Source organism: Streptococcus mitis subsp. hohhotensis, assembly GCF_020089495.2.
Taxonomy (GTDB): Bacteria; Bacillota; Bacilli; order Lactobacillales; family Streptococcaceae; genus Streptococcus; species Streptococcus hohhotensis.
Genome location: NZ_JAIRCA020000008.1, coordinates 1 through 57,671, shown reverse-complemented (window position 1 = coordinate 57,671; position 57,671 = coordinate 1). Strand labels below are relative to the sequence as shown.

58 protein-coding genes, 2 tRNA genes, 4 pseudogenes and 2 other annotated features (1 of these 66 running past the window's edge) are annotated in these 57,671 nt (G+C 37.2%); of the genes and pseudogenes, 23 read left to right on the top strand and 41 right to left on the bottom strand.

What is annotated here, in order from left to right; all coding sequences use genetic code 11:
* The 5 genes from K4Z77_RS04740 to gggC form a co-directional block, all read left to right on the top strand.
* A protein-coding gene (locus K4Z77_RS04740; RefSeq protein WP_224218612.1) for a hypothetical protein crosses the window boundary here: on the top strand, positions 1–460 show its 3' portion. 308 nt of this gene lie to the left of the window's left edge; 460 of the gene's 768 nt are visible here — the last part of the coding sequence; its start codon lies off the left edge, out of view; its stop codon occupies positions 458–460.
* Between the two features lie 269 nt (positions 461–729).
* On the top strand, positions 730–1,593 hold the full coding sequence (locus tag K4Z77_RS04735) for an Rgg family transcriptional regulator (protein ID WP_224218611.1): 864 nt from the start codon (positions 730–732) through the stop codon (positions 1,591–1,593).
* Positions 1,594–1,670: 77 nt separating this feature from the next.
* Positions 1,671–1,778 carry a streptosactin gene (gggA, locus tag K4Z77_RS09785; RefSeq protein ID WP_447466043.1) on the top strand — a complete coding sequence of 36 codons (108 nt, stop codon included), beginning with the start codon at positions 1,671–1,673 and terminating at the stop codon, positions 1,776–1,778.
* Positions 1,779–1,831: 53 nt separating this feature from the next.
* Positions 1,832–3,031, top strand: a complete 1,200-nt coding sequence (gene gggB, locus K4Z77_RS04730; protein ID WP_224218610.1) for a streptosactin maturase GggB — start codon at positions 1,832–1,834, stop codon at positions 3,029–3,031.
* Positions 3,024–4,571: a streptosactin export ABC transporter GggC gene (gggC, locus tag K4Z77_RS04725; RefSeq protein ID WP_224218609.1), complete on the top strand. Its 1,548-nt coding sequence runs from the start codon at positions 3,024–3,026 to the stop codon at positions 4,569–4,571. The genes gggB and gggC overlap by 8 nt, the downstream gene beginning before the upstream one ends.
* Before the next feature lie 51 nt (positions 4,572–4,622).
* Here gggC and K4Z77_RS04720 read toward each other — a convergent pair whose 3' ends face one another.
* Positions 4,623–5,318 carry an LrgB family protein gene (locus K4Z77_RS04720; protein WP_224218608.1) on the bottom strand — a complete coding sequence of 232 codons (696 nt, stop codon included), beginning with the start codon at positions 5,316–5,318 and terminating at the stop codon, positions 4,623–4,625.
* Positions 5,315–5,689 carry a CidA/LrgA family protein gene (locus tag K4Z77_RS04715; protein WP_000781325.1) on the bottom strand — a complete coding sequence of 125 codons (375 nt, stop codon included), beginning with the start codon at positions 5,687–5,689 and terminating at the stop codon, positions 5,315–5,317. The genes K4Z77_RS04720 and K4Z77_RS04715 overlap by 4 nt, the downstream gene beginning before the upstream one ends.
* Before the next feature lie 282 nt (positions 5,690–5,971).
* On the opposite strand from K4Z77_RS04715, the gene K4Z77_RS04710 reads away from it, so the two are divergent.
* The 7 genes from K4Z77_RS04710 (at position 5,972) to queF (ending at position 9,519) form a co-directional block, all read left to right on the top strand.
* A complete protein-coding gene (locus K4Z77_RS04710) occupies positions 5,972–6,352 on the top strand; it encodes a MarR family winged helix-turn-helix transcriptional regulator (protein WP_049502453.1) in 381 nt (126 codons plus the stop codon).
* Between the two features lie 98 nt (positions 6,353–6,450).
* The gene (locus K4Z77_RS04705; protein ID WP_000570251.1) at positions 6,451–6,672 is read left to right on the top strand and encodes a DUF4649 family protein; all 222 of its coding nucleotides are present in this window, start codon (positions 6,451–6,453) and stop codon (positions 6,670–6,672) included.
* Positions 6,673–6,687: 15 nt separating this feature from the next.
* Entirely contained in the window at positions 6,688–7,002 is a 315-nt protein-coding gene (gene trxA, locus K4Z77_RS04700; protein ID WP_001029581.1) for a thioredoxin, read from the top strand.
* Positions 7,003–7,203: 201 nt separating this feature from the next.
* Positions 7,204–7,857: a 7-cyano-7-deazaguanine synthase QueC gene (queC, locus tag K4Z77_RS04695; protein ID WP_224218607.1), complete on the top strand. Its 654-nt coding sequence runs from the start codon at positions 7,204–7,206 to the stop codon at positions 7,855–7,857.
* Positions 7,857–8,300: a 6-carboxytetrahydropterin synthase QueD gene (gene queD / locus K4Z77_RS04690; RefSeq protein WP_224218606.1), complete on the top strand. Its 444-nt coding sequence runs from the start codon at positions 7,857–7,859 to the stop codon at positions 8,298–8,300. The genes queC and queD overlap by 1 nt, the downstream gene beginning before the upstream one ends.
* Complete coding sequence (queE, locus tag K4Z77_RS04685) at positions 8,293–9,009, top strand: 7-carboxy-7-deazaguanine synthase QueE (RefSeq protein ID WP_224218605.1); 717 nt, start codon at positions 8,293–8,295, stop codon at positions 9,007–9,009. Before queD ends, queE begins: the two co-directional genes overlap by 8 nt.
* A gap of 18 nt (positions 9,010–9,027) precedes the next feature.
* Positions 9,028–9,519, top strand: a complete 492-nt coding sequence (gene queF / locus K4Z77_RS04680; protein ID WP_000082579.1) for a preQ(1) synthase — start codon at positions 9,028–9,030, stop codon at positions 9,517–9,519.
* On the opposite strand, the gene K4Z77_RS04675 is transcribed toward queF, so the two are convergent.
* From K4Z77_RS04675 to K4Z77_RS04615, 13 genes and pseudogenes are all read right to left on the bottom strand, one after another.
* The gene (locus K4Z77_RS04675; RefSeq protein ID WP_281461079.1) at positions 9,516–9,707 is read right to left on the bottom strand and encodes a hypothetical protein; all 192 of its coding nucleotides are present in this window, start codon (positions 9,705–9,707) and stop codon (positions 9,516–9,518) included. The two genes, queF and K4Z77_RS04675, sit on opposite strands and share 4 nt — an antisense overlap.
* A 66-nt stretch (positions 9,708–9,773) precedes the next feature.
* A complete protein-coding gene (locus tag K4Z77_RS04670) occupies positions 9,774–10,442 on the bottom strand; it encodes an MIP/aquaporin family protein (protein WP_224218604.1) in 669 nt (222 codons plus the stop codon).
* A 326-nt stretch (positions 10,443–10,768) separates the two neighbouring features.
* Entirely contained in the window at positions 10,769–12,577 is a 1,809-nt protein-coding gene (locus K4Z77_RS04665) for an NACHT domain-containing protein (RefSeq protein WP_224218603.1), read from the bottom strand.
* Positions 12,578–12,681: 104 nt separating this feature from the next.
* On the bottom strand, positions 12,682–14,478 hold the full coding sequence (pepF, locus tag K4Z77_RS04660) for an oligoendopeptidase F (RefSeq protein WP_224218602.1): 1,797 nt from the start codon (positions 14,476–14,478) through the stop codon (positions 12,682–12,684).
* 10 nt (positions 14,479–14,488) lie between these two features.
* Complete coding sequence (locus K4Z77_RS04655; protein ID WP_224218601.1) at positions 14,489–15,232, bottom strand: 16S rRNA (uracil(1498)-N(3))-methyltransferase; 744 nt, start codon at positions 15,230–15,232, stop codon at positions 14,489–14,491.
* Position 15,233: 1 nt separating this feature from the next.
* On the bottom strand, positions 15,234–16,184 hold the full coding sequence (prmA, locus tag K4Z77_RS04650; protein WP_224218600.1) for a 50S ribosomal protein L11 methyltransferase: 951 nt from the start codon (positions 16,182–16,184) through the stop codon (positions 15,234–15,236).
* Between the two features lie 137 nt (positions 16,185–16,321).
* The gene (locus K4Z77_RS04645; RefSeq protein WP_224218599.1) at positions 16,322–16,750 is read right to left on the bottom strand and encodes an NUDIX hydrolase; all 429 of its coding nucleotides are present in this window, start codon (positions 16,748–16,750) and stop codon (positions 16,322–16,324) included.
* A 1-nt stretch (position 16,751) separates the two neighbouring features.
* On the bottom strand, positions 16,752–17,819 hold the full coding sequence (locus K4Z77_RS04640) for a site-2 protease family protein (RefSeq protein ID WP_224218598.1): 1,068 nt from the start codon (positions 17,817–17,819) through the stop codon (positions 16,752–16,754).
* An 18-nt stretch (positions 17,820–17,837) separates the two neighbouring features.
* Entirely contained in the window at positions 17,838–18,308 is a 471-nt protein-coding gene (locus tag K4Z77_RS04635) for a DUF3013 family protein (protein ID WP_224218597.1), read from the bottom strand.
* Between the two features lie 292 nt (positions 18,309–18,600).
* Positions 18,601–19,053, bottom strand: coding sequence for a type II toxin-antitoxin system HicB family antitoxin (locus tag K4Z77_RS04630; protein WP_224218596.1), 453 nt, complete (start codon positions 19,051–19,053; stop codon positions 18,601–18,603).
* A 36-nt stretch (positions 19,054–19,089) separates the two neighbouring features.
* Positions 19,090–19,269 carry a type II toxin-antitoxin system HicA family toxin gene (locus K4Z77_RS04625; protein ID WP_001132279.1) on the bottom strand — a complete coding sequence of 60 codons (180 nt, stop codon included), beginning with the start codon at positions 19,267–19,269 and terminating at the stop codon, positions 19,090–19,092.
* A gap of 136 nt (positions 19,270–19,405) precedes the next feature.
* The gene (locus K4Z77_RS04620) at positions 19,406–19,654 is read right to left on the bottom strand and encodes a hypothetical protein (RefSeq protein ID WP_224218635.1); all 249 of its coding nucleotides are present in this window, start codon (positions 19,652–19,654) and stop codon (positions 19,406–19,408) included.
* Positions 19,644–19,890, bottom strand: a pseudogene (locus tag K4Z77_RS04615) (hypothetical protein). Before K4Z77_RS04615 ends, K4Z77_RS04620 begins: the two are co-directional and overlap by 11 nt.
* Positions 19,891–20,175: 285 nt before the next feature.
* Between K4Z77_RS04615 and K4Z77_RS04610 the strand changes: the two are divergent.
* The 4 genes from K4Z77_RS04610 to K4Z77_RS04595 all read left to right on the top strand — a co-directional run bounded on the left by K4Z77_RS04610 (position 20,176) and on the right by K4Z77_RS04595 (position 22,787).
* Positions 20,176–21,447, top strand: a complete 1,272-nt coding sequence (locus K4Z77_RS04610) for a replication-associated recombination protein A (RefSeq protein ID WP_224218595.1) — start codon at positions 20,176–20,178, stop codon at positions 21,445–21,447.
* Between the two features lie 264 nt (positions 21,448–21,711).
* Positions 21,712–21,784: transfer RNA gene (locus K4Z77_RS04605), tRNA-Lys, on the top strand.
* Positions 21,785–22,136: 352 nt separating this feature from the next.
* Entirely contained in the window at positions 22,137–22,652 is a 516-nt protein-coding gene (locus K4Z77_RS04600) for a DUF308 domain-containing protein (protein WP_148886915.1), read from the top strand.
* Positions 22,653–22,714: 62 nt separating this feature from the next.
* A tRNA-Lys gene (locus K4Z77_RS04595) sits at positions 22,715–22,787 on the top strand.
* A gap of 137 nt (positions 22,788–22,924) precedes the next feature.
* Here the strand turns inward: K4Z77_RS04595 and K4Z77_RS04590 are convergent.
* The gene (locus tag K4Z77_RS04590; protein ID WP_224218594.1) at positions 22,925–24,013 is read right to left on the bottom strand and encodes an AI-2E family transporter; all 1,089 of its coding nucleotides are present in this window, start codon (positions 24,011–24,013) and stop codon (positions 22,925–22,927) included.
* A gap of 9 nt (positions 24,014–24,022) precedes the next feature.
* Entirely contained in the window at positions 24,023–25,312 is a 1,290-nt protein-coding gene (locus K4Z77_RS04585) for a hypothetical protein (protein ID WP_001062791.1), read from the bottom strand.
* A gap of 818 nt (positions 25,313–26,130) precedes the next feature.
* On the opposite strand from K4Z77_RS04585, the pseudogene K4Z77_RS04580 reads away from it, so the two are divergent.
* Positions 26,131–27,277: pseudogene (locus tag K4Z77_RS04580) on the top strand (low temperature requirement protein A).
* 522 nt (positions 27,278–27,799) lie between these two features.
* On the opposite strand, the pseudogene mgaSpn reads toward K4Z77_RS04580, so the two are convergent.
* Positions 27,800–29,270 (bottom strand): annotated as a pseudogene (mgaSpn, locus tag K4Z77_RS04575) (virulence factor transcriptional regulator MgaSpn).
* 373 nt (positions 29,271–29,643) lie between these two features.
* Here mgaSpn and K4Z77_RS04570 point away from each other — a divergent pair.
* The 5 genes from K4Z77_RS04570 to K4Z77_RS04550 all read left to right on the top strand — a co-directional run bounded on the left by K4Z77_RS04570 (position 29,644) and on the right by K4Z77_RS04550 (position 31,586).
* On the top strand, positions 29,644–29,880 hold the full coding sequence (locus K4Z77_RS04570) for a GlsB/YeaQ/YmgE family stress response membrane protein (RefSeq protein WP_049522036.1): 237 nt from the start codon (positions 29,644–29,646) through the stop codon (positions 29,878–29,880).
* Between the two features lie 78 nt (positions 29,881–29,958).
* On the top strand, positions 29,959–30,531 hold the full coding sequence (gene amaP / locus K4Z77_RS04565; protein WP_020901648.1) for an alkaline shock response membrane anchor protein AmaP: 573 nt from the start codon (positions 29,959–29,961) through the stop codon (positions 30,529–30,531).
* A gap of 11 nt (positions 30,532–30,542) precedes the next feature.
* Positions 30,543–30,713 (top strand): DUF2273 domain-containing protein, encoded by a 171-nt coding sequence (locus K4Z77_RS04560; RefSeq protein WP_000455064.1) that lies wholly within the window; start codon positions 30,543–30,545, stop codon positions 30,711–30,713.
* A gap of 30 nt (positions 30,714–30,743) precedes the next feature.
* Positions 30,744–31,352 carry an Asp23/Gls24 family envelope stress response protein gene (locus tag K4Z77_RS04555; RefSeq protein WP_000064110.1) on the top strand — a complete coding sequence of 203 codons (609 nt, stop codon included), beginning with the start codon at positions 30,744–30,746 and terminating at the stop codon, positions 31,350–31,352.
* Between the two features lie 30 nt (positions 31,353–31,382).
* The gene (locus K4Z77_RS04550; protein WP_000109963.1) at positions 31,383–31,586 is read left to right on the top strand and encodes a CsbD family protein; all 204 of its coding nucleotides are present in this window, start codon (positions 31,383–31,385) and stop codon (positions 31,584–31,586) included.
* 109 nt (positions 31,587–31,695) lie between these two features.
* On the opposite strand, the pseudogene K4Z77_RS09765 reads toward K4Z77_RS04550, so the two are convergent.
* Both K4Z77_RS09765 and K4Z77_RS04545 read right to left on the bottom strand, forming a co-directional pair.
* Positions 31,696–31,991 (bottom strand): annotated as a pseudogene (locus tag K4Z77_RS09765) (transposase); the annotation flags it as partial.
* 15 nt (positions 31,992–32,006) lie between these two features.
* Positions 32,007–32,462 carry a GNAT family N-acetyltransferase gene (locus K4Z77_RS04545; protein ID WP_224218593.1) on the bottom strand — a complete coding sequence of 152 codons (456 nt, stop codon included), beginning with the start codon at positions 32,460–32,462 and terminating at the stop codon, positions 32,007–32,009.
* A gap of 69 nt (positions 32,463–32,531) precedes the next feature.
* Between K4Z77_RS04545 and K4Z77_RS04540 the strand changes: the two genes are divergently transcribed.
* Positions 32,532–33,191: a prepilin peptidase gene (locus K4Z77_RS04540; protein ID WP_224218592.1), complete on the top strand. Its 660-nt coding sequence runs from the start codon at positions 32,532–32,534 to the stop codon at positions 33,189–33,191.
* Here K4Z77_RS04540 and trpA read toward each other — a convergent pair.
* The 21 genes from trpA to K4Z77_RS04435 all read right to left on the bottom strand — a co-directional run bounded on the left by trpA (position 33,163) and on the right by K4Z77_RS04435 (position 57,479).
* Positions 33,163–33,939 carry a tryptophan synthase subunit alpha gene (gene trpA, locus K4Z77_RS04535; RefSeq protein ID WP_224218591.1) on the bottom strand — a complete coding sequence of 259 codons (777 nt, stop codon included), beginning with the start codon at positions 33,937–33,939 and terminating at the stop codon, positions 33,163–33,165. The genes K4Z77_RS04540 and trpA overlap by 29 nt on opposite strands.
* Positions 33,932–35,155 (bottom strand): tryptophan synthase subunit beta, encoded by a 1,224-nt coding sequence (trpB, locus tag K4Z77_RS04530; protein ID WP_000331265.1) that lies wholly within the window; start codon positions 35,153–35,155, stop codon positions 33,932–33,934. Before trpB (K4Z77_RS04530) ends, trpA begins: the two co-directional genes overlap by 8 nt.
* Positions 35,133–35,732: a phosphoribosylanthranilate isomerase gene (locus K4Z77_RS04525; RefSeq protein WP_224218590.1), complete on the bottom strand. Its 600-nt coding sequence runs from the start codon at positions 35,730–35,732 to the stop codon at positions 35,133–35,135. Before K4Z77_RS04525 ends, trpB (K4Z77_RS04530) begins: the two co-directional genes overlap by 23 nt.
* Positions 35,719–36,486 carry an indole-3-glycerol phosphate synthase TrpC gene (gene trpC, locus K4Z77_RS04520; RefSeq protein ID WP_224218589.1) on the bottom strand — a complete coding sequence of 256 codons (768 nt, stop codon included), beginning with the start codon at positions 36,484–36,486 and terminating at the stop codon, positions 35,719–35,721. Before trpC ends, K4Z77_RS04525 begins: the two co-directional genes overlap by 14 nt.
* Positions 36,483–37,487 (bottom strand): anthranilate phosphoribosyltransferase, encoded by a 1,005-nt coding sequence (trpD, locus tag K4Z77_RS04515; protein ID WP_004256041.1) that lies wholly within the window; start codon positions 37,485–37,487, stop codon positions 36,483–36,485. Before trpD ends, trpC begins: the two co-directional genes overlap by 4 nt.
* Before the next feature lie 10 nt (positions 37,488–37,497).
* Positions 37,498–38,064, bottom strand: coding sequence for an aminodeoxychorismate/anthranilate synthase component II (locus tag K4Z77_RS04510; protein WP_000601909.1), 567 nt, complete (start codon positions 38,062–38,064; stop codon positions 37,498–37,500).
* Positions 38,061–39,422 (bottom strand): anthranilate synthase component I, encoded by a 1,362-nt coding sequence (gene trpE, locus K4Z77_RS04505; RefSeq protein WP_224218588.1) that lies wholly within the window; start codon positions 39,420–39,422, stop codon positions 38,061–38,063. The genes K4Z77_RS04510 and trpE overlap by 4 nt, the downstream gene beginning before the upstream one ends.
* Before the next feature lie 71 nt (positions 39,423–39,493).
* Positions 39,494–39,719, bottom strand: a binding site (T-box leader).
* Positions 39,716–40,894, bottom strand: a complete 1,179-nt coding sequence (trpB, locus tag K4Z77_RS04500) for a tryptophan synthase subunit beta (RefSeq protein ID WP_224218587.1) — start codon at positions 40,892–40,894, stop codon at positions 39,716–39,718. It overlaps the preceding feature by 4 nt.
* Positions 40,895–40,959: 65 nt before the next feature.
* Positions 40,960–41,183, bottom strand: a binding site (T-box leader).
* Positions 41,184–41,403: 220 nt separating this feature from the next.
* Entirely contained in the window at positions 41,404–42,399 is a 996-nt protein-coding gene (locus tag K4Z77_RS04495; RefSeq protein WP_224218586.1) for a LacI family DNA-binding transcriptional regulator, read from the bottom strand.
* Between the two features lie 684 nt (positions 42,400–43,083).
* Complete coding sequence (locus tag K4Z77_RS04490) at positions 43,084–43,794, bottom strand: MgtC/SapB family protein (protein WP_001149046.1); 711 nt, start codon at positions 43,792–43,794, stop codon at positions 43,084–43,086.
* A 2-nt stretch (positions 43,795–43,796) separates the two neighbouring features.
* A complete protein-coding gene (locus K4Z77_RS04485) occupies positions 43,797–45,488 on the bottom strand; it encodes an ABC transporter permease (protein ID WP_224218585.1) in 1,692 nt (563 codons plus the stop codon).
* 11 nt (positions 45,489–45,499) lie between these two features.
* On the bottom strand, positions 45,500–46,510 hold the full coding sequence (locus K4Z77_RS04480; RefSeq protein ID WP_000589137.1) for an ABC transporter ATP-binding protein: 1,011 nt from the start codon (positions 46,508–46,510) through the stop codon (positions 45,500–45,502).
* A 102-nt stretch (positions 46,511–46,612) separates the two neighbouring features.
* Positions 46,613–47,680, bottom strand: coding sequence for an extracellular solute-binding protein (locus K4Z77_RS04475; protein ID WP_000738377.1), 1,068 nt, complete (start codon positions 47,678–47,680; stop codon positions 46,613–46,615).
* Positions 47,681–47,704: 24 nt separating this feature from the next.
* Positions 47,705–48,364, bottom strand: coding sequence for a DUF1868 domain-containing protein (locus K4Z77_RS04470; protein WP_130885614.1), 660 nt, complete (start codon positions 48,362–48,364; stop codon positions 47,705–47,707).
* Positions 48,365–48,547: 183 nt separating this feature from the next.
* Positions 48,548–49,558, bottom strand: a complete 1,011-nt coding sequence (gene galE / locus K4Z77_RS04465; protein ID WP_057487890.1) for a UDP-glucose 4-epimerase GalE — start codon at positions 49,556–49,558, stop codon at positions 48,548–48,550.
* A gap of 12 nt (positions 49,559–49,570) precedes the next feature.
* The gene (galT, locus tag K4Z77_RS04460; protein WP_224218584.1) at positions 49,571–51,046 is read right to left on the bottom strand and encodes a UDP-glucose--hexose-1-phosphate uridylyltransferase; all 1,476 of its coding nucleotides are present in this window, start codon (positions 51,044–51,046) and stop codon (positions 49,571–49,573) included.
* 12 nt (positions 51,047–51,058) lie between these two features.
* Positions 51,059–51,700, bottom strand: a complete 642-nt coding sequence (locus K4Z77_RS04455) for a phosphate signaling complex PhoU family protein (RefSeq protein WP_224218583.1) — start codon at positions 51,698–51,700, stop codon at positions 51,059–51,061.
* Positions 51,701–51,757: 57 nt separating this feature from the next.
* Positions 51,758–52,504, bottom strand: a complete 747-nt coding sequence (locus K4Z77_RS04450) for a protein phosphatase 2C domain-containing protein (protein WP_023935650.1) — start codon at positions 52,502–52,504, stop codon at positions 51,758–51,760.
* A complete protein-coding gene (locus tag K4Z77_RS04445; RefSeq protein ID WP_000834742.1) occupies positions 52,488–54,596 on the bottom strand; it encodes a glycosyl hydrolase family 28-related protein in 2,109 nt (702 codons plus the stop codon). The genes K4Z77_RS04450 and K4Z77_RS04445 overlap by 17 nt, the downstream gene beginning before the upstream one ends.
* Positions 54,597–55,517: 921 nt before the next feature.
* Positions 55,518–56,744: a DegT/DnrJ/EryC1/StrS family aminotransferase gene (locus tag K4Z77_RS04440; RefSeq protein WP_224218582.1), complete on the bottom strand. Its 1,227-nt coding sequence runs from the start codon at positions 56,742–56,744 to the stop codon at positions 55,518–55,520.
* Positions 56,745–56,786: 42 nt separating this feature from the next.
* Entirely contained in the window at positions 56,787–57,479 is a 693-nt protein-coding gene (locus tag K4Z77_RS04435; protein WP_000922186.1) for a sugar transferase, read from the bottom strand.
* Between the last annotated feature and the right edge of the window lie 192 nt (positions 57,480–57,671).

The window sequence follows — 57,671 nt, the reverse complement described above, 5'->3', positions numbered from 1 at the left end:
ACTAATCGGTGCCTTTATCTGGTCGTTGATTAGCACTGCTGTCCTAGCTCTAAGCGCTGTTATTATTGTGACCATAACGGTTTCAGAATGGATTCCTCTTTCTTACGTGATTACATTTGTAGAAACACATCTCCCTCAGATCTTTCTTACAGGTATATCCTTCCTACTAAATACCATTTCAGGAATCCTCTGCATCTACCTGGCTATTTCCATTGGACAGCTTTTCAATGAATACCGTACAACACTCGCTGTTGCAGCCTACATTGGTATCCAAATCGTCATTGGATTTATTGAACTTTCCTTCAATCTTAGTTCTAATTTCTATGTCAATTCACTTGTAGGACTTAATGACCATTTCTATATGGGAGCAGGTATAGCCATTGTTGAAGAACTCATATTCATAGCTATCTTTTATCTCGGAACCTACTATATTTTGAGAAATAAGGTTAATTTGCAATAGTTTTAAAATCAAAAAGGATAACATCTATTTAAGAAAAACACAGAAAATCAAATTAATAAAAAATTGATTTTCTGTGTTTTTTAGATTATTGCTAACTAATTTTGGTTTTAGCCAACGCCAATAACAATTATTGACTCTAGAATACATAGAACCAGGGTTACAATCATCTTTTTATTCATATAAACAACCTCACTTTCTTTTTTTATATATGATATAATATTTTGAAAACATACTAAAAAATTCCCATATAAGCAATTGAGGTAACACAAATGAAAAATTACGGAAAAATTTTTAAACAATTTAGAGAATCACGTGGATTAACATTAAAAGATGTTGCAAAACATGGTCTATCCACATCACATATTTCTAGATTTGAAAGAGAAAATTCTGATCTGACGATTGGTAAATTTATGCAAGCATTAGATGCTATTAATATGCCTGTCGAAGAATTTATGTATGCTGCAAATGACTTTCATAGGGATGAAATAAATGAATTATTAGAGCAAATTCGACTTCTAAGCTCTAAAAGAGATATTTCAGGAATGGAAAAACTGCTTATTTCTCAACTTGAAAAGACTACAAAAAGAGAGAAATTCTATACTCTGAATACCATTCTAGTTAAAATTCGCTTACAAGATTTGTCAGAAAAAATCTATTACCATGAATCTGATATTAAATATCTATCTGACTATCTTTTTTCTGTGGAATACTGGGGATGCTATGAATTACTTTTGTTTATGAATACTCTAGATGTATTATCTCACCCTACTATGATGTGCTTATCAAGAGAAATGTGTCAACGTTCCGAATTCTACAGAGATTTACCACATTATCGTAGATTGCTTGCTACCATGTTACTAAATGGATATATCACGTGTATAGAAAGAGAGGAATTTTTAGATTCTTTATATTTTAAAAAGCAACTAAAACATTGTTATTTCACAGAAACTGAGATATATGAAAAATTAGTTTTTCACTATGCCGAAAACTTATACACTTTAAAAAAAGACAAAAATAAACGTTCTGTTTTAGAAATGAGAAAGTGCATAGCAACGATGAAGTTAGTCCACAGCGATAGCTTAGCAAAAAAATTTGAAAAACATTTAGCAAAGGTAATAGAAGAACTGAAATAATTTTCTTATATGGGAAAATTTTTAATTATTATTTCAAAAAGAGTATCATTAAATCATCAAATTAAGGAGGTGAAAATATGAGAACAGTGCAAATTATTGACCTTGAAGATCTATTAGATACAGATCAAACTTACTCCGTACCAGGTCATTGTGGTCCAAGCCATTCTTGTGGTGGCGGACGATAGTTTTCTATGAGACGAGTTCTCACTCGTCTCCTTTATTTTATAATGGTGATATTATGCTAAAAAAAATATATACTAACATTGGGGATTATTATTTCGATAGTGAGAAATTCACATTATCTACTTCTTCAGTAGAGGGAACTACCTCCTATAAGCCCCCCTACATCCCCAAAAATGTTTTACAAAAAATTGTTATTAACATATCTAACAGTTGCAATTTATCCTGTTCTTACTGTTATGCGGATGGTGGAAATTACGGCATGGATAATAAAATCATGACTCTAGATACTGCTGATAATATTATTAACGAAGTCAAATTTAGAGGTATAACACAAATTAATAGACTTATCCTATTTGGTGGAGAACCTTTTCTTAATACTCAATTATTCGAATACATTATTAAAGAATTTTCCAAATTTACAACTATACTTAAAATAGAAACCGTGACTAACGGAACAGTACTAAATAATAATGTTAAAAAAATAATAGATAATTTCCAACCATATCTAACTATTAGTCTAGATGGTCCAGAATTTATACATGATAAATTAAGAGGTAAAGGTAGCCATCGTAAAACTACTAAATTTATCCACTATTTAAAAACTATAAACTACACTAATTTTGAAATTGCTTCAACATACACTAGACTACATCAATTACATTCTCTAAGTAGAGATGATATTTTCCAATATTTTACAAATATGGATGTACACTTTAACATCAATGACGTATTTAGTAAAAATAAGGTGCTTGTGGTTAAAGAAATGGAAAAAAGCTTAGTAGATAGGAAAAAATTCATTACTGATTCTATAAATAATATTGTTGAAAATAATGAAAAAGCTTTTATAAGTCCCATCTTATATGATGTTTTAATTTCTATGATTTATAAGAGTACTAATCATACATTCTGCGACGATATAGATCCTTCAAATACCATAACTTTTGATGTTGATGGTAGCAAAAAATTGTGTTTTAGATTTTGGGGAACTCATAATAGCTCTAAAGCAGAGCTATTTAATAATAAAGAATACTTCCAACAATGTAAAGATTGTTGGTGTAAAGGTATGTGTCTTGAATGCGTTGCCAATATCATTGATGGTTATTCTTCAGTAATTAACGAAGATGGACAATTTATAGAATGTCATAAGCCTGAATTAATGGAATATTGTATTAAAGAAATTATTTATCTTTCACAAGATCAATCCAAAATATCTAAACTCGTTAATAATTTCAAAAGGTTTATCCGCTATGCTTAAAAATTTCTTTTCCAAGAAGCACCTCGTACTTTACTTCTTTTCTATTGCCATTACTTGGCTGGAAGCGATTATCACACCAGCCCTTGTTCAAAATATTGTTGCTAGTTTTACCAATCAAGAGCTAGGCATTCTTTGGAAAGTATTGATTCTAGGAATCCTTGGTAATCTCATCCTCTTACTAGGTTTGGCTGGGAAACGCTATTACTACGCCCGTTTGATTACTGACTTCAAATATGGAATCAAGAGTGCTATTTTCAAGCGATTTTTAAACAGTTATGAGATTGATGAAAAGGATATTTTGTCTGACCTAGAAAACGACGTCAAGCAACTAGAAGAAAGCTATATTGAGCCAACGGTCATCATCATTTCTTCTCTTGGCTTCACAACTGTGTCCATTCTCTATGCCCTATGGACCAATTTTTACTTAGGCTTGATTTTCATCCTCTTCTACTCCTTTCCTGTACTCTGCAGTGCTATCGGATCAAAGCGCTTGGATTCACTTTCTGAAAAGCGGTCAACTGTTAACCAGAGCTACTTATCAAGCTTGACAAATTTTATTGGTGGCAGCCAACAAATTCGCCATTATCAGGGACAAGATTTCTTTTTTGCTCGCTACCAAAAGCAATTACAAACCAGTCTGGATGCCGAAATCAACTATGAAAAACAACGAACTTTAAACAGTCTTTTTATCAATAGCATCGATGCCTTTTGTTCTGTCACACCAATCGTCATCGGTGGCTTTATGACCTACTATAATTATTTAGATGCGGCGAGTTTTGTGGCCATCTATCTGGTTTCTCATAATATCGGCTATCAATTCCAAGAGTTGGCTTACTTTACCAACACCCGAAAAGCGAATCGAACTCTTCTCAATAAATACCAAAAACTTTTAGGCCAGTCTGACTTCATCTCGCCTAGAAGCATAGAAAACATTTTCCCTATCCAGCTTAAGAGCATCTCCCTAGAAAAAGATGGGAATATCCTCTTGTCTCCGATTTCCATGCACATCAAGCAAGGAGAAAAAATTGCCATTATCGGGGAAAGTGGCTCTGGTAAGACAACCCTGCTCAATATCATTCATGGAGAAGAGACACCAACAAGTGGACAGATTAGCTTTGCTGGTCAAAACCTGTCACGTCAAGAAATCACAAGCTTTAGTTCCTATATCCTCCAAGATAGCCATTACTTTGACACGCTATCTCTGGAAGACAATATCCTTCTAGGACTGGATAAAAAGGAGGAACACTTAACTTACATCCTCAAAAAAACAGGATTAGAACATTTGAAAAATCGAACGCTCAGCAATGATAGTCTGTCTGGTGGCGAGAAACAACGCCTCGAAATCGCTCGCGCCCTCTACCATGATAGCCAACTCATCTTAGCAGATGAGATTAAGGCCAATCTTGACTCGGAAAATAGCAGAAAAATTAGCGACTTGCTCTTCTCCCTACCACAGACAGTCATAGAAGTCATTCACCACTACACAGAAGAAGACTTAAAACACTACGACCAAGTCATTCACTTAAACAAAGAAAAGTAGTATTCTATAACATACTATTTTAAAAAGCAAGGAACCCAAATTCCTTGCTTTTTAACTCAATATCAAACTGGCTACAATAGGGCTGACAAAGACATAGAGAATACCGGTAACACCGATAGCCAAACCACCCATAGCTCCTGCTACAGAGCCGTATCGGAAGGCTGTTCCCGTTCCAACTGCGTGGCCTGTTCCTCCAAGAGAAAGACCAACAGCTACTGGATCATCTATTTTCAACCACTTCAAAAGTGTTGGGCCGATGACACTGGTTAAAATCCCAGTCGCCACTACAACCACCAAGGTCACAGTCGTCAAACCTTGCAATTTTTCTGTGATTCCCACCGCCATGGCGGTTGTCACTGACTTAGGAAAGAGTGAAATGGCTAGGAAAAAGTCCATGCCAAAAATCTTAGCTACAAGTGCTGTGAAAGAGGTATTGACAACTACTGCTAACAGACTACCAAAGAGAATACTCCGAGCATGGTGCTTCATCAAGTGAAAACTCTTATAAAGCGGAATCCCTAGAGCCACGGTCGATGGGACAATCAAGTTGTTCAGATAAACCCCACCTTGGTAGTAATATTGGTAAGAAATACCCGTCACTTTTAGAAAGATGATAATGAAAACAGCTGACAAAAGCAAGGGCGTTGTCAATGGATGGGGGAAGCGTCTGTAAATCAGCATTCCCACTAGATAAGCTAGGATAGACAGGGCAAGCCCAAACAGGGGATTGGAAACAAATTCAGTCATTTGGCATCTCCTTTCTCATAATCTCCCTCAAACCGTCGCTTGATGAACTGAACCACTAGGGCTATAAGGATAATATTGATAACAGCTGCAAAAAAGACAATCAAGACGATAGGCAAAAGATAGGGAGCAATCACATCAAACTTCTCCATGATTCCCACTGCTGGTGGCAAAAAGAGAATAGTCATATTGGCCAGCAAGAAATTCCCGACCATGTTGACATGTCTGGTTCTCAGCCACTTAAATTGTAGGGCTAGAAAGAGAATAATCAAACCGATAATACTGCCTGGGATAGGCAAATGAAAGAAACTGGAAATTCCCTCTCCGATTAGAGAAATCACAAAGAGAATCATTAATTGAACATATAATTTCATCCTAAACTCCACGAAATAGACTTCTTGCATACCAGTTTACTCTTTTTTCAGAAAATTTCAAGGAAATGCGCAAAAGTTAATAAAAATAGGGAGAAAAGGGAATATAGACAATTAAAGACTTGTGAAAACAGGCATGATTTAGGATAAGAGATGCCAGCGTCCTTCTTGCCAGCTTGATTTAAAAGTAGTATAATTATTGCATGCGCAATCATCTTGTGATGCAGAGACTGTCCGTGAATGGACATTCTTCTATGTTATAACTCTAAAAAGAAAGGAGATACTATGACTTATTTGGAAAAATGGTTTGACTTCAATCGGCGTCAGAAAGAAATTGAAAGTCTTTTGGAAGAGACCATTGCCCAGCAGAGCGAACAAAGTCTGACCTTGAAAGAGTTTTACCTGCTCTACTATCTGGACTTGGCCCAAGAAAAATCTCTACGCCAGATTGACCTGCCAGATAAGCTTCATCTTAGCCCGAGCGCTGTTTCTCGGATGGTGGCTCGTTTGGAAGCTAAAAATTGCGGTCTACTTAGTCGCAGATGTTGTGATCAAGATCGACGCTCTAGCTTTATCTGTCTGACAAGCGATGGGCAAAAGACATTGGCCTCTCTACAAAAGGCCGTCGAAGCAAGCTTGGAAACTGGTTTGGATTTCTTGATTTAAGGTGATTTTAGAAAAAGTTGCGTGCGCAATCATTTTTCTTGACATTCTCTTTTACAAGGAGTAAAATAAAGTCATCATTAAACAAAGGAGTTTTAAAAATGATTGAAATTACCTATCTAGATGCCAGCAAGAACGAAAGAACTGTAACTTTCGAATCTTATGACGACTTTGATCGTTCACAACAAGCTTGCCTTATCGGAGTCGCAGACTACTACCCTGTTCAAAAATTGACCTACAACGGTCATGATTTGGACTACCATGGGACTTATGGAGATGTCTTCTTCTATCTCATGAAACAAGATTTAAGCCAATATAACTAAAAAAGGAGAAATACAATGGCAAAAGCAATTACAGATGCAACATTCGAACAAGAAACAAAAGACGGTTTGGTCTTGGTAGACTTCTGGGCAACTTGGTGTGGTCCATGTCGTATGCAAGGTCCAATCTTGGATAAATTGTCTGAAGAACTTTCAGAAGATGTCTTGAAAATCGTTAAAATGGACGTTGATGAAAATCCAAACACAGCTCGTGCTTTTGGAATCATGTCTATCCCAACTCTTCTCTTCAAAAAAGACGGCCAAGTTGTCAAACAAGTTGCTGGTGTTCACACAGCAGAACAAATCAAGGCCATCGTTGCTGAATTGAGCTAATCACATTAGAGACCAAGTACTTGCTTTGGTCTCTTTTTTATTGTCCTTTGCCATTTTTCAAAAAATATGCTAGACTGTAAGTAGAATATTACGATGTTTGGGACATGCCATCGCTAAAAAAAACCTCTACTTGGTATTTTTTAGCTCCCTCAAGGGAGCTTTTTGCGTGCTCTGAACATTTCCCATTTTGGAAGGAGTACTATGAAACGTCAATCAGCCTTGGTCGTCTTTAGTGGCGGTCAAGATTCTACAACCTGCCTATTTTGGGCTAAAGAACACTATGAAACGGTCGAAGCCGTTACCTTTGCCTACGGCCAACGCCATCATCTCGAAATTCAAGTCGCTAGAGAAATCGCTAAGGAACAGGGCATTCGTCATCATATCCTAGATATGTCTCTGCTGGGGCAAATCACTGAAAATGCCCTGACCTCTGATCTGGAAATTGAGCAAAAAGAGGGAGAGGTTCCCAATACTTTTGTTGACGGTCGCAACCACCTCTTTCTGTCCTTTGCGGCAGTCCTTGCTAAGCAACGAGGTATTAAAGATATCGTGACAGGTGTCTGCGAGACAGACTTCTCAGGCTACCCCGATTGTCGAGATGTCTTTGTCAAATCCCTTAATGTTACCCTCAACCTTGCCATGGATTACGACTTCGTTATCCAAACACCTCTCATGTGGCTAGACAAGGCTGAAACTTGGGAATTAGCCGACCAACTCGGTGCCTTTGACTATGTTCGTGAAAAGACCTTAACCTGCTACAACGGGATTATCGGAAGTGGTTGTGGAGATTGTCCATCCTGCCACCTACGTCAACATGGTCTAGATGTTTATCTCTCACAGAAAGGAGAGAACTAATGTTTTTTGCACCCAAAGAAATCAAACAGGAAACCGGGGAGTCTCTTGTCTACAATCATCACAGAACCTTGGTATCAAAAGAATTTACCTTTGATGCTGCCCACCACCTCTTTCACTATGAGGGAAAATGCAAGTCCCTGCACGGCCACACCTATCATCTGCAGATTGCTGTCAGTGGATTTTTAGATGAACGTGGCATGACCTACGATTTCGGAGATATCAAAGCGATCTACAAGAACTACTTAGAGCCCCACTTGGATCATCGCTATCTCAATGAAACTCTTCCCTATATGAACACGACTGCTGAAAATATGGTTTACTGGATTTTCCAAACCATGAACCAAGAGTTGCCAGACGAGCGCGGTCTCCGTTTGGAATACGTTCGCCTCTATGAAACTCCGACTGCCTTTGCAGAATTTAGACGGGAGTGGTTAGATGACTAGGGAACGTGTCCTCAAACTACCAGTTCTGGAAATTTTTGGCCCTACCTTTCAAGGTGAAGGTCGTGCTATTGGGCAGAAAACCATGTTTGTCCGCACTGCAGGTTGCGACTACCACTGCGACTGGTGTGACTCTGCCTTTACTTGGGATGGTTCTGAAAAGCCAACTCGTATGACTGCTGACGAGGTCATTGCTGAGTTAGATAAATTGGGGAGCTACGACTATGTCACCCTGTCTGGCGGAAATCCCGCTATCCTAGCAGCCAATATGGCTGAACTGGTTACTAAGCTCAAGGAACGCGGTGTCACTCTAGCTGTTGAGACCCAAGGCTCCCGCTGGCAAAATTGGTTAAAAGACATCGACCAGGTCACTCTGAGTCCCAAACCTCCTTCCTCCAAGATGGAGGTCAACTTCGAGACCTTAGACTTTATCGTTTCCCAATTGGATCCAGACAAGGTCACCTTTAAAATCCCTGTCTTTGATGATGCAGATTTGGCCTTTGCTAAAGGCATTCAAGAACGCTACCAACCAGATGTTCTCTTCTTATCAGCAGGAAATCCTGAGCCCAAGGCTACAGGCAATATTGTCCAAGAGCAACTGGACCGCCTCAAAGAACTCTGGGAACGCATCGCTGCTGACGATAGCTGGGGCAATGTCCGCGTCCTTCCACAACTGCATACTCTCCTCTACGACAACCAACGTGGTGTTTAAGATTAGAAAGAAAAAATTATGTCACAACAAGAAGAAATGAAAAACCTAAGCCTCCTCGGCAACAAAGAAACCAACTACATTTTCGACTATCAACCAGAAGTCCTCGAATCTTTTGACAATCGTCATGTGGAAAATGACTATTTCATCAAATTCAACTGTCCTGAATTTACCTCTCTTTGCCCAATCACTGCTCAACCAGACTTTGCGACCATTTATATTTCCTACATTCCTGACAAACTCTGTGTTGAATCAAAATCCCTCAAACTCTACCTCTTTAGCTACCGAAATCATGGAGATTTCCACGAAAACTGTATCAACACCATCGGGAAAGACTTGGTCAACTTGCTAGACCCTCGCTATTTAGAAGTCTGGGGAAAATTCACTCCGCGCGGTGGCATTTCAATTGACCCCTACTACAACTACGGTAAGCCTGGAACTAAGTATGAAGGATTGGCAGAACAACGCCTATTCCAACACGACCTTTATCCAGAGAAGATTGACAACCGCTAATACTCTTCGAAAATCTCTTCAAACCGCGTCAACGTCACCTTGCCGTATGTATGATTACTGACTTCGTCAGTTTCATTTACAACCTCAAAACCATGTTTTGAGCTGACTTCGTCAGTTTTATCTACAACTTCAAAACAGTGCTTTGAGCAACCTGCGGTTAGTTTCCTAGTTTGCTCTTTGATTTTCATTGAGTATAAACAGATACGAAAAAGCCCTGTTCCTCAAGATGAGGAGCAAGGCTTTTTGAGTTTCAATTATTCTTCTGTTCCAAGGAAGTTTTTAGCAACGAGGGCTGCAAGAACTCCACCAGCGATTGGGGCAAGGATGAAAATCCATACTTGTTGAAGGGCTGCGCCACCTACCAAGACAGCTGGTGCCAAGCTACGAGCTGGGTTTACTGAAAGTCCAGTAATGTTCAATCCCACAAGAATCATCGCCATCAAGGACAAACCGATTACCAAACCAGCAATCGCGCCATTGCCCTTGCTTGCTGAAGTCACAGTCATGATAACCAAAACAAACAAGAAAGTTGCGATAACCTCAAACAAGAAACCACCAAAGACAGTGACACCGTTTGCCAAGGCATTTTCACCAAGACTAGCAGTTGACATACCTGAATTAGCCAAGAGGAAGAAGATAGAAGCAGATGCTAAGAAAGCTCCAACTACTTGCCCAAGGATGTAGTTTACAAGCTCTGAAGATGACAAACGTTTGTTTACAAACATAGCGATCGAAACAGCTGGGTTCAAGTGAGCACCTGAAACAGTTCCGATTGAGTAAGCTGCAACCACGATTGCCAAACCAAAGGCAAAGGCAATTCCAAGGTGACCTAGGCCATCAAGACCATTTCCAAAAACAACAGCTCCTGTTCCGACGAACACAAGCATGAACGTACCGATTAACTCAGCAACAAATTTTTTCATTTTCTTTCTCCTTTTTTCAAAAACTAGATACTAGTCTATCAAAAGAAGGAAAGGGTTTCAAGAAAATTGATTGGAAAATACACCAGGAGACTAAGTCAGCTTTTAGGAAGGGTGTTTACATTAAAAGCCATCCGAAGATGGCTTCCTATTATTTTTTAGATGGAGTTTTCCCTCCAGCAATTGCATCGAATCCTGTCGTATCAACTCAAAACAAGAAAGAGAGTAGGTAAGTCAATCAATAAAACAACCCTCAATAGGACTAGACTGATTTTGATAAAGAGTATTCTTTAGGGAGCAATTAGATTTTTTATTTTACACGATAAAAATCAAATATCATCAATTATAGAAGCTGTTGTTCTTTTCTTAGTTTTATTATTTTCGATAATCTTGGAAGACCAATCAAAAATAAAATCCAATCTTTTAACAAACCATGATTCAATCCACTTACATAGATCCTCTTTATATTCTTCTGGGAATTGAGTATAATTCACATCTCCTTTTTTTTCTAAGAATTTAATTAGTTTTTTAGAACACTCATCTATTATTTCTGTATCATCTATATCATCTATGTTCAAACCAGAATCTTCAATAACCTTAAAATGTATTCGATAGAACGCCCTGTAATCTTCGTTAATAATAAAACCTATTCTCTCTGAATTTTTTTTAAATGGATTATTAGCTAGCTTAAATACTCTAAAGAAAATACTTATAAACTCTCCTAAATCCTGTGAACTTTTATATAATACTTTTACTCTATTTATTAGTTCAACGTATAAATTTAAATATATTCGATTTTGTTGAACTGTTAATAAGGTTGTAAGAAACGTTTTATTATATGCAATGTGATTTCCATCTTCAATAGCCCATGAAGTTAAAAGTTTCTTTTGCGTTTGATCATCTAATTTACTAACTCCAACACCAGCAAAATATTCTTGAAATGATCTATGAGAAAACTTATAAGAAACACCATCTTGTAAAATCATACACACATTAGAAATAGAATCCCTAATAAAATCTGAATTTACAAACTTCACTGTATTTTTTTCTTTGAAAGAATCAAGATAAGAATTAAAACTGTCAGTATTAAAGGTTATCTGTCCTTTGAAAAACGTTTTCATTGCTAGATAAGATAAAGCTTCTTTAAATTGTTCAAGAGATAAATTCGATTTCAATTCTCTTTTATAGCCCGATTTCGATGCATCATGTTTTTGATAGAGAGTATAAAATGCTAGGTTGTAAAAATCAGTTAGATTATTGGGAATAGATGCACCATCTTCATATGTCATTAACATAATAGTTAACAACAGAGGGATTGAAGCAAAAGATTCATGGTTATCATATAATGTATCTTTTAATTCTTTTGCAAACTTATTTTTTAATTTTGATTCATACTCTAATTTTAAAATGAGAGAAACAGCCTGCTCTTTAGTCAGTAACTTAATCTCATATTCTAAAAAATTAGACCAACCTATAAAATCATCGGACGGGCGAGAGCTAAGAATATACCTATTTTTATTATATATATCTACAAATTCTTTTAATGATTTGTCTAACACATTTCTATGAGTAGATATAATTTCATCAAGTCCATCAAATATTATAGTATATGCGCCAGATTTTAGTGTTTCTTGAAAATGTTCTCTCTCTATATTCAAATGATGACATTTAATCTCTTCAAAAATAAATAATTCAAAATCAAAATCATCCAATGGTTTCTCATTTATAGATTTTAATTCTATGAAAATTGGAATGCTACTTGCAGTGTCTATTTGGTTTATAAATATATGCTTCATGAGCATAGATTTACCTACACCGCCAGTTCCAGTAACAATTATTTTATTATTTTTCTGAAAAATCAAACTTGAATTTGTAGTGTCAACAACCTCTCCATTTCCAGATTCTAAAAACTGTGGTTCATAAAAATTATATAAAAATTTACCTTCATTTTTGTATAATAATGTCTTTACAGTAGAATATTTTTCATATGAATATTCCAAGTAATCTTTGAAAACAACTCCTAATTCGCTTTCGACTTTAAACTGTTTATCATTATAAAATTTTTTACTCCTCGCCCATAATTTGGGAAGCATTTTTACTAATGCATTTGTAATAGATTTTTCACTGGTAACTGGCATTATATTCTCCTATCATCTTCTGTAAATATTAAATAAACAATGACATATTGTATATCGGATTTTCAAAAAGATCAACTTTATTATAGAGTATTTTTCTTATCCCCCTACTCTCCCAACTGAGCACTGTAGGCAATAATCTGGTCAACTGTGTCTGACAAGAATTGGATGGTATCACGGAGTGGTTTATCTGTTGAAATATCAGCACCGATAATCATGGCTGACTCAAGTGGTGTCTTGCTACCACCTGATTTAAGGAGATTGAGCCAATCTTCAGCTCCAGTTTCTGAATGTTTCAGATGGAGGTAACCCGCAGTCGAGATAACAAGACCAGCAGAGTAAGTATAGCTATACAAGCCCATGTAGTAGTGAGCTTGGCGCATCCAAGTTAAAGCCGCATCGTCGTCAATTTCAATGGCATCTCCCCAGAAATCCGTCAAGACTTCCTTCATAATACTGTTGAGTTTGCTTGCCCCGAAGGTTTCTCCTTCTTCAATCAATGTATAAACCTTACGTTGGAAGGCTGCTTCCAAAAGGTGAGTGATAAAGTTATGGAAGTAGGTGTCTGTCAAGCGGTGAGCAAGAGCGAAACGTTTTTGACGAGGGTCGTCAGACTGGTGCTCCAAGTAGTCACTGAGGAGCAATTCATTGAAAGTTGACGGTGCTTCAACATAGTAGGTAGACATGTGGGCGTTGAAATAGCTTTGGTGATTGTCAGAAAAGATGAATTGACCAGAATGACCGATTTCATGAATCAAGGTATAGACATCGCTCAAACGGCCTGTCCAGCTCATGAGGACATATGGGTGCACGCGATATGGATCCGCCGCATAACCGCCAGAATCCTTGCCACTATTGGCAGCAAAGTCCACCCAGCGCTCTTCTTGATAGCGAGCAACTTCCTGACAATATTCTTGCCCCAAAGGTTCTACTGACTTCATGACCAAATCATAGGCATCGTCAATGGTCACTTGAGGATTGAGGGCACTATCCAAGTCCAATTTCCAGTCAGCAAAGGTCATCTTTTCAAGACCATTGACCTTGGCAACATGCTTGAGGTATCTCTGAGCAACGGGCGCAAAATCCTTCATGATGAGGTCAATCTGGCGGTCAAACATGGCACGATCCACTTCCTGCTCAGCCAGAAGATAATCAAAGACTGAGTCGTAACCCTTCATATCTGCCAGAAGTTTTTCAGACTTGACTTGGGCTAAATAGGCTGCCGCAGCCGTATTTTGGTGCTTACGAAGACCTTCTGAGAAGGAACGGAAAGATTTTTCACGAACCTCAGCATCCTCATGGTTTTGGTAGAAATTCTCATAGGTCACAAAGCTGTTTTTATAAGTCTTGCCATGAGCTTTAAAGTCAGCCATTTCAAAATCCCCAGCTCGCATCTTAGTATAAATGTCCTGCGGACTGTAGAAAACTTCTCCTAGATTGGTCAAGGCCTTCTCCACATCAGCCCCAAGGTAATGAGCTTTTTTGATTTTAGCCTGACGAATAGCTGCCGTCAAGTGAGGTAATTCACCCAAACGATCCAAGACTTCCTCATCGGCTTCCACCAAGGCATCGTCAAAGAAGGTCAAGGCTACGCTAGCATCTGTTTCAAATTCCATCCCAGCTTGGGCGATGTTAGCAAATTCCTCATTGCTATAGTCTGTCGTCTGTGGCATAAAGCCATAGTTGCCAATATGGCTCATCTGAATGTAGATTTGTTCCAATTCCGCAAAGGCCTTCTCGAAATCTTCAAAAGTGTGAAGATTGCCCTTGTAGTCACGGCTAAATTGATTGATGTCTTCTCGAGCCTTCTCGATTGCACGTAAGAAATCCTCACGGTCTTGGTATAGGGCTGTTAAATCCCAAAGTTCCTTCTCTGGAAATTCTGAACGGTGTTTTTGTTCCATTTTCTTCCTCTTATTTCTCTAATTCTAATAAAACACTAAGGGCTGATAAGGCGTAAAGCGGTGCTGTTTCTGCTCGCAAAATACGAGGACCAAGCCCTGCCAAGACTGCTCCCTTAGTTTCAAAACTTTCTATTTCTGCAGGTGACAGGCCACCTTCTGGACCAAAGATAAAGAGCAATTTGGCTCCTTTTTCAAGGTCACTAACTGCTTGTAAAAGAGCAGCAGCTTCACCTTCTTTGGCTGACTCTTCGTAGGCTACTATGATAGAGTCAAACTGGTCAAACTGAGCTAGAAAATCTGCTTTCTTTTCAAAAAGCTGGATACTTGGGACACGATTTCGCTTGCTTTGTTCTGCTGCTCCAAGAGCGATTTTTTCTAGTTTTTCAACCTTTTTACCCAATTTCTTGCCATCCCATTTGGCTACTGACCAGTCAGCAGGAAAGGCCCAGATTTGACTGGCACCTAGTTCTGTTACTTTCTGAGTGATAAACTCCAGCTTGTCTCCCTTGGGAAAACCAGATGCAATGGTCACTTGGACGGGCAGCTCCACATTGTCATCTAGTTCTTCTACCAATTCAAACTGACGAGCTTCCACATCCAGCACGTGCGCCAAACGTTTAATCCCATCATCAAAAACCAAAGTAACCTCATCATCTTCTTTCAAGCGCATGACCTGAAACATATGCTTGCTGGTTTCCTTGTCCTCAATGGTGACTGGCGAGGTAGCATTACCCTTGACAAAATACTGCTGCATACTAGCCTCCAATCACACCAGAGATATCCTTGGTTTTCTTAAAGACGCAGGCATTCCATTCCCCTTGAATCATATGAGTTTCAAGGAAAAATCCAGCTGATTCAGCCGACTGGCGCACCATGTCCCACTTATCCTTGATAATGCCACTCATGATGAGGTAGCCTTCATCCTTGACCAAGCGATAAGCATCCTCTGTCAGATGAATGAGAATATCCGCCAAGATATTAGCCACGATGACATCTGCTTCAATCTCAACACCCTTAAGCAAGTCTCCTGCTGCTACATGGATGTTTTCCATACCAGGGTTTAGCTCAATATTTTCCTGAGCAACTCGAACTGCCACATCATCCAGGTCGTAGGCAAAGATTTCCTTGGCACCAAGCAGCGAGCTGGCAATAGAGAGAACCCCTGAACCAGTCCCTACATCCAGCACCGTTTCCCCACCACGAAGAACCTGCTCCAAGGCAAAAAGGCTCATTTTGGTCGTTGGATGCGTCCCAGTCCCAAAAGCCATTCCTGGATCTAGCTTGATAATTTTTTCTCCCGCAGTCGCCTCGTATTCTGTCCAAGACGGCACGATGGTCAAATCATGAGTGATGCGAGTGGGCTCATAGTATTTCTTCCAGTTATCTGCCCAGTCTTCCTCAGCCAAGGCAGTCGTCCCCATTTTGACCTCTCCCAAATCCATAAAATCCGTCAATTCTGCTAAGCGAGCCTGCAAGTCCGCCTCAACCACTGCCACATCAACCGTATCAGGATAGTAGGCTGTCACAACGATTTCTTCTTGCTGCTCGACCTCTGGGAAAATCTCGCCGAAGCGGTCCACATTTCCCACATAGTCCATGCTGTCTTCAATCGCAACACCTTGCGCCCCCAGTTCAATCAGGAGGTTAGAAACTAACTCCTCTCCCTCACGCTTCACTGTAACTTTTAACTCTTGCCATGTTTCCATATTTAAGACACCAAGCCCGTAAAACACAAAGCCAAAATAGGAAATTCTCTGAAGACGCTTGTGTCTAAGAGAAGTTTATCTTTTTGGCACAGTGTTTAGGGCGGGTTCAGTTTAGAAATTTAACTGAACCATCCTTTCTAATCACTTACTTTTAAATAATCTTTTAATCTCTCTTGCAACTGCGGAACTACTTGACTGGAACTAAGAAATTCCTCAACATTCATGAGCTGATAGCCCTGTCCTTCATCTCCAAAGGTAATATTGTCAAATTGTTCTTGTCTTAGCTGACCAACCATAAAGACCGATTGCTTGCCTTCAAAGATTACGCTAGGATAAATTTTGCCCCAAAGCAAACAATCTTCATTTAAATGAATTCCCAGTTCTTCATAAACTTCACGCGCTGCGCATTCAAAGGGACTTTCATCCCCTTCACGGCCACCACCTGGCAACTCCCACATGTTGGGACAAGGGATATCGTCCTTGTCATCACGTAAGATAGTCAAGACCTTATCCCCACAAATCAAGGCAATCTTGCAACCTTGGAAATCAGTAAGTTCTATTTCCATATTAGACTCCTTCGGTTAATTCCTTTTCCAGCTCGGCTAACCAGTTTTCATAATAGCGTTTCTCATCCCGTAACATCCGGCTGCTATTCATTTTCTGTCTAGCAATCTTCATAGCCTTGTGAGTTTGAACTACATCTTTCCTTACCTTAAATTGATACCGAGCTTGAATGACCTGCATATCTGCTGTTTTTAGAGATAAAAAGGATTTGACTCCTCGAATACTTGCATATTCTTCCGCTTTCTTATTATCTCCTTCCATCAGAGCAATTTGAAGAAGGTATAATTGAGAAATAGTTTTAGACATTGGATTATCTGTTTTCTCTAGCACAGACTGAAACTGTTGCTTTGCAAGCTCTATATTATCATCCAATATGAATACCAACCCCTGAAGAGTCTGAACACTTTCTGCAAAACTCCCTCTCACCTCCTCATCGACAGGCATGATAAAGTCTTTTAAATCATATTCTTGAGGAGCTAGCAAGGTCTGGGCAGAATGCCTCAACATCAGGTAGGCGTATTTCGTATTTGCAGGGTATTGTAGCAATTCCCAAATTTTTGCGCCATCGGTGATGCCGACTGGCAAAATGTTATTTAGGAAGAAAGACAAATTAAGAAAAATCCAAGTCCCTGCAAAATACCAGCTTCTTGTCAAAAATCCAAACACTATCGCCAATAATATCAAGCTGAGATGAACCATCAAGCCTCCTGAAAGCATCAGGATGATTCTTTGATCGCTTTCATCCTCTTTTAAACCAATGTATTGAGCACCAACATTTTTCAGAATGGCTGTTCTACTAAGATGAAACCTGCCTGACTTTTTGGTCAAAATAAAATGTCCTAACCCAAAAGCCACCAGCCGATAGCCTGTCAAGTAGCCACAAAAAGCATGTTCCAGCTCGTGAAGAATAAAGATTAAATACATACTTAGAAGAGCGAAGGCATAACCAAAAGTAAAGACTAAAACTGCGGAATAACCCAACTCTGCAAATGCGATTGTTCCACAAGCAAAAGCCAGCATAATAAAGACAACAGCTAGCACATAAACCAAATAAATCCCAATTTTCTTCATAAAATCTCCAACCAACTCCTAGTATCTCGGATAAGGATAAAATTCTCCCTCTTTCAAGCCAACTTTTCCTTCTTCAAAGACTTCTTGGTTCCATTCCATAACAAATTCTTCTGCTTCTGGGTCTTCCAAAAAGTCCATGAGAGCATCTAATCCAACCTCGGCAGTATCTTTAAGGAATAGCGCAAAATAAGCTAAAAATTCACGAGAAAATCCTTTTTTAGGTAGGTAAGGAATAGCCGTCAAATAGTCTTCTGCATTGACGGTTGACTTAGCAGGATTGTAAAAAAGCACTGCTTCCTCAAAGAGGATATCATCTGATGAAACCTCTCCGTCCTCGTCCACCATCTCCACACCTGCAGCATTTTGCGCTTCCAATAGAAAACTCACTTCAACCGCGTGGTTGCGCTTGTCCCAACTAATCTCAAAGTCAAAGGGGAAGTTCTTCTCCAACTCTTCCTCTAAAACATCTAAAAATCCATATGTTGCCATTTTGTCCTCTTTCTATGCGACTCTTAAATCGCCCCGATTGCTCGGAAATATGCTAAAATAGATACTACCATCTTACCACAAAATTATTTTATGTCCTAATTATACCATATTACCTCATTTAAACCCTTGGTATCAGTGATTTTCTTAAACGGTTGATTTCCTTATTTTTTCCAAAAACTCAACACAAAAAGCCCTCGAAAGGGCTAGCAAATATATAGGATCAATAGACAAGTAACCAGCACAATTAGGAGTGCTTTTTTTATTGACTATTCCCACGATGTCACACTTAATCTTATGCTTGTATTTTCTTATCTGCAATAGCGTCTGTCAAAGTCTGAGAAAAGTTAAGTCCCATTTCTCGTCCCAACTTATCTGCCCATCTTGGTATGGTTAAGGTCTTTTTAATTGGTTCCTGACTTCCTAAGTACTCTGATACATCAACAGATACCATAGAAATAAAAGATTTATCAAGGTCATAGGTTGACTCAAAATCTTCATCATCTTTAAAAGGATCATTTTCAATCAAAGACAAGCTATTGATATCTGATGGCTGAGGTAATTCTCCATCACTCTCTATTAAATCTGCGACAGTAATTCCTAACCACTCCGAACCCATAGCCAAAGCCTCAGAAATCCCCTCGCCTTGTGTAGCTGAGTATTCAAAATCTGGGAAATGGACAAAATAAGTCGCTTCTGCTCCGTCTGTGTCGTCATAATAAAATAAAGCTGGATACGTCACTAACATTTCACTACCTCCCTATCAAAAAGCAGGGGCTGAATTTTACAACCCAGCTTGCTTTCGTATCCCTCTTTCAGTGTACTTATTCAGCTCACCATGAGGGATTGTGATAGGTCTTTCCCCTTGCTTCTCCATTTTAATATGGGAGCCTTTACCGCCTTTGGTCTTTATCCAACCATGAGCCGTAAGGAGTTTAACCATCTCTTTTTGTGTCATAGGCATAGCGCTTTTACCTCCTGACAACACCATTATAACACGTGTTACACGTATTGTAAAGAATGAGACGTATTATTCTCTTATACCATCAAAGATCCTAGATGTGGTTCTAAGGGTAGCCAATTTATTCATACCCATTTTTCTAATGAGTAGTAAATACTGCTTCTTTATCAAGCAAATCATCATCTGTATAGTCAATTGTAAAAGTATCTCGATTTAAGACAGACTGAGGCGGAGTTGAATGAATCATAGGAACACTGCGGACCCTATACTTTTTATATCCAATTTTTACAAACTGATTAACTCTCAAGTCTTTCAAATCAGAATTTTCAACAGTTATTACAAGGAGACGATTTACTACTTTAAAAACATCAATTATTCTATTTTTCATATTTTTCTAATTCATAATTATTAGAATGAACCTCTCGGTAAGCAAAATCAAGTTTAGGTTTAATGTTTTCTTACAAATCCAAAATCTCTTTTGGAGTATCTTCCCTGAAGAGAAATTTTCTTTTTCCTGAAATAACTTGATCACTAAGAATCCAATGACGAATTTGTTTTGTAAAAATCAAAATTTCCTGACTTGGTAATTCCATTCTTTCCATTTCTTATCACCTCTCTTTTCATTATAGTTCATGCAATAACATTTAGCAATATTATTTCTCAAATCAGTAATTCCACTTCTTTAGGCTCAACTATCCTATTTTGAGCTTTAAGAAAAATCAATTCTTTCATGCTGATATCTCTCCTCATCCAATTAAATAGTCAAAAAGCTTCTATCTCGCCCCCTGATTATTACAAAACCATTGAAATATCACAACTAATAGGCTAGAATGGACATAGTAAGATATATTAGATGAGTCATTCTACTCAAAAAATATGACACTAAAATCCACGTTAGAAAGGACTGCTATGCCAGACAATCTCGCGCTTCGCATGCGCCCTAAAACCATCGACCAGGTCATCGGTCAGGAGCATCTGGTCGGACAAGGAAAAATCATCCGCCGCATGGTGGAAGCCAACCGCCTGTCTTCCATGATTCTTTATGGACCTCCGGGAATAGGCAAGACCAGTATTGCCTCTGCCATCGCTGGAACAACAAAGTATACCTTTCGAACTTTCAATGCGACAGTTGATAGTAAAAAGCGACTGCAAGAAATTGCGGAAGAGGCTAAATTCTCTGGTGGTCTCGTCCTATTACTAGACGAGATTCATAGACTAGATAAAACCAAGCAAGACTTCCTCTTGCCTCTCTTGGAAAGTGGACTGGTCATTATGATTGGCGCTACGACTGAAAATCCTTTCTTTTCTGTCACTCCTGCCATTCGCAGTCGTGTTCAAATTTTTGAGTTGGAACCTCTGTCTAACCAAGACGTCAAAGAGGCACTTCAGATAGCTCTAAATAACCCTGAACGTGGTTTTGATTTTCCAGTAGAACTAGATGAGGATGCGCTGGATTTCATCGCAACCTCTACAAACGGAGACCTGCGCTCCGCCTTTAACTCACTGGATTTGGCAGTTCTCTCTACCCCTGAGAATGATAAGGGCATCCGCCATATCACCCTAGACATCATGGAAAATAGCCTGCAGCGGAGCTACATTACCATGGACAAGGATGGAGACGGTCACTATGATGTTCTATCTGCCCTGCAAAAGTCTATCCGTGGCTCAGATGTCGATGCCAGTCTTCACTATGCTGCCCGCTTGATCGAAGCTGGTGATTTGCCAAGTCTCGCTCGTCGTTTGACTGTTATCGCTTATGAAGATATCGGTTTGGCCAATCCTGAAGCCCAGATTCACACCGTGACTGCTCTGGATGCTGCCCAAAAGATTGGGTTCCCAGAAGCCCGCATTCTCATTGCCAATGTCGTCATTGATTTGGCCCTTTCTCCAAAATCCAACTCAGCCTATGTAGCTATGAATAAGGCTCTTGCCGACCTCAAAACATCAGGGCACTTGCCTATTCCGCGACACCTGCGTGATGGGCACTACAGTGGAAGCAAGGAACTGGGGAATGCCCAAGACTATCTCTATCCACACAACTATCCTGGAAATTGGGTCAAGCAAGACTATCTACCAGAAAAAATTCGTAATCATCACTATTTCCAAGCAGAAGATACTGGTAAATATGAACGGGCTTTGGCTCAAAGAAAGGAAGCTATCGACCGTTTGCGAAAAATCTGAAATCCTTTTCAAAAAATTGCACTTTCCTCTTGATTTTTTTTGAAAAAGTGGTATTATATAAACATAGAAACGCTGTGGTGTACGACTTCACACTTAAGTGTTGACCGACTATTTTTTGTATTATTAGGGAAACAAAAGTCTTCTAACAGCATGTAGGCCGTCTCACACGGAAACAGCTTCAGTTAGAGCGAGTTGCCCACCTGCTTAATTGCGCGGGTTCAATACAAACCGTGAAGTTTCGGCACCAATACAGCTTTTTTCTTTGCCTCCTTAGCTCAGCTGGCAGAGCAGCGGACTCTTAATCCGTGGGTCACAGGTTCGATCCCTGTAGGGGGCATCTAAATACAACAGGAAAAGCCTTGATTTACAAGGCTTTTTTGCTTGTCTATAACTGATTTACCCCATCATTTGTCCCACATTTTAAATCTATCTTTTCTTTTTGAATCAAATTACATCTTTACAAATAGTGTAAAGCCAGTTACTTTTGCTTTGATGCCATACAATATTTTCATGTAGAGAAGACAAATTTTATCTTCTCTTTTTATTTTCAAAATAATAAAAACTGATTTTCTTTTCATAAATCAGACTGAAACTTCCAAATTTTCCATTTTGTTTATTGATATTTCCTCTAAAAAGGTGTATAATATTTTTATTATCAAACTATACTATACTATATAGGGGGTATTGAAATGAAATTTTCTAATCGTTTACTGCTATTCCTTGCAGGAGTTGTTTTTGTCCTTTTAGGACTTTTCCTATTTACACACCCAGTAGCTAATCTTGTTGCTTACAGCTGGTGGATTGCATTTGATTTACTGGTTGCTTCTATAGCAGCTCTTTTAGGCTATTTCTCTGCACCAAAAGAGCTTCGCTCACCTGTTTATCTTTTCCAAGGGTTTGTTAGTCTTCTTTTAGCTCTTTACCTCGTTGCTTATGGCTTTGTGACCCTGCCGGTCGTCATTCCAACTATTTTAGGAATTTGGTTAATTGTAGAAGCCATTATAGTTTTCTTTAAAGGCAATCGTCTGGGATTGATTTTCCCTATTATTGGCAACCATATCATGTGGGTAGCCTTGCTTGTATTTTTACTAGGTCTAGTGATTCTGTTCAATCCAGTGGCTACAGGTGTCTTTGTCGTTTATGTCATTGCCTTTTCATTTTTAGTTACTGGCTTCACCTACATTATTGAGGCCTTTCGTAAATAATCTAGTTGCCATTTTGGGCATATTAAAATAGCTGGGAAGTTACATTCTCAGCTTTTTCTGTTGCCTCCTTAGCTCAGTTGGTAGAGCAGTAGACTCTTAATCTATGGGGCGCAGGTTCGAGCCCTGCAGGGGGCATCTAAATCAACAGGAATAAGCCTTGAAACCAAGAATTTTTTGACGTCCAATAGCTTTTTGTAGAAAAGTATTTAAAAATAAAAGAGAAGAGAATCTCTCACTCTCTTCTCAGTATATCTTATTAAATTTAGTTTTTCTTAATCTACCTGATTTTCCTTTGCAACGACAAATTCTTTAACCAGTCGATAGATAACAGCAAATACGGGGGTAAAGAATATCATTCCAAGTAGTCCGAAAAGATTCCCTCCGATACTAGCAGCCGCAAGCGTGAAAAGGGCTGGTAAGCCAATAGATTGACCCACAACTCTAGGATAAATAAGGTTTCCTTCAATCAGCTGTATAACTTGATATAGAAGAAGAGAAAGTAAGGCTTGAGTAGGACTCACTGTGAAGATAAAAATCGCTCCCACAACACAAGCAATCATAGGCCCTACATAAGGAATGAACGATAGCACTCCTGCAAAGATACCTGTCATTACTCCATAGGGTATCCCAAACACGCTGTAACCAACCGCTATCATAACTCCTATGATAACTGCTTCAATCAGCTGACTCATCAAAAATTGGTCATAAGTCTCTAGTGCTACTTGTCCAATGTAAGTCAACTTTATCACCACCTTCTCTGGAAGAAAAACTTTTAGAAGTCGACTCGTCATCGCTGCCAAATGTTCCTTACTGGATAAAAATAAAAAGGTGAAGACTATAATCAAAAAGGCATTCATCAAACTTGAAAAAATATTGCCGATATTACTAGTCAGACCGGATAAGAAGGTTATCAAAGCTTGACTAATAGAGCTAGACTGTCCCTGAATTCCTGATACGATAGTTGACAGCATGTCTTTGGTTACAAATTCCGAGCTGTCTAGCAATTTCCCAAGTTGAGTCAGGACTGTTGAAAGGACTGCTCCCAGCTGACTAATAGTCTGAGCAAGGGTTGGAAGCACCAAAACCAAAAGACAGATCACGATTAAGATAAGAGATAGGAAAACAAGCACCATAGCAATCGGACGGCGCAACCCTGCCTTTACCTTCATTTTAACTAGGAATTCTTCAATTTTTTTCATGGGAACATTGAGCACAAAAGCAATGACAGCACCATAAATCAAGGTAGAAGTTACTTCAAAGAGAGATACTGCCCCTGATATAAAGCTTGATGCATTCAGAATTACAAGAGTAACCAGCCCTATAAAAAGGATTAATGGGGTGTATTTTTTTACTAAATTCATAAATTCTCCTTAATAAACATGTTTAGATACGACTATACTATTTGGTTTTTCAAACTCTCGGTCAAGGTAAGCTTGGTAAGTTCCTGGTGCGATAAATCCTTTGGGTGAGAGGATATCGGTGCCAGCCTGACCGACTATGGTATCAGCCAAGAGCACACAGTTTGTAGATAAGACAAAGTAGGATTTAAACTTAGATTTGATAAATTTATAAAGTTCCCCATCTGTCTCATGTCTGATTTTATAAGCGTAGGTGTAGTCTTCCTTACCATCACCTGTCATGATTTTATCTGCACTTGGCTCCCATGGAATCGTCAGTTGTTTCAATTCAGCCAACTTTTTCTGAACTGCTTTTTCCATTTCAGGCGTCAAATCTATCCCATAACCAAAAAGCGTTTTTTGACTCTCACGTTTACATAGGTCAATGTACTTGTCACGATCACAGAAATATAAGACACCATCTCCTACCATGCCAAATAAGGTCTCAGAAGACGGATCATAGTTGCCATAAGAAATAACACGGCCTTGATAGCAGATATCCACATGACCAATTGCCGAAAACAGAGAGGTCTCAGCTGTATGAACAAAAATTTCAAGCTCCGCTGTCTTACCAGACTTCACCATTCCAAGATGGATATCCTCTCTCTCATCAGCATTTTCCTGCATGAATTTGTTGATTTTTGCTAAAGTTCTTGCAGGGATGAGAGCGGCTAGGACAATAGGTAAGCTAATTCTAATACGACGTTTGAGATGGTTTTTCCCAATTTCCCCTTCAAATAAGAAACCGTCACGGATATTGGACAGACCATAAAGGAAAAAATAAGCCCCTAATACAAAGAGTTGAAAGACAGAATTTCCTGTAGAGGACAAAAGACTAGTCCCACCAAGAAAAACTAGTACGAGTCCATCTAGTAAGAGACGAAAACGAGGTCGAATTTTGTTTTTGCGGTAGAGAACATAGGTGACAAGGTTAATACTAGCATGAAAAATCTGATAAACTCCAATCACAAGAGCCAAAATATAAATCGGCACATCCGTCGCAAGATTGGAGCCAAGCAAATATCCCAGCACTAACAATTTAACCAGTGCAACTCCCAAGGTATCCGTTGACTGGCTTTTTTTGAAAACTCTTAATAGCAAATCTACGACCGTTGCTATCCAAGCTAAAAACAGAACCAGGCGAATAACTGTTACTGGCAACCAAGTCCCCGTGACCATCAAGATGAGACCTAGCAGAACAAACAAGAACCCCTGAGCAAGTAATTTCTTACCTGTCAGACCTAAAGATAGAATTTTCGCCATATAAAAACCTTTCAACAATAAAAATTAAACACTCCGATTAAACTGACTAGTAAATAGCCAACACTACAAACAGCCTGTGCCAGCAACATATGGTGACTAGAAATGACTGTAGTAATGTCACCATCTTGTCTTATGCACTTCTAAAATTTGTTATATTGATTAGAAACCAGAGCTTATAAAAACTAGCTAAACTCGAGAGATAGACACAATTGCGACGAAAAAATGTATAACCAATTCAACTTGTTAAGGTAAGAAAGCATTATTTCCAATCTATTAATTATTCATCTATTACCTATTATGACACAATATTCCCTATAGTTCAACTTTTTACTTGTTTTTATATTACACGGACTAAAAAGTTTTCAACAGTTGATTGCATTTGTTTTAATAAGTTTTAACCTTTCTTGGTTAGATAAAAAAAGAACCATACAGTTTAGAATCTGTATGGTTTTTGCCCCACTTTTGTCCCATTTTTAAATCATGACATTGAAAATACCTAAAAGTATTTCCCTAAAATCAGCTATATTTCAACATTTTTGTTTATTTTCAATATGAAAAGTTCTTACAAATTCATGTAGGGGGCATCTAAATACAACAGGAAAAAGCCTTGGAATCAAGGCTTTTTTGTGTAGTCTTAGCACTAAAAAACGATAGAAAAAACACCCCTTCTGAACTGCACCCCAAAAGTTAGACAGAAAAAACCTAACTTTTGTGGCGCAGTTCATTCGCGCCACATAAAATTATTTAAGCATATCCTTTTCTCTCATTACCATTTTCTGTTATAATAAATTGTACTTCTAAAATAGAAAGGTCTTAAGATGACAACTCTTATTAAACATAAACGTGTAGAATTTTCAGAACTTTTTTTATGACTTAGTTTTTGTTTTTGCAATTTCAAAAGTAACTGCTTTAATTCACCATCTTCATAACGGTATTTTGACTTGGAATTCTTTGCTTGATTTTTTCATGTCTGTCTTGCTTCTCACTGATTCATGGATGATTCAAACCGTTTATACCAATCGCTATGGAAAGAACTCTTTATTTAACATGGTAATCATGTTTATCAAAATGGGACTTTTACTCTTTATATCCAATTTGATTAAAGATGATTGGCAACAATATTTTCATTATGTCTGTTGGGCTATTGGTACATTAACCCTTACCTTATTTTTTCAATATTTGGTTGAGTTTTTTAAAAAATCAACCGATAATGTTCATAGGGAAAGTATCAAAGGTTTTCTATGGATAACAGGTCTACGAAGTTTAGAAATCTATCTAGCAGCTCTTCTTCCTATTTACATTGGAGTCTATATCCTTTATGCTAGTATTCTGCTAACATTTATTACGCCAATTACCTCGATTAGTAAAGATGATCATTTCCAGATAGTTCTCCCCCATTTAATCGAGCGCATCTCCCTTCTTGTCATTATTACGTTTGGAGAGATGATTATGGAGCTAGCTAACTTCTTTACAATCGAGAATTTCTCGATTTATTCGGTTCTTTATTTCATTATTATGATTTCTCTGTTCTTGTTTTATTTTGGTCAATTCGACCATGCTATTGATGAAAAATCTAATCAAAAGGGGCTATTTCTAATTTACAGTCACTATCCTATTTTCATTGGGCTTATGATGATGACTGTATCGATGAGTTTTCTTCTGAATCCTGAAGCTAATCGTCTCTTTGCAACCAGCTTCTTTTATATCGGAATTGGCCTCTTCCAAGCTGCTGTCCTAGCAAATGGGCCCTATAACAAACACTATCTTCGCTATTCGAAAAGTTACTACTGTGTCCAAGCTACACTCTATCTGGCTGCCTTGATTCTCTCTTTAATCTTTGCTTCTAATCCTATAATAGTAGTAAGTATTACAACCATTTTAGCTCTAGCTATAGCTATTCATTCTATTTATTTTTATATGACACAGACTAAAAAACATTCCACACCTTACTGGGAGTTGTTTTAATGAGTTTATAAGATTAAAAAGCTTTGGGAACCAAGGCTTTTTTTTCATTAATTTGTTTTTCCATTTTATCCTCCAATTTGATCTCGCACTGACATTTATTTATAACAAAACTATATATCTAGAATAGCATAATCATTAGGTATTATAGGTTTTCAAACCAAATACGAGTCATTCGTTTTTGCCCCACTTTTGCCCCATTTTTAAATCCTGACATTGAAAACACCTAAAAGTATTTCCCTAAAATCAGCTATATTTCAACATTTTTGTTTATTTTCAATATGAAAAGTTCTTACAAATTCATGTAGGGGGCATCTACATACAACAGGAAAAGCCTTGGAATCAAGGTTTTTTTCGTATCTTCTACAAAAAAAGCAAGAGTTTTAGAGGACTATGACTCTAGATGTACATTTTACTTAAATGACTGAAGGTCTTTTCTTAATAAAAACACCCCAAAAATTAGATTTTTTCTGTCTAACTTTTGAGGTACAGTTCAAAACGCGAAATAGCATTTTTTATTTTAGGTTACTCGTCTAATCGAACAAACATCATTGCGTTAAGCAAAGAAATGAGAGCGACTGTATTGACATTATTGGAATAGATCAGTCTCTTATTTTCAATAGGTGGAATAATAAAATTTGAAATAATGATGTCGTAAGGTGATTCTTTTAGAGCATCAAGGGACAACTCTAATTCATCCCAAACTTCAAGTTCAAAATTGTTGCTGCAATAATAAGAAAGTGTCTCTGCAACGGATTTTGCATGATACTGATCAAAATTACTCATAACCAGAACCTTCAGCTTTGGCTGATTTTGTAGTAGATTAAGCACCAAATGTTTGGTATGAGTGATGAAGGTATAAGATAGATGATTTACCATCATTGAACTAGAACAAACCTCAAGAGTCTCTAAATAATGAGAAAGCTCTTTTTTTACATCTGAAACAAATTTAGGAAAAATATTTTGAAAGTTCCTGATTGTATTCCCTTTTTGATCAAATAAAATAAACTCAGTGGACAACTCTTGACGATACAGATGTGCGGTATTATGCAGATGCCAAATCAGATTATCCTTATTCTCAATCTCAATCTGATACTTGACTGAAATCTGATCAATAAAATCACTCAATAGATGGTAAGATTTTTCAACATAGCTATCCTTTTTTACGCATTTCAAAAAGAGACTTTCATCTATGAAAAACATTTTTTGAAAGTAAGACACAAATAATTGGCAAACAACTTCTTCATCTAAAGAGATATTGTATTCTGATTCAAAACTCTGAGCAACACCTTCTATTCGTTCTGCCTGCATTAAAAAATCCAAACTTTGATCGTTAAAAGAGTCTTTATCTACTTCCATGAAATGACCAAACTTTATTCTATATAGGTTCGTAACTAGGAGCAACTTTAGCATTCTATGAGTCGACAAATTCATTGGAAAGCTTGTTTCCTTATAAACCAATTCTAACAATTGAGATAGGGGCTCTGATGAAAAATTTTCAAATGGCCATTCTAGGAAATAATATTTTTCTGAAAAATATTGTGCAAAAAAGTAACGAATGTCTCTCTCATTTCCAATGATTTGAACAGGGGTCAGACTGATTTCAAATTGAAATTGCCTTTTAATCACTTTATTGATTTGGCTAATAATACGATAGAGCGAAGATGAACTGATATAGAATTCTTTACAAATACTTTCAGCTTGACAACCTTCATTAAAGAAGATAAATTCTAAAATCGAAAAATGAGTTGAATGCTTAAAGAAATGATGGTAAACCATTTCAATATCACTATCATCGGTATTAATAATGCGTATACCATTAGTCGAAGAATGAAAAATCAAGTCAGGAAAAGCAGATTTAACATGGGATAGATCATCTTTGACTGCATGTTCTGTACAATTTAATAACTCTGCTAGTTCAGAACGATGAAACCATCGTTTATGTTCAAATAATAATTCTAATTGCCTATGACTTTTTAGATAATAAATCTCTCATGAATGTCTTTCTCTTTTTATAAATTATCGGATTTCACCTCTTGCAATTATACCACAAAGAATAGGTATAGCATGATATAACAACTTTTACTAAGATCCTTTATTTCGTATAATAACACTAGGAGGCAATATATAAACAATTTTCTTATTTTACCGTCTATTGAGGGCGTGAATACAGAATCAAATTCAAGTCGAAAGATTATATTTTTATTTTTAAAAATTTATATGATAGCAACAATCAAAGAATTTGATTTTTTATATTAAAATTATATAATAATCAAAATAATTGATTATTTTATATCAAAATTATATAATAGCAATAATCAAAGGAATTGATTTATTTTTTGATATTAAAATAAAAAGGAGGGTAAGCAATATTGTGGTCAATCATTGCTGGAGGTCTTATTGGACTTGTAGCAGGTAGAATCACTAAAAAAGGTAGTTCTATGGGAATCGTCGCAAATGTATTCGCTGGTTTAGTCGGGTCATCTGTAGGACAATCCCTTTTAGGTAGTTGGGGCCCATCCATCGCTGGAATGGCTTTGATCCCATCTATTGCAGGAGCAGCAATTGTTGTTACTGTAGTATCATTCTTTACAGGTAAAAAATAATTACTTGTAGTAATAAACTATTTTTAAATAGTTTAGACGGGTAAAAATAGTTTAAATGTTAAATCGAAAGGATTGTATATGTCAAAAGCAAAGAAAATATGTTTCATTATTTTCTGTATTTTAATCTTGACAATTTTCCTTCCTGTTTTGATAGATTATCATCAAGTTAGTGATCTAGGCATTCAGCTATTTAGCTGGAGACAGAATCATTTCGTTGAATTCTATCTCTCTAGATATATATTCTGGGGGATAGTGGCTCTATCAACTTTAGTTTTGTTATCGATGTTAGTTGTGTTGTTTTATCCTAAACGTTATTTGGAAATTCAACTTGAAACTAAAAACGATACATTGAAATTAAAGAATTCAGCAATCGAAGGTTTTGTTAGAAGTTTGGTGAGTGATCATGGATTGATCAAGAACCCAACTGTTCATGTAAATTTACGAAAAAATAAATGTTTCGTTCATGTAGAAGGTAAAATTCTTCCTTCGGACAACATCGCTGACAGATGCCAACTAATTCAAAATGAAATAACTAATGGATTGAAGCAGTTTTTTGGTATTGAGCGTCAGGTTAAACTAGAAGTTCTAGTAAAAGACTACCAGCCTAAACCAAAACCTCAAAACAAAAAGACTGTTAGTCGTGTGAAGTAAGGAAGTAAAAAATGGAATGGCTTAAACAATATCGATATCCAATAATCGCAGGTCTCATAGGCGTATTTCTCGCTTGTTTGATTATCTCCTTTGGCTTCTTCAAAACAATATTTGTATTGATTTTAGGAGCACTGGGAGTTGCAGCTGGATTATATATCGAAAAAAACTATATAGATAAATAAAAATTACTAATTTAATTAAAGGAGTTTCATATGTCAAACGAAAAAAACATTAACACTAACGTAGAAAAGAAAGATGCTACTGCTGTAGCTCACGAAATCAAAGGAGAACTTACTTACGAAGATAAAGTTATCCAAAAAATCATTGGTCTGTCACTAGAAAACGTTTCAGGTCTTTTGGGAATCGACGGTGGTTTCTTCTCAAATCTTAAAGAAAAAATCGTTAACAGCGATGACGTAACAAGTGGTGTTAACGTAGAAGTTGGTAAAACACAAGTTGCAGTTGACTTAAACATTATTGCTGAGTACCAAAAAAATGTTCCAGCTTTATATTCAGAAATCAGAGAAATCGTATCTTCAGAAGTTGCTAAAATGACTGACTTGGAAGTTGTTGAAATCAACGTAAACGTTGTCGACATCAAAACAAAAGAACAACATGAAGCAGACTCAGTAAGCCTTCAAGATCGCGTATCTGACGTTGCTGAATCAACAGGAGAATTCGCTTCAGAACAATTCGAAAAAGCTAAATCTGGTCTTGGATCTGGTTTCTCAACTGTTCAAGAAAAAGTTAGCGAAGGTGTAGAAGCTGTTAAAGGTGCAGCAACTGGTGTAGTATCTCACGAAAAAACTCGTGTAAACTAAGATAAAATAAATATAACAGGAAAAATTATCATGTCAGTAGAAGAAAAATTAAATCAAGCTAAAGGTTCTATTAAAGAAGGTGTTGGAAAAGTCATCGGTGATGAAAAAATGGAAAAAGAAGGAACAGCTGAAAAAGTTGTTTCTAAAGTAAAAGAAGTTGCTGAAGATGCCAAAGACGCTGTAGAAGGCGCTATCGAAGGTGTTAAAAACATGTTGAGTGGCGACAATAAATAAGGCTAAAAGTTGCTTTACCTTTTTAGTAACATTAGTCAAAAGAGTCTGAGTCAAGATGATTCTCAGAAAACAAAAAGCTAGAGATTTCCAATTGCGGAACTCTAGCTTTTTAATTTTGCCTCTTTCTCTTATTATATTTCAGCAGGTTGTTGGCCATGAGTACGAATCCTATGTCAATTCTCACTTGACGCTTACCTCTCAGATGACATCTCTTATAACCAAGCAAACCTTTATCTGCCCAAAGACAGATTTCATATCAATCTTACGTTTAGCGAAAATTTGTCTACCCTTGGAAGATAAAAATGCCTGATATTCTTTAGTTTTTAAACACTGGTAACGTTCATTTATATACAGTCCCTTTTGAGGGGCTGATTCAGGTTCATCATCGCAGTCAACATTGATTTCAAGGATTTTTACTTTCTATCTACCCTTTTTCATGATGTATTTTCGTATAGGTGTTTCAACCATTTGAACGATTTCAAATCCTTCTTTTTGATAAAGATTCTGAGCTCTTTGATTTGCCTCGAAGACATTTAGAGAAATACTATCTATATCTTCATTTTCAAATACCAAACTAACAAATTTCCTTAAAGCCTGGCAACCTAAGCCTTGCCCCTGTTTCTGAGGATTGATAAAAAATCTTCCAATATGAAGATTACTGTCTTCTAGCCTGATTTTTTGTATTAGCCCCACAAACTCTTGTCCATCAAAGATTGAAAAGATTCCTTCCAAATCTTGAAAAACTTGAATTGTCAAGGGAAAAGGAATCCTTGGTCCCATCCATTGTTCTTGAAAGGATTTGCCAAGGGAGTTGGACCATTGACATACGAATTGAGCGTTTTTTGTGCTCACCTTTTCTTCAAAACGAATTATCATCTTTGCCTCACCATCTTATCTATGTTTCTCCATTATACTACTTCTCTCATTTTTTACGAATAGATAAGTATGATTGATATTTATTTTTTTCTTGTCGGGAGCATTCTCGCTTCCTTTCTTGGTTTGGTCATTGACCGTTTTCCAGAGCAATCCATTATCCAACCTGCTAGTCACTGCGATTCCTGTCAGACTCGCTTGCGTCCCTTAGATTTGATTCCGATTCTCTCACAGGTCTTCAATCGCTTTCGCTGTCGCTACTGCAAGGCTCGCTATCCAGTCTGGTATGCCCTCTTTGAATTAGGCTTAGGGCTCATTTTTCTGCTTTACTATTGGGGATTACTTTCCTTGGGACAAGTCATTCTAATCACTGCTGGTTTGACCTTGGGAATCTACGACTTTCGCCATCAGGAATATCCCCTACTGGTCTGGATGACTTTTCATATAATCCTCATAGCTTTCTGTGGTTGGAGTCTGATTATGCTCTTCTTCCTTGTTCTAGGAATAATAGCCCATTTTATCGATATCCGCATGGGCGCAGGGGATTTTCTCTTTTTAGCTTCCTGCTCTCTCGTCTTTAGCGTAACCGAATTACTTATCTTGATTCAGTTTGCTTCTGCGACAGGGATTCTAGCCTTTCTCCTACAAAAGAAAAAGGAAAGACTTCCTTTCGTGCCTTTCCTCTTACTCGCTACTTGTGTGATTATTTTTGGTAAGCTACTGCTTGTTTGATAAAGTCCTGAATCGGCTCTCCTTGATGGAGAGCTTTTACGATTTTTGAACCGACGATAACACCATCTGACACCTCATTGAAGCGTTCTACATCGGCTTGACTAGATACACCAAAACCTGTCAAGACTGGGATATCGGCTACTTGATGAAGTTGTGCCAAGTGCTTATCCAAGTCTGCACGGTAATTGCCTGATTTCCCTGTCACCCCATTGATGGCAACGGCATAGACAAATCCTTCTGCCCCTTCAATCAACTCTTTCTGGCGCTCAATTCCTGTAGTCAAGCTTACTAGGGGAATCAAGGCAATGTCTGTGTCTGCCAAAAATGGTTCTACAAAGTTGGCATGCTCATGAGGCAGGTCTGGAATAATCAATCCCTTAACGGCTGTATCCGCCAAATCTTTGACAAAGTTCTCCACACCGTACTGAAAGAGGGGGTTGAAGTAGGTCATGATGACCAGTGGAACCTCTGTTTCAATGGTTTTCAAGGTTTCAACCAAAGCCTGGGTAGAAGTGCCGTGGGCTAGACTGCGCAAGCCGGCTTCTTCGATAACAGGCCCATCTGCAACTGGATCTGAAAAGGGAATGCCCACTTCAATAGCAGAGACACCCAAATCTTCTAAAAAGTGGATTGTTTCAGCTAGACCATCCAAACCTTTCTCATGGTCTCCAGCCATGATATAGGGAACGAAAATTCCTTTTCCAGTCGCTTTAATAGCGTTCAATTTTTCTGTTAGTGTCTTAGGCATGAGCTTCTCCCTTCTTTGCTGCATCTGCTTCCAAGCGGTCTTTGACTTGGACCACATCCTTGTCCCCACGACCTGATAGACAGACTATCATGGATTTGTCTGGACCAAGTTCTTTGGCCAATTTCACCGCAAAAGCAATAGCATGGCTAGATTCCAAGGCTGGGATAATCCCTTCCACACGAGACAAGAGTTGGAATCCTTCCAAGGCTTCTTCGTCCGTCACAGGAACATAGCTGGCACGTTTGATATCGTGGTAGTGAGAATGTTCTGGACCGATACCAGGATAGTCCAAACCTGCTGAGATAGAGAAGGCTTCAAGAATTTGACCATGGGCATCTTGGAGCACATCCATGAGGGAACCGTGAAGGACACCAGGACGACCCTTGGTCAAGGTAGCTGCATGGTGCTCTGTATCCACACCAAGTCCAGCCGCTTCAGCCCCATACATGGCTACAGACTCATCTTCTACAAAGGGATGGAAGAGACCGATGGCATTCGACCCACCACCAACACAGGCTACTAGGGCATCTGGCAGATCTTGTCCTGTCAAGTCGCGGTACTGTTGTTTAGCTTCTCGACCAATGACACTTTGGAAGTCACGAACAATTTCTGGGAATGGATGAGGTCCCAAGGCAGAACCAAGGATATAGTGGGTATCATCGATATTTGCCACCCACGAACGAAGGGCTGCATTAACTGCATCCTTGAGTACGCGCGAACCATCTGTCACTGCCTCAACCTTGGCTCCTAAAAGCTCCATACGGAAGACATTGAGTGCTTGGCGTTTGACATCTTCCTCACCCATGTAGATAGTACATTCCATGTTAAAGAGGGCTGCAGCAGTTGCAGTTGCCACACCGTGCTGACCAGCACCTGTTTCAGCGATAATTTTCTTTTTACCCATGCGTTTGGCAAGCAAAACTTGTCCCAAGGCATTGTTAATCTTGTGGGCCCCTGTATGGTTAAGGTCTTCACGTTTTAGATAAATCTTGGCTCCGCCAATATGCTGGGTCAAGTTTTTTGCGTAGTAAAGGGGAGTTTCACGTCCCACATACTGGCGCAAGAGTTGGTTCAATTCCTCTTGGAAACTTGGGTCTGCCTGACTTTCACGGTAGGCCTTCTCCAACTCCAAAACTGCTGTCATCAATGTTTCTGGGACGAAACGTCCGCCGAATTTTCCGTAAAATCCATCTTTATTTGGTTCTTGATATGCCATGCTTTACCCTCTCTATAAATCTTCTAATCTTTTCATGATCTTTTTGTCCGTCTGTCTCCACTCCACTTGATACATCTACTGCATAGGGAGTAAAGTGTTGAATTGCTTTTACTACATTGTCTTCATTAAGGCCACCTGCGATAAAGAAAGGCTGAGTTAGTCCAATCGTATCCAGTTGAGCCCAGTCAAAGGTCTGGCCACTCCCAGCCACAGGGGCATCAAAGAGTAGATAGTCTGCCTGAGAATTGGGTACATGTCCCTCTCCATCCACCTGCACAGCCTGAATGCTAGCACAAGGCAAATTCTCAAATAAATCATCTGCCACCTGACCGTGAACTTGAACCAAGTCCAAGCCAACTTTGTCAATCGCTTCTAGCAGTTCTGCCCGACTTGGTGAAACAAATACGCCAACCTTTTTGACATCTACAGGAATAAGCTTTGCCAGCTCAGCAGCCTGATCCAAGGTTACCTGTCTTTTACTAGGTGCAAAGACAAAACCGATGTAGTCGGCTCCTGCTGAAACGGCTGTTTCCACCGCTTCTTTGGTCGATAGTCCACAAATCTTAACCTTTGTCAATCTGCAACTCCTTGATTCTCTGGGCTACATCTTCTGCCTGCATGAGAGCTGTCCCTACTAAAATTCCGTTAACGTATGGCGCTACTCTTTCCGCATCCTGCCCTGTGAAAATAGCAGATTCAGAAATGTACAAGCAATCATCTTTGAAATGTTTAGCTAAGTCTACACTGGTCTGCAAGTCAACTTCAAAGGTGGTCAAGTTGCGGTTATTGACTCCGATAATCTGGGCACCAAGTCTGTGAGCCACTTCTAGTTCAGCTAGATTGTGAGTTTCCACCAAGACTTCCAGACCAAGCTCTGTCGCATAGTCATAAAGTTCCTTGAGGCGTTCTTCGGACAAGGCTACCACAATGAGCAGGATGACTGTCGCACCTGCATTGCGAGCGCGGATGATTTGCTTTTCATCGATGATAAAGTCCTTGTTGAGCGTTGGAATCTGTACCTGACTGGAAATCTCCCGTAGATAATTCAAATGTCCTTTAAAGAAAACTTCATCTGTCAGAACAGAAATCATCACTGCTCCGTTCGCTTCATAAGTCTGGGCCTGTTGCACAATATCCACATCTAGATTGATATCTCCCAGACTAGGGCTAGCTTTCTTGACTTCAGCGATTACCTGTAAACGGTCTTGGTGTTGTTTTAGATAGTCAGCCAAGCGATAGGTCTGGCGCAGGGGCTGGATTTCCTCCAACTTCATCTGCTCAACCTCACGCGCCTTCTGCTCCAAAATTCGTGCTAAAAATTCCTGACTCATTTTTGGTACTCCTGTAACAGTCTGAGTTTTTCAAGGGCCTTGCCACTAGCAATGACTTGACGAGCTAAGGCAACTCCTTCCTTGATGCTAGCTACCTTACCATTAGCATAGAAACCAAGACCAGCATTCAAGACTGTCGTTTCCAAGAATGGACTTGGTTCGTTTTTAAGAACGCTAAGCAAAATTTCTGCATTTTCCTGAGCATTGCCTCCACGAATATCTTCGATAGCGTAGCGCTCCATCCCTAAATCCTCTGGAGTAAAGCTTGACAAGGTGATTTCGCCATTTTCAAGAAGTGCAATCTTGGTTGTTCCATTCAAACCAGCTTCATCAAGACCTTCTGGTCCAGCAACCACGATGGCACGTTTGCGACCCATGTTTTTCAAAACCTGAGCTGTACTTTCTAGAAGTTCTGGACGACTAATTCCAAGAAGCTGTGTTTCCAAAGCCATTGGGTGAATCAGTGGACCAGTCAAGTTCATAATCGTTGGAATCCCCAATTCCAAACGAGCTGGCATGATGTATTTCATGGCTGGGTGCATATTTTTAGCAAAGAGAAAGACGATTCCAGTTTTATCAAAGACCTTACCTAGTTCAGCTGGTTTGAGGTCTAGATTGATACCCAAGGCTTCTAGGACATCTGCAGAACCAGATTTAGAAGAAATCGAGCGGTTACCATGCTTGGCCATGTGGACACCGCCACCAGCCAAGACAAAGGCTGCAGTTGTTGAAATATTAAAGCTGAAAGACTTGTCCCCACCTGTACCACAGTTGTCCATGGCATCATGAATCTCAGTTGGAATGTGTTGAGCATGTCCTCTCATAACTTGGGCAATGGCTGTGCGCTCTTCAGGTGTTTCTCCCTTCATCTTAAGGGCCAAGAGGAGAGAAGCAATCTGCGCTTCGGTTACACGGCCAGTTACGATACGCTCAATGACGTCCGTCATTTCCACACCTGATAAATTTTCAAATTTTGCTAATTTTTCAATAATCTCTTTCATCCTAGTTTCCTCACTTTACAACCTTCTCGATAAAATTTCGAATAGAAGACAAGCCATCTGGCGTTCCGATACTCTCTGGATGGTACTGGAAGCCATAAATCGGTAGGTTTTTATGTTGAATCCCCATGATGGCTTGGTCATCAGTCGAACGAGCTGTCACTTCAAAGTCTTCTGGCATTTCTTCAATCAAAATACTGTGATAACGCATGACCGCACGGCCATCTTCAATGCCTTGATACAAAACAGATGGCGCTTCAAAGCTGATATTGCTCTGTTTCCCATGCATGACCTTTGGAGCCAAACCTAACTTACCACCAAATACTTCTGCGATGGCTTGGTGACCCAAACAAATCCCTAGAATTGGCTTCTTGCCTGCAAAGTCACGAATCATGTCTTCCATCTTACCAGCATCAACTGGCCAACCAGGACCAGGAGAAAAGACCAGACCATCTGCTTTTTCAGCTTCTTCATACAGTTTGGGATCATCATTTCTCAAGACCTGTACTTCTGCAAAATTCCCAATGTATTGCGCCAAGTTATAGGTAAAAGAATCATAGTTGTCAATCAATAAAATCATGGTCTTAGTTCTCCAATTCTAGTCATAGATTTTGCTTTGTTAATGGTTTCTTGGTATTCGTTTTGGGCGATAGAGTCGTAGACAATCCCTGCCCCAGCCTGCACATAAGCTGTTTGATTTTTGAGAATCATAGTTCGGATGGCGATGGCCAAATCCATATCACCCGTCGCTGACAAGTAGCCGATTGCTCCTGCGTATACGCCTCGTTTTTCCGTTTCCAGTTCATAGATGCGTCTCATAGCCCGTATCTTTGGTGCTCCTGAAACTGTTCCAGCTGGAAGTGTTGATTTCAAAGCATCCATGGCAGTGAGTTCTGGAAGCAAACGCCCCTTGACCACACTGGTCAAATGCATGACATAACGGAAAAGCTCCACTTCCATATACTTAGTGACTTGGACACTGGCCGTTTCAGAGATGCGGCCAATATCATTACGACCCAAGTCTACTAACATTCGATGCTCTGCTGTTTCCTTCTCATCCGAAAGCAGGTCTGTCGCCAAAGCCTTGTCTTCTTCATCCGTAGCTCCTCTTGGTCGCGTACCTGCAATCGGATTGGTTGTCACGATGCCATTTTTGACAGAAACCAAACTTTCTGGACTAGCTCCGATGATTTGATAATCCCCAAAATCATAGAAATAAAGGTAATTAGAAGGATTAGTCACGCGGAGATTTCTGTAGAAGTCAAATGGATTTCCAGTAACTTCTGCTGAGAAGCGCTGACTGAGTACACATTGGAACATATCGCCATTACGAATCAAGTCACGAGCTGTTTCCACCATTTCCTCAAACTTCTGAGGAGCGATATGCGGTTTGAAGTCCAGTGGAGATAGATCCAAGTCTTCAAATTCATTTGGAGCAGGAATGCGTAATTCCTCAAGCACTTGATTCAAGGCTTTTTCCAAGTCAACTTGGCTACGATCGCTATAGAGAGCATCTTCAATGACATGAATTTTTTCCTTCTTGTGGTCAAAGACCATATAACTCTCATAGACAAAGAAATGCATGTCTGGCGTTCCAATAGTATCTTGAGGAATTTGACCAATTTCTTCATAAAGCGAAATCATATCGTAACCAACAAATCCAATGGCTCCCCCACCAAAAGGGAGGTCTGAATGGTGCTGGCTCTTATGAGTCACTTCATAAAGGAAATCCAAGGGATCCCGATCAATCACTTGACCATTTTGATAAAGGATCCCATTTTCAAACTTAATCTCAAAAACTGGATTATAGGCTAGGATAGAAAAACGAGCTGTTTCCTTGTCTCTCGGAATACTTTCTAAAATAACCTTGTGTTGCCCCTTTAAGCGCATATAAGCCAAGATTGGTGATAAGACATCTCCATGAATGATTCGTTCCATTGTAATTTCCCTTTCAGTTCTAATTCTAGTTGGTGGCGACTGTATGAAAAATCCCCACGCAAAATAACTTGCGTGAGGACGAAATTCGCGGTGCCACCTCAATTATAGGATTTCTCCTATCTCTCATTCCTGTCTCAGATACCTCCTGTAACAGGCTGTGCGATAAAGGGCACTCCCTTGAGAATTATGTTTTCTTCTCTCGTTTCAGATGGACCCAACCTTACAGCATTCTCTGCTTGTTTTCAGCAACCACAAGCTCTCTGTGAGAGAAAAGACTGTAATTTTTCCATCTTTTATTTTTTAGCTTCTAGGTAGTCCGCAATTGCAGCTACGTCCTTGTCTCCACGACCAGAGACATTGATGATGATAATGTCGTCTTTACTTAGTTTTGGTGCACGTTTAACCGCTTCTGCGATAGCGTGCGAACTTTCAATCGCTGGGATAATTCCTTCTGTCTTGCTGAGAAGGAGGAGAGCCTGAACAGCTTCTTCGTCTGTCGCAGCCACATATTCCACGCGACCTGAATCTTTAAAGTAGGCGTGTTCTGGGCCAACCCCTGGATAGTCCAATCCAGCTGAGATAGAGTAAACTGGAGCTAGCTCTCCATCTTCCTTAAAGACTGCATAGGTCTTCATGCCGTCGACAATTCCGATACTACCTTTTGTCATAGTAGCTGCGTGCTTGTCTGTGTCAAGTCCATGACCTGCAGCTTCGACCCCAACCAATTTAACTTCTTCATCAGCCACATACTGAGAAAAAGCACCGATGGCATTGGAACCTCCACCTACACAGGCAATAACGTAGTCTGGTAAACGACCTTCTTTTCCCAAAATTTGACGGCGAGATTCTTCACTGATGACCTTTTGGAACTCATGGACAATAGTAGGATAAGGGTGAGGTCCAACAGCAGATCCCAGAACGTAGAAGGCTTCAAGGTCATTCATCCACGCTCCAAAGGCTGCATCAACAGCATCTTTGAGGGTACGAGTCCCTGTTTCAACTGCATGAACAGTTGCTCCCATCATCTCCATACGGAAAACATTGAGACGTTGGCGTTCCACATCTTCTGCCCCCATGTAGACATCACAAGCCATACCAAACTTAGCTGCAGCAGCTGCAGTCGCAACACCGTGCTGACCAGCTCCTGTTTCCGCAATCACTCGTTTTTTGCCCATGCGTTTAGCAAGAAGAATTTGTCCTAAAACGTTATTGAGCTTGTGAGAACCAAGATGGTTAAGGTCTTCGCGCTTGAGGTAAATCTTAGCTCCATCTAAGTGGTCTGTCAAACTTTCTGCAAAATAGAGCGGTGTTTCGCGACCTGAATAGTCCTTTAAGTAATGACGAAATTCTGCCAAAAACTCTGGATCATCCTTGTACTTGTCAAATGTCACTTCCAACTCGTCCAACAAAGCCTGAATCGGCTCCGGTACAAAACTACCACCAAATTGTCCAAAATAACCTTTAGTTGTCATAAAATTTTCCTCTTTCTATATTGATTTCAAGATATGAAAAAGCCCACACACAGAATTAAATTCCGTGTGAGGGCGTTGGTAACGCGGTGCCACCTCAATTATAAAGGGACTATCCCTTTACATCTCTGCCTTGTCTAACAACAAGTTGCACTGTAAGGTGTGCGCACCGAATTTTCATTGTTTCAAATTCATTTTTAAAATCAGCCCACTTTCACTACTTCCAACCACCTGTTCACAATGACCACAGGCTCCCTGAAGATCAAAAATAGTTACTTTTCTGATTTGTTGAACTTATTTTAATACTTTGTTTTTTCTTTGTCAAGACTTTTTTACAATTTTTTTGAAAGATGTGTGATTCGAATGTGATAATGTCTTTAGTAAATCGAACGTGAAAATGTCCCACTTGTTAGAAATTGGATCCAACTCAATAGAAACTGAATAGATGCTAAACAGAACTTACTTTAGAACACTCCATCTTTTCCATTAGGATTTTCAAGAATTAAACAATACTAGAAACTCTGTCTCCTAACAAGTTTAGTAGAAACTTCAACAGATGTGACACTTTCCCCCTTTATAATTGCTAATACCCCTTCAATCATTTCTTGAGCTAATTTAACATAATTAGGAGAAATTGTAGATAAAGCTGGAGTGTAATATTGAGAAATTGGAATATTGTCAAATCCGATTATTGAAATATCCTCAGGAATAGTAATTTCCTTCTCATAGCAAGCACGAATCAATCCCTGTACTTTCTCATCCCCGGATACAAAAACCAAATCAGGATAATTTTGATTAGATAGATGTCTTGTAGCATATGAATAAACCGAATCTATTGTAGTTAGACCATATACAACTTTCAAATCCATTTCATAGTTTTTATCATTTAAAAAAGCACGAACCCCTCTCTCTCGATCCATATTAACAAGGGATTCTCCTCCCATAAGTAACCACATACTATTAATGTTTTCTTTTGATACTAATTTCATCATGTCATAAGTGGCCTGAAAATTGTTGTTAGAAACATACACAACATTAGGTGTTCTAGATTCTCCAAAAACTATGAATGGAATTTTATTCTTTTGTAAGTAATTAATCCGAATATCTTCTTTACTTTCATAAAATACTATTACACCATCTATCAAACTTCCTGTACTCGAGATTATTGAATTACTAATTGTATCCTCTTCACTAAAATATTCAACAATAGCGTTAACACCATACTCTTTACAAGTTTGTAAAACTTTATCTAATAAAGTTTGGAACCAAATTAAAGGAAAAGAGTCGATTTTTTTTACAGAAATCAATATATTTATAGCTTCTTTTTTAGTTAAATTTCTTGCATACGCATTTGGAATATACGACAATTCTTCTATAACTTTTTGAATCGCTTGATAAGTTTCTTCTTTAACATTTACTCCACCATTAATAACTCGTGAAACTGTTTTTGGAGAAAAACCTGATAAACGTGCAATATCATATATCGTTACCTTTTTCCCTTTTTCCATTAAAATACTCCTGTCATAAACCTTCACTATAACTATACAATATTTAAATTATTTTAACAAGAAAATTACATTCTAATCTTTTAATCTAGTTTACATCTGGAGGAAATACTTCACCAAATCTACATTAACTTTCAGTACTAGTAACATAAATTTTACAATTCAATTCACTGTTTTGTACTATTTTGTAAACTGCATTACAAATCACCGGATAAGAAAATACACTACCTGAAAATTCCAAGGAATCATTTTCAGTAAATCCTTCTGTATTTAGAAATGTATTCATTATCTGTTCAATATAACACTCTAATATGGGAACAGCTTTCTCCTTAACAATAACATTTCTAAGCATTTCTTCAAATGGTAAATGACAAGCGAACACCATCTCACAAACATCATAAAATGAATGGAAGTGGTATACCTGTATGAGATTATAGTCATCAAAATAAGTTATTTTTCCTGCATCAAAATCCACTTTATATACTCTCAAATTAGTTAGATCCTTTTCTTCAAAAATTATTATGGACACCTCTAAAAACTACCGATTTTCTATTTTTATTGCTCAGAAAACGTTGATACATCAATGTTTAAAAGTATTGAAATTGAGTTTTTAGATGTGCCCTTATATTTCTTATTATTTAAAGAAAACAAAAGGACAAAAACATCTGTCCCTTTGTTTACTAAATTTCAGCTAATTTCTTCGACATAAATAACACCTACAATATTAGCAATTTCTTCCATCAAACGAAGATGTTCAAATCTTCCTGATAGTTCTAGAGTAATAAATGATGCTATTTTTTTTTCTGGAACATCAAAATATTCAATTCTTTCTGAATTAACATCTCCAAATGCAGTTCTAGAATCAGTCATTCTAATGCCATTCTCAGCACAGTATACTAGTACCCGATTATATGCCTCTGTAGATCTAACAACGATATACAATTCTATTATCTTTGAACGACTTTGAAGATATTTTTTTAAAGGTTGGAACATAGTTATAACACTCCAAACAGACACTGCTCCTAGTACGGCTCCTTCATAAAAACCAACACCTATAGCTAGACCGATTCCAGCTGAAGCCCATATTCCGGCTGCAGTTGTTAAACCAGTTATTTTCTTTTTATCTGTAATAAGTATTGTTCCAGCCCCAAGAAAACCAACACCTGATATAACTTGCGCACCTAAGCGTGTAGGATCTCCTGTACCAAATTTATAAGATACATACTCATTAGTCATCATAATTAAACATGCAGCCAGACAAACAATACTATGTGTACGAATACCTGCTGGTTGAGATTTACTTCCTCTCTCTAAACCAATTACACCACCAATAACTAATGAAAGTACAATTCTTAATACAATTTCGATATATGATAGTCCTAAGCTTGTTGCCTGCATTATTATTTCCTTTTTCTACTAGCTGGTCTCTGAGTAAAGTATAATACAGAACCAGAAATTATCATTAATACAATAGTATAAACGAACACAAGTGCTTGAGCATTTGAAGTTGCTGTTTCATCACCTGCTGAACGAATAGTTATACCCAGCGGTTGAGCTAATGGATGGTAAAGAAATACAGATAAGTCGAAGTCAGTTAATAAAGAGTTAAAGTTTAAAGCAATAACAGAGAGAACAACCGGTAAAATAAATGGAATGATAACCTTCATCATAGTATAAAAAGGTGAAGCACCCATACTTCTTGCTGCATCTTCCATCTCATCATCAACACTAAATAAAATAGCACGTACCATTCTATAAGAAAATGGGATTTTTACAACTATATATGCAATAAGTAGAATTACCAAACTACCTACCAAAATCTGATTCAAGACAAGAAATTGTGGCTGATTAAAAGTAAATAATAAACTTACTGCTAAAAGTGTACTTGGTAGTAACCAAGGAAGTAGAGCACCATATTCAAATAAGAAATCAAAGCGAGATTTATGTTTTCTGACAACTCGAGCAAATATAACTGCGAGAATTGTTGCTGTTGTCGCAGCGATAATAGAATAAATAAAGCTGACCAAGAATGGAGAGAATGCCGCACTATTACTAAAGAATAAGCGATAATTTTCTAAAGTAAAGTTTGATAATGTTAAGTTACCTGTTTGAATTGCAACTGGATCTGTAAATGAGTATAATACTATAAAAATTAGTGGAAGCATGAAAACTGTGAACAATCCATATGCAACAATGTGAGCAATGATATTCCAAGGCTTAGATGCAATTTTTTGTTTTTTAAGAGGCGCTTTAGTCTTAGAGATAGAAATATAATTTCCACCTTTTTCTATCTTATTCATGATAGTAAGCAAAATTGTAGTTGCAATACCTAAAATAATTGCAAGTAAGGCAGCTAAATCACGAGAATTCCCCATCCCTGCAAATGTAATAATCATTGGATTTATAGTTTGAAATCCTTTACCACCAACAATCATGGGTGCTGCTACTGCAGACAAACCACTAAGAAAAACCATAATAGTAAGTGCAAATAGAGTTGGAATTAAGGTTGGTAACACTACTTTTCGGAAAACAGTAAATGGTTTTGCTCCCATATTTCGTGCAGCCTCAATAGTGTGATAGTCAACGCTTCGAATTGTATTTGTTAAAAACAATGTATGATTAGCAGTTCCTGAAAATGTCATAATGAATAAGACTGCACCATACCCAATAAACCAGTTAGGGTCTAAAGAAGGGATAACATTTTGTAAAAATTTTGTTATCAATCCATAAGGACCATAGACAAATTTATATCCAGTCGCTAAAACCACTCCTCCATAAATTAAAGAGGTCATATAGCCTAATTTTAAAATTTTAGCACCTTTAATATCAAAGTACTCTGTAAATAGAACACAAAGAATACCTACGACATTAACTGTAATAATGAGTGAAAATGCTAACTTAAAACTGTTCATAATACTCTGAAGTGCCCTCTCAGATTTTAGAACACGATGTACAGCTTCAAGGGAAAATTCTCCTCCTTTTACAAATACATTCACTACTAGATCAAAGTTTGGATAAATAATAAATATTACTAGGAACCAGATTAACCCTAAACGAATAAGCCAATCTTTTAAATTTAATTTATGACGCATACTGCACCTCCTTAAAATTGCAGAACGTCTGATGGTGTGATAAATAAGTCCACACTTTCTCCGACAGATCTAATAGCAGCCTGACTATCAATACTTGTTACATTAAGAATCTGACTTTCAGAAACTTTTATTGTATAGTGAATTGTAACTCCAGAAAACTCAACATCAATAATTGTTCCTTTTAGAATGAAATCTTGTTCAGTTTCACGATTGAATCGAACTTTCTCTAATCGAATGTATCCTTTTTTATCTTCTAAGAAAACGCTTGCATTTTTAAGTAATACTTCGTGGACTGTTTCATCGGTCAAAACATTAATATCGCCAATAAAATCACATACAAATTCAGTTTGAGAATTATGATAAATCTCTACAGGTGTACCGACCTGTTCGATGTATCCATTGTTAAAGACTGCAATTCTATCAGATAAAGTTAAGGCTTCCTCTTGATCATGAGTAACATATAAAGTAGTAATACCTAACTCTTTTTGAAGTCTTTTCAACTCTTTTCTCAAATCTACACGTAATTTTGCGTCAAGGTTTGACAATGGTTCATCTAGACAAAGAATTTTAGGTTCAAGAACCAGAGCACGAGCCAATGCTACCCTTTGTTGTTGACCCCCAGATAATTCTGATACATTACGCTGTAACTGTTGATCAGAGATCTTAATTTTTGCTGCTACTGCTGATACTTTAGCTTTAATAACATCTGGAGCTACCTTCTTAACTTTTAAACCAAATGCAATATTATCAAAAACAGTCATAGTTGGAAATAGCGCATAAGATTGAAATACAATACCAATTCCACGCTTTTCAGGTTCCAAATGAGTGACATCTGTTCCATTAACTTCAATACTTCCTGATGATGGATCTAGAAAACCTACCAATGCTCTCAAAGTAGTTGATTTACCACATCCTGAAGGCCCAAGAAATGTAAAAAATTCCCCTTCATGTATATCTAAATTCAGATTATCAATTGCAACAAAATCACCATATTTAATTTGAATATTATCAAATTTAATCATCTCACTAACTCCCTCTATTACTAAACCAAAAGCCTCTCTTTATTTCTTCCATAAATTTAGAAATAATAGAGAGACTTGGACATAAAAATTAACTCTTATTTCTTATTGTACGTATTCTAATTCAGCTTTTTCTACCCATTCATCCAAATGCTTTCCAACAGCTTCCCAGTCAATATTTTGTGGTTTCACTTGATCAACAAATTTCTTAGTATCTTCTGGTAGATCTTTGAGGGCATCTTTATTTGCAGGAATAGATCCAAAGTTCTTACTATATTCTACTTGAATTTCTGATTGACCAAACCAATCAATAAATTCTTTAGCTAACGCTTGTTTTTTACTAGTGCTTAAAACCATAGTTTGTTCAGTTACAAATGGTACACCAATCTCAGGAGTCATAACTTTGAAAACAACATTTTGTTCTTTTTGTCCAACTAATGCACCAGAACCCCACATCATTCCATATTGTATTGGATCTTCTTTGTCTAACATCTTAACAATTGAACTTTCTCCCTTTTGAAGAGTGTATGCATTTTTCAAATATTCTTTTGCTACTTCCCAACCTTTTTCGGAAACACCTAATTCACCTTTATCATCAAGGTATCGAACTAAGATACTTGCTAGAATTGCCCGTCCTGTACCACCTTGAAGACCAGAAATTGAATACTTACCTTTATACTTACTACCTAATTCAGTCCAATCTTTAGGCATTTCTTTTACATCAGGCGCCCCAATTAAAACTAATGGTTGAACAATCACAGGATTATAATAATTATCTTTATCGGATAAAGATTGATCAATTTTATCTAACCATTTAGGCTTGTACTGTACTAGTAATTTTTGATCTCTAATTTTATTTGAATCAACAGCACCAATTCCAAATACCATATCTGCAACTGCATTATTCTTCTCAGCAATAACACGGTCTGCTAATTGAGCGCCAGGGATATCAACCATTTTGATATTAAAACCAGCTTCTTTTGCTTTAGCAGTTAACCAATCACCACGACCATTTGAGACTGAGTTCGAATAGATTACTAGTTCTTGACTTTTATCAGCTTTTTCTTCAGATGAAGAAGCAGTCGTAGAATTTGAACCTCCAGAGCAAGCAGCAAGTGTAGTAAGAGCAACTCCCGTTGCAAGTACAGTAGACCAAACTTTCATTTTTTTCATGATAAGTTCTCCTTTTTTATTATTTTATTTAAATTTTTCATGATATGGAACAAATTGTCTCATATCTTCAAATACAGTATAGTCAATACGGTTTACAGTAATAGTTGGAATCTTCTCTAATAAAATTTCAGTTAATTCTGCTCTGACTTTAGTAAACTCTTCTTCCTCCTCTTCGGTTAGAGGAATCCGAAGATACCCAATTGAAATATGGAATTGATATCTATCATGATTTGGGAAACGAACACCTGCTTTTTCTGAGACATAAGTACGAATTTCTTCTAATCTCTTTGCAGAAGCTTCATCTGCAGGTTCAACTAGTATGTTTTGTTTCCCCATTTCAGTTACACGCATATGAATTTCTTCGTCCAACAATGGAAAAATGTCAAGTTGTTTAGCAAAGTAATCATGTATTTCCTGTAAAGGTGTATCTAGAGGAAGATTACTGCTCCAAAACTCCGTTTCACGATTTTCATGGCACAACAATTCAATTACAGTCATGTGAATAGAATTCCTTGGAGTTAAAGTAAACTTATCGATAAATGGTAATTCTCTATAACGTGATTGAATAATATCAACAACTTCCATCAAATCTTGTTTAGTATAAAGATTTGCTACAACTGTATTTCCAGGGAAATGATTGAATTCCCCATTCTCTTTGAACTTAATTTTTGTTAAGTTTTTCATATAAAGACCTTCTTTTTTATATTTGACATCGGTGTCACCATGTTTACATTATACAATGAAACCGTTTACTTTGTCAAGCGCTTTCAAACATTTTTTTAAAAAAATTTATCTTTCATTAAATATGCATTTCATTAAAAGGTTAAGTAATTTTTCCAAAATACAGCACTCATATAGACAGTATCATCAATTATAGCCATTGGGATTTTTTGATTGCCAATTCCATGTATCTCTACACATGTCTTCAATCGATTTTGTTGTCCTCCAATTTAATTCCTTATATGCTTTGTCTGCATTTGCATAACAAGTCGCAACGTCTCCTGATCGTCTTGGTACAATTTTATACGGAATTGGAACCTTATTAACACTTTCAAATGTATTTACAAGTTGTAATACACTTGTGCCTTCTCCTGAACCAAGGTTATAAATATAAACATCTGTTTTTTCAGATACTTTTTCTAAAGCTTTTATATGCCCTATCGCTAAATCCACTACATGGATATAATCGCGAACACCAGTACCATCTACCGTATCATAATCATCTCCAAAAACACTTAGCTCTGGTCGCTTACCTACCGCTACTTGTGCAATAAAAGGCATTAAGTTGTTAGGAATGCCTGATGGATCTTCTCCAATCAACCCCGACTCATGAGCACCAATCGGATTGAAATAACGAAGCAACGCAATACTCCACTCTGAATCTGCTACATGAACATCTTTTAAAATTTGTTCAAGCATCACTTTTGTGTACCCATACGGATTCGTTGCACTTGTCGGCATCGTCTCAATAAGGGGAGACTGATTGTGAACGCCGTATACAGTCGCACTCGATGAAAATACAATCTTTTTAACATTAAACTCTGACATCACTTCAACAAGAGCTAATGTGCTCATAATATTATTTTCGTAATACATTACAGGCTTTTGCACGGATTCTCCGACAGCTTTGTATCCTGCAAAATGAATTGCAGCCTCAATAGATTCTTGTTCAAAAACTTTTCTCAATCCTTGTTTATCACAGACATCTAATTCGTAAAACGCAGGACGTTGCCCTGTAATTGCTTCAATACGATCTAATACTAAAATGCTTGAGTTTGAAAGGTTGTCGACAATAACGACTTCCTTACCTAAATTTAGTAATTCTACTACGGTATGGCTACCAATATAACCAGCTCCGCCTGTTACCAATATTGCCATTTTTACTTCCTCCTAATTAATTCCAACCGATTTAACAAATCTCATAAATGCTTCTTGTCCGGTTTGAGTATTCTTATAAACACCTGCATCTTCGAGAACTCTCGCAAATACTTGCCCTACTTCATGTTGAACTACGCTATGAACCTCCTTCTCTTTAAGTCCAGGATATTTTTCTTTCAATTGAACGGCCCATTCTAAATGATAATCAGCAATTGCGTTATCTTTTCCTAAAAGATATTTCTCAACTTCTTCTAACTCTGTTTTCAAACGAGGTGGTAAAATCGCAAGTCCCATCACTTCGATTAACCCAATATTTTCCTTTTTAATATGTTGTACATCTTGATGAGGATGGAAAACACCATCTGGGTATTGTTCAGTAGTATGATTATCTCTTAGAACAATATCTAATTCATATCTTCCGTCCACTTTACGAGCAATAGGAGTCACCGTATGGTGTGGGACATCTGCAGTCATTGCAATGATGTCTACTTCTAAATCTGAATATTCTCTCCACTTGTTTAGAATTTTAGTAGCTAAATCTAACAAGCGATTTTTATTTTCACTTTGTAACCTAATTACTGACATTGGCCATTTTACAATACCAGCATTCACATCCTCAAAGTCTTTAAAACGAAATTCACTCTCAAATTTTGCTTTTTCCATTGGGAAAATATATTTCCCTCCCTGGTAGTGGTTATGACTAAGAATGGAACCTCCTGAGATAGGAAGATCAGAATTTGAACCAGCAAAATATCCTGGCAAAATATCAACAATCTCCAATAATTGTTCAAATGTTTTAGAGGTAATAGCCATTGGTACATGTTGACTATTCAAAAATATCGCATGCTCATTAAAATATGAGTAGGGAGAATACTGGAATCCCCATACTTCGTCACCAAGTTTCAACCGAATAATTCTATGATTCGAACGTGCTGGATAATTTATTCGCCCCTGATATCCTTCATTTTCCATGCATAGTAAACATTTGGGATAATTAGTTGCTTTTACTAATTTTTCAGCAGCAATTGTTTTTGGATCTTTTTCGGGTTTTGACAAATTTATCGTAATCTCTAGCTCTCCGTATTTAGTTGATGCTCGAAACTCAATATTCTTAGCAATAGCAGAAGTTTTAATATAATCACCATCTTTACTTAATTTATAAAACTCTTCAACTGCTTCTTGAGGTGATATATCATATGAACTCCAAAAAATATCATTTAATCGACTAGGTAAAGGAACTATGAAATTCATTAACTCTGCTCCTAAACATTCCTTTTCCTCGATTAAATCTTTAATTTTACCGTTTTTTAAGGCGATTTCCACTAAGTAATCTTTTATTAGTTTCAGGTCATTTTCATCGGAAATGCAATCAGTTCCCTCCTCACCTATTAACGCTAGTACTCTATTTTTCACATATATTTTGTCAATTTCATTATACATTCCGTATTCAATTACTCTATCAACAAAATTATCAATAATTGTTTTCATATATTTTTCTTTCTAATTTATGTTCCCATATTTTCTATACATTATCCATTTATAAATTGATTGCGTAGTATGAGCAATTTTATCAAGGTGATGAATAATATCTAAAGCACCAATTACTTCAGAAACGTTCCCATCATCTTCAAATATGTAATTCATTATTTTCTTTTCAATATTTATACTAAGCTCTTCTATCTCATTCTGTTTTTGTATAACAACCATATCTAAACATTCAGATTGTTCCTCTCTATAACAAGATATAGCCCTATTCATATGCAGTCCGATAACTTCATGAAGTATTTTTATTTCTGAAATAATTTTCTTCAACATTTCATTATTTTGAATAATCTGTAGATTTTTTAAAATTTCAACAATTCTATCCCCAATACGTTCAATGTCAGTTGATATTTTTATTACACTAATAATTCTTCTTAAGTCATATGAAACAGGATGTTGTAAACAAATTAACTCATATCCTTTTTTATCAATATTTAGAACTGACTCATTTATGATTAAATCTTCTTTAATCAATTTTACTCGTTCTTCATTTGATAAATATTCAAATAACTTCTCATATTTATCAAGCACAGATACCCAAACGGTCTCTAAATTATTTGATAATTCTATAATTTCATTTTCTAAATATAACCTTAACATTTAGGTACCTCTTCTTAACAAAGTTCAATAGTAACAATTAATATTTTAAACAATATATCAAACATCAATAACTAGAATACTTGCATCATCTTTCTTTCCATAGATTGGATCAATAGCAGAAGAATTAAATCTCATCTTAATTAACTCTTCAAAAGTTTTATTTTGATTATTTTGATAGAATTCATAAAAGCCATCGCTCATTAAAACAATTTGTTCACTAGTAACATCTATTTGATTAATAATAGCATGGTCTAAAAATCTCTCATCCAACGAACCTATCCAGTACCCACTCGGTTGATTAGATAATTTTCTGATTTTTTGTAAAATAATTTTTTTATTTAAAACACTATTTGTACCAATTGAGTCTTTTATCTCATTTTTCCCTTTTTCAAATAAGTTATCTACTCTATGATCAGTTATTTCCATTTCGTTTACTAACATGACGCAGTCACCTAGCATCATATACTCCAACTTTTTTTCTGAAAGTTTAGCAAATATAAAAGCAAATGTTGGTAAGCGATAATACTCTGTTAATTCATATGAGTTTAAACCGATTTCATCTTTAACCTCGAGTAAAGCAGTTTCAAATATTTGTTTAAGAGTTTTTGATTCTTTACAATTAACCGACAAACTTTCTGATAAAATATGTACAACTTCTGAGACTGAATAACCTATCTCCTCTTTAGAATTATATAAATCTGTAGCTCCATCAATAATCCAAAAATACTGATTTTGTGAACCTACAGCATCCTCATTTTCTACGGAACTTCCTTGTATCGAACAAATTTTATTTATCTTTACCATAATACTTCAACCCTTTTAGTGTCAAAAGTAAACCAATTCCTGTCACTGTTAAGAATAGTTCCATAATCTTGTTCGAACCAGTCTTTGGTAATTTTTGTTTTACCTCTACTATTTCTTTAGATTTATTAATATGATTTTCAGTTTCTCTGCCATCTCCAACTATTTTATGGTTCACTTCTTCTATCTTATTATCTTGTTTATTGTCGATCTTGTCATTAATTTGTCTATTATCTTTACTTGAGTTAAACTCTCCTTTCTTCTGGTTACTATCAATTACATTATTTGAATTAGATTGTTTTTCATGCACATATGAACTTGTTTTAAATTTTTCCTCTTTGTTTTTTTCTTTTTCGTTTTTATCACTTAAGTTATTTGTTACAATTTTGTAAAGCCCATTCTCCGTTACAATATTGAAATTACCATCGCTATCACGTATAACTGGTTCTTTCCCATTTGCATTAGATTTGATGAATGATATATACTTACCGGATAAATTATAAAATTGGTTATTTAAAACGGTTATTTTACCCTTTGAATCCTCAATAACAATTCCTTCTTTACCACCGAATATACTATTCTCTGAGACTACTAAATTATCACTAACTCGTAATAATTCAATATTTGGTTGTTCTGTTTCCTTAGAATTATTATTAATTACATTTTTTGTTACAGTAATATCTGATACTTTTCCTAAATATTCTGCACTATCTTTTGCTACTCTAATAGCCTTTGTTTTAGGATCAGAAATATAAAATGTATTTTCAGTAATAACGACTTTCTTATTTAAATCAAGTTCATCTTTTACATTTTTATAACTAAAAGCATTTATTAAGGCTGCACCATTTTCTCTATAATGTACACTTTCTCCTTTTACTTTCTTATCAAATCTATTTCCTTTAATTAAAATATCAGTAAATCCTGTAAAACGTACACCAGAATACATCATGTTATCAAAATGATTATTTAAAATTTTAATATTAGAGGGGTTCTGTGTCGACAATGTTTGATAGTGTGTACCAATTGCTGTTACTAATTCTCCAGATTTATCACTTTTACCAAAATAGGAATTTTGAATAGTAACATTTTCAGATTTTTTCCCATCATCATTCAAAGCATAAGGAAAACCTTTTCTAGTCAATGGTTCAATCTGAATACTCTCCTTACTTATAATTTGCCCATCTTTCATAGTTTTAGGTAAAGCTTGACCAAGAAAACGAGAATTATCGACTAATACATTTTTCGAACCTGCAATTTGAATAGCATGCCCTTGATAACTATCCTTGAATGTTACATTTTTTATAGTTACGTTATTTGAATTCCCAATAGCAAATGCACCTGAAGAATTTATAAGTGGTAGATTTTTTGCTTTAGTTCCTTCTTCATTCAAAGCACCGTTCATATCAATAGTACCACCAGAATAACTAATATCTTCTGTTGGGCCCCATTCTACTTGCGCACCATCATCCGTAAATAAACCTGTCATAAAAACAATAGAAGGGTGATTCTTAATATTTATACCATTTAGAATGGTAGCTTTCTCATTCAATTCTAAGTGTGTATGACTTTTTAAAAAAACAATTTCTTTTACTAAATAAGTTCCTTCAGGAAAATATACATTTCCTCCACCTAGTCCTTTAGCTGCAGCATCTATTGTATCTTGAATTGCTTGACGATCATCATTAACCCCGTCACCTATTGCTCCATAATCTTTAACATTCAAAGCTACGTGTTCGTTCAGATTAGTACTTAAAATAGTATTCACTTCCATCCCAGAGATGTTACCAATCATAGTATCATTTGTTATATCAGGTTTATTTTGATTAATACTCACTCCTCCATTATTATCAGTACTTAAACTTGAATTGTTATCAAGACTGAGAGTATCAGAATGGGGTTCCGCAGATAATGATGTAGATGTGCTACTCAACAAAGAGTTCATTTGCATATTATCTTTAGACGAAGAAGTTTCACCAACTACTTCATTAGCTAAAACACTTTGTGTTCCAATAAATAAAACCGCTAAGAGAACTGAGCAAACTCCCACCTTAGACTTACGAATAGAGAAAACCTCATTTTGTTGAAAAGATTTCATATTAGCCTCCAATTAAAAATATTATGTCCTAATTTAATATTCATATAAATTCCATACCAGAAAATGACACCGCTGTCATTTTCTTTATAATATATTTTTAAATCAAAATTGTCAAGGAATAACACAATAAAATATCAAAATTGTGAAAGCGTGACCATTTATATATCTAACCATACTTCTAATAATTCTTTAACCTTCCATTCAAAAGTGATTACTATCTTTCTTAGCTTGAACATAAAAATATCCTATTCACTGTATTTAAAGCATGTTGATATCTCGTAAAATACTAATTTATAAATACAAGAACAAATATCTTGTCATGCAAGCATTCACCAGGTATATTTACATGAATATCGTTCATATAGCGGATTGAAATCAAAACAATACAATATATTTCTTAAATAGATTTTCTATAAAAGCTAGATTCAAGCTCTATAAAAATAGACGCAGTTCTTCTAAAATACTGGAATAGGACATATAGATCATTGTAGACACGTGTTTTATAGATTATTTCAAAAGAATGACTAGAACATGAAAAATAGTCTCAAAACTTTGAACAATATTCTGAAAACAAAAAAGAAAGACGCGAGTTTCCACAACCTCATTCGTGGAAACTCGCGTCTTTCAAAAAATAGGGTGAATTGAAAACTAGAACAAGACACTACATTTTCTAAATGATGCCTAATAAAAATTCTAAATGCTACACCAAATTGCTCACATCTCATTTCAAACCATACAGTATATTGAAACTATAAGAGTACACCTTTGCTTCTAAAATATTGCTAGAAATTAATTTGACTATCCTGATTAATTTGTCCTGTTTTTATTTCATTTTACTATAGGACTTTCAATTGAAAACAACAGTTTTACACTCAATTAGACTTTTTAGAAACAGAATCACTATTACTTGACTGTAGTTTGTCATTTTTTTGATGAAGTTAGCACTTTTTCAGAAACTGTTTTGAAAGTCTCAATGATATAGTCCACTTCTTCATCGCTTAATTTAGTGTGAAGAGGGAGCGTAATTTCATTTTCAAAGAAGGCATAGGCCTTAGGATAATTCGCCATATCAAAGCCAAGATTCTTATAGGCTGTTAAGAGTGGAAGCGGTTTATAGTGTACGTTACTTGCAATTCCTGCTTTAGCCAATTCTTGAATGATGAGGTTGCGTTCTTCTAGGCTTGCTCCTTCTACATGGGTGATGTAGAGGTGGCGTGAAGATTCGACACTATCAGTCTTGTGTGCCAATGGATGGATACGAGAACCTGAAAAACCACGATCATAACGGTCCACGATGTCCTTACGCCGGCCAAGCAAACTTGGGTAACGATCCAATTGTACCAATCCAAGTGATGCCATGATATCTGTCATATTGCACTTGTAGGCTGGTGTTACGATATCGTATTCCCATGAGCCCAGTTGCATCTTGGCAAGAGCATCCTTAGTTTGTCCGTGAAGGGAAAGAATTTGGAATTCCTTGTACATCTCTTCGTCATCAATCGCTGGATTGGCCTTCCAAGTGGCACTTCCACCTTCTGCCGTTGTAAAGTTCTTAACAGCATGGAATGAGAAGGAAGTAAAGTCAGCGATAGAACCAGCTGGTTGTTCTTTATAAGTAGATCCCAAAGCGTGGGCACTATCAGAGACAATCACAATACGGTTAAAGGCTTTTTGCCACTTGCTTGAAGCAGTAAAGAGGTCACGTTTCTTTTCCACAACTTGGAACAAACGGTCATAGTCGCAAACAATCCCTGCAAGTTCTACTGGGATGATCACCTTAGTTTTCTCAGTGATAGCTTGCTCCAGCAAGTCATAGTCCATCTCAAACGTATCTGCTTGAATATCCACCATGACAGGGGTCGCTCCTACGTGAGTAATGACACTACATGAAGCTGTATAGGTCATGGCTGGAACGATGACTTCATCACCAGGTCCAACTTCCAAGACGCGCAAAATCAACTCAAGAGCGGCAGTTGCAGAATTGAGGCAGACAGTCTTAGGCGTCTGTGTGTATTGAGACAAGCGACGCTCTAGTTCTTTTGTCTTAGGACCTGTTGTGATCCAACCAGAACGCAGGGTATCCGCTACTTCAGCAATTTCTGCTTCCGTAATATCGGGTGGTGAAAATGGAATATTGTAATTTGGCATTGATTTGCTCCTTTTATTTGTACTCATTTTCTCATGACTACTTTATTTTAGCACTTCAAACACGGTTTGAAACATGATTTTGATGTCTCCAAGGAAACTAAACTCTCGGAGATAGGCAAGGTTATAGCGCATCTTTTCAGGAAGAACATGCTCCACATAGGCCTGGTCAACCGACAAACCTTTCTCCGTCATTTGACTAATAATGGTGTCCTCATCCTTGTAGTTGATGCTGGCTGGAGAGGTAATCCCTGCTGGTAAAAGCAAGGTTGCCATCATTTCAGGGCTATACTGCTCTGTGTAACGAGGCACTTCAGGACGCGTCCCTACAAAGGACATCTCACCTTTAAGAACATTGACCAGCTGAGGCAGTTCGTCCAAACGCACACGGCGGATGAAATTGCCAACCTTGGTAATGCGACTATCGTTAGCAGAAGTCACCAAACTTCCTTTTTTGTCTGCATCCGTCACCATGGTACGGAACTTCCAAATCTTGAAAGGTCGATTGTACTGGGTCACGCGCTCTTGCTTGTAAATCACTGGCCCCTTGCTATCCAACTTGATCCAAATACTCAAGATGAGAAAAACTGGTGAAGTCAAAATTAGCAAGACCAAGGCCAAAGCCCAATCCAAACAACGCTTGAAAATCAGCGAACCCTTCCTTTTAGAGACAAGCTGGTAGTAAGACTCAACCTCGCTTGATTTCATTTCCACGGGCAAGTCTTCCCATTTCAGCATGCTGTTTCTCCTTTGTTTTTATTATACTATTTGTCAACATTTTTCATTATACCACAAAATGGAAAAGGCGGTGAAAGAACAATGTCATTAAGTTAAGAAATTCAAATACAATTCTGTATTTGGGTTTCTTTTTTATGTGATAAACTTATAGTTAAGGAGGGATTTCCCATGATAAAACAGATAAAAGCCCAC

Excerpts from the sequence above, each read along its gene's own strand:
- K4Z77_RS04625 (WP_001132279.1), bottom strand. The coding sequence starts at position 19,269 with ATGCCTATGACACAAAAAGAGATGGTTAAACTCCTTACGGCTCATGGT.
- K4Z77_RS04590 (WP_224218594.1), bottom strand. The coding sequence starts at position 24,013 with ATGAATTTAGTAAAAAAATACACCCCATTAATCCTTTTTATAGGGCTG.
- trpB (WP_224218587.1), bottom strand. The coding sequence starts at position 40,894 with ATGACAACTAAAGGTTATTTTGGACAATTTGGTGGTAGTTTTGTACCG.
- K4Z77_RS04485 (WP_224218585.1), bottom strand. The coding sequence starts at position 45,488 with ATGCGTCATAAATTAAATTTAAAAGATTGGCTTATTCGTTTAGGGTTA.
- K4Z77_RS04645 (WP_224218599.1), bottom strand. The coding sequence starts at position 16,750 with ATGGAAATAGAACTTACTGATTTCCAAGGTTGCAAGATTGCCTTGATT.
- amaP (WP_020901648.1), top strand. The coding sequence starts at position 29,959 with ATGTCAAAAGCAAAGAAAATATGTTTCATTATTTTCTGTATTTTAATC.
- K4Z77_RS04735 (WP_224218611.1), top strand. The coding sequence starts at position 730 with ATGAAAAATTACGGAAAAATTTTTAAACAATTTAGAGAATCACGTGGA.
- K4Z77_RS04670 (WP_224218604.1), bottom strand. The coding sequence starts at position 10,442 with ATGAAAAAATTTGTTGCTGAGTTAATCGGTACGTTCATGCTTGTGTTC.
- queC (WP_224218607.1), top strand. The coding sequence starts at position 7,204 with ATGAAACGTCAATCAGCCTTGGTCGTCTTTAGTGGCGGTCAAGATTCT.
- K4Z77_RS04610 (WP_224218595.1), top strand. The coding sequence starts at position 20,176 with ATGCCAGACAATCTCGCGCTTCGCATGCGCCCTAAAACCATCGACCAG.
- K4Z77_RS04560 (WP_000455064.1), top strand. The coding sequence starts at position 30,543 with ATGGAATGGCTTAAACAATATCGATATCCAATAATCGCAGGTCTCATA.
- K4Z77_RS04600 (WP_148886915.1), top strand. The coding sequence starts at position 22,137 with ATGAAATTTTCTAATCGTTTACTGCTATTCCTTGCAGGAGTTGTTTTT.
- K4Z77_RS04585 (WP_001062791.1), bottom strand. The coding sequence starts at position 25,312 with ATGGCGAAAATTCTATCTTTAGGTCTGACAGGTAAGAAATTACTTGCT.
- K4Z77_RS04555 (WP_000064110.1), top strand. The coding sequence starts at position 30,744 with ATGTCAAACGAAAAAAACATTAACACTAACGTAGAAAAGAAAGATGCT.
- trpD (WP_004256041.1), bottom strand. The coding sequence starts at position 37,487 with ATGAAAGAGATTATTGAAAAATTAGCAAAATTTGAAAATTTATCAGGT.
- K4Z77_RS04620 (WP_224218635.1), bottom strand. The coding sequence starts at position 19,654 with ATGAAAAATAGAATAATTGATGTTTTTAAAGTAGTAAATCGTCTCCTT.
- K4Z77_RS04720 (WP_224218608.1), bottom strand. The coding sequence starts at position 5,318 with ATGACTGAATTTGTTTCCAATCCCCTGTTTGGGCTTGCCCTGTCTATC.
- galE (WP_057487890.1), bottom strand. The coding sequence starts at position 49,558 with ATGGCAATATTGGTAACAGGCGGAGCTGGTTATATTGGTAGCCATACC.
- queD (WP_224218606.1), top strand. The coding sequence starts at position 7,857 with ATGTTTTTTGCACCCAAAGAAATCAAACAGGAAACCGGGGAGTCTCTT.
- trpC (WP_224218589.1), bottom strand. The coding sequence starts at position 36,486 with ATGAGTCAGGAATTTTTAGCACGAATTTTGGAGCAGAAGGCGCGTGAG.
- K4Z77_RS04715 (WP_000781325.1), bottom strand. The coding sequence starts at position 5,689 with ATGAAATTATATGTTCAATTAATGATTCTCTTTGTGATTTCTCTAATC.
- K4Z77_RS04655 (WP_224218601.1), bottom strand. The coding sequence starts at position 15,232 with ATGCAGCAGTATTTTGTCAAGGGTAATGCTACCTCGCCAGTCACCATT.
- K4Z77_RS04705 (WP_000570251.1), top strand. The coding sequence starts at position 6,451 with ATGATTGAAATTACCTATCTAGATGCCAGCAAGAACGAAAGAACTGTA.
- K4Z77_RS04450 (WP_023935650.1), bottom strand. The coding sequence starts at position 52,504 with ATGGTAAAGATAAATAAAATTTGTTCGATACAAGGAAGTTCCGTAGAA.
- K4Z77_RS04475 (WP_000738377.1), bottom strand. The coding sequence starts at position 47,680 with ATGAAAAAAATGAAAGTTTGGTCTACTGTACTTGCAACGGGAGTTGCT.
- K4Z77_RS04665 (WP_224218603.1), bottom strand. The coding sequence starts at position 12,577 with ATGCCAGTTACCAGTGAAAAATCTATTACAAATGCATTAGTAAAAATG.
- trpB (WP_000331265.1), bottom strand. The coding sequence starts at position 35,155 with ATGGCATATCAAGAACCAAATAAAGATGGATTTTACGGAAAATTCGGC.
- K4Z77_RS04495 (WP_224218586.1), bottom strand. The coding sequence starts at position 42,399 with ATGGAAAAAGGGAAAAAGGTAACGATATATGATATTGCACGTTTATCA.
- K4Z77_RS04540 (WP_224218592.1), top strand. The coding sequence starts at position 32,532 with ATGATTGATATTTATTTTTTTCTTGTCGGGAGCATTCTCGCTTCCTTT.
- K4Z77_RS04455 (WP_224218583.1), bottom strand. The coding sequence starts at position 51,700 with ATGTTAAGGTTATATTTAGAAAATGAAATTATAGAATTATCAAATAAT.
- K4Z77_RS04490 (WP_001149046.1), bottom strand. The coding sequence starts at position 43,794 with ATGCAGGCAACAAGCTTAGGACTATCATATATCGAAATTGTATTAAGA.
- prmA (WP_224218600.1), bottom strand. The coding sequence starts at position 16,184 with ATGGAAACATGGCAAGAGTTAAAAGTTACAGTGAAGCGTGAGGGAGAG.
- pepF (WP_224218602.1), bottom strand. The coding sequence starts at position 14,478 with ATGGAACAAAAACACCGTTCAGAATTTCCAGAGAAGGAACTTTGGGAT.
- K4Z77_RS04470 (WP_130885614.1), bottom strand. The coding sequence starts at position 48,364 with ATGAAAAACTTAACAAAAATTAAGTTCAAAGAGAATGGGGAATTCAAT.
- K4Z77_RS04435 (WP_000922186.1), bottom strand. The coding sequence starts at position 57,479 with ATGCTGAAATGGGAAGACTTGCCCGTGGAAATGAAATCAAGCGAGGTT.
- trpE (WP_224218588.1), bottom strand. The coding sequence starts at position 39,422 with ATGGAACGAATCATTCATGGAGATGTCTTATCACCAATCTTGGCTTAT.
- gggB (WP_224218610.1), top strand. The coding sequence starts at position 1,832 with ATGCTAAAAAAAATATATACTAACATTGGGGATTATTATTTCGATAGT.
- K4Z77_RS04710 (WP_049502453.1), top strand. The coding sequence starts at position 5,972 with ATGACTTATTTGGAAAAATGGTTTGACTTCAATCGGCGTCAGAAAGAA.
- queF (WP_000082579.1), top strand. The coding sequence starts at position 9,028 with ATGTCACAACAAGAAGAAATGAAAAACCTAAGCCTCCTCGGCAACAAA.
- K4Z77_RS04630 (WP_224218596.1), bottom strand. The coding sequence starts at position 19,053 with ATGTTAGTGACGTATCCAGCTTTATTTTATTATGACGACACAGACGGA.
- K4Z77_RS04640 (WP_224218598.1), bottom strand. The coding sequence starts at position 17,819 with ATGAAGAAAATTGGGATTTATTTGGTTTATGTGCTAGCTGTTGTCTTT.
- K4Z77_RS04675 (WP_281461079.1), bottom strand. The coding sequence starts at position 9,707 with ATGAAAATCAAAGAGCAAACTAGGAAACTAACCGCAGGTTGCTCAAAG.
- K4Z77_RS04445 (WP_000834742.1), bottom strand. The coding sequence starts at position 54,596 with ATGAAATCTTTTCAACAAAATGAGGTTTTCTCTATTCGTAAGTCTAAG.
- K4Z77_RS04440 (WP_224218582.1), bottom strand. The coding sequence starts at position 56,744 with ATGCCAAATTACAATATTCCATTTTCACCACCCGATATTACGGAAGCA.
- K4Z77_RS04480 (WP_000589137.1), bottom strand. The coding sequence starts at position 46,510 with ATGATTAAATTTGATAATATTCAAATTAAATATGGTGATTTTGTTGCA.
- trxA (WP_001029581.1), top strand. The coding sequence starts at position 6,688 with ATGGCAAAAGCAATTACAGATGCAACATTCGAACAAGAAACAAAAGAC.
- K4Z77_RS04545 (WP_224218593.1), bottom strand. The coding sequence starts at position 32,462 with ATGATAATTCGTTTTGAAGAAAAGGTGAGCACAAAAAACGCTCAATTC.
- K4Z77_RS04635 (WP_224218597.1), bottom strand. The coding sequence starts at position 18,308 with ATGGCAACATATGGATTTTTAGATGTTTTAGAGGAAGAGTTGGAGAAG.
- K4Z77_RS04510 (WP_000601909.1), bottom strand. The coding sequence starts at position 38,064 with ATGATTTTATTGATTGACAACTATGATTCTTTTACCTATAACTTGGCG.
- gggA (WP_447466043.1), top strand. The coding sequence starts at position 1,671 with ATGAGAACAGTGCAAATTATTGACCTTGAAGATCTATTAGATACAGAT.
- trpA (WP_224218591.1), bottom strand. The coding sequence starts at position 33,939 with ATGCCTAAGACACTAACAGAAAAATTGAACGCTATTAAAGCGACTGGA.
- galT (WP_224218584.1), bottom strand. The coding sequence starts at position 51,046 with ATGAAAACAATTATTGATAATTTTGTTGATAGAGTAATTGAATACGGA.
- queE (WP_224218605.1), top strand. The coding sequence starts at position 8,293 with ATGACTAGGGAACGTGTCCTCAAACTACCAGTTCTGGAAATTTTTGGC.
- gggC (WP_224218609.1), top strand. The coding sequence starts at position 3,024 with ATGCTTAAAAATTTCTTTTCCAAGAAGCACCTCGTACTTTACTTCTTT.
- K4Z77_RS04550 (WP_000109963.1), top strand. The coding sequence starts at position 31,383 with ATGTCAGTAGAAGAAAAATTAAATCAAGCTAAAGGTTCTATTAAAGAA.